Here is a 57,671-nt window from a genome sequence, read left to right on the forward strand (position 1 = left end):
AAACACAACCCGCTACGGGGGAGACTTACCCGAAATCTGATTTATTCAACAAAGCCGGTTGCTGCTGCACCATTGTGGACAAAGAACGTCTTTGACATAGCTGTAGAATACTCAAAGGATCCAGAATTAAGAACTACAGACACCCTCAACGTATATACGGTGCCTGATTTCAATATTCGAGCATCGATGGAAGTGGATGACAAAAAAACAGCCACATCTCTTGAAGTGCCCTTAAAGGTAACAGTGGGGCGTTATAACAACTCCACACGTAAAAGTGCATTTGACCGTAAAACAATGGGAGAATGGGACGTCACGATATACTCTCAAAAAAGTGTATACGGCAAAGATCCAGAAACAGGCCGTTATAAAACTACATACGAAAGAACTGCGCTGACTGAAGCATTGCCGGTCAATGATGCGGGCATTGTCGAAACCAAGATTAAAATTGAAAATATGGATCTGGGTAATATGCGTCTGGTTGGTGTGGCTAAGGTCAGATCGCCATTCTCTGATTTTGAAATGAAACGTGAGACCAGTGCTGTAGGCATTCGAATCTATAAAGGTGAGGAACTGGAGGGTAACCTGTCGAAAAGCCTTATTATCGGAAGGATCCCACTTAGTACTCTGGTAAGCTTCAAATCTGCCAGTACGGCTAACTCTGATGCACTCGCCCCCACCGAATGGCAGCAGTCCTCTGATAATGGTCAAACCTGGACCATGCTTTCCGACATGACCGGAAAGAGAAGTGTAAGTATCAAAAAGACAGAAGTAGGAAAGTGGCTTTATAGGGCAAAAATGACTAATAAATTCACATCCAAGATTTCCTACACAGATGCCTTAACGGTAGTTACCTACAAGCAGCCTAAGCTCAGTATAGATGTTACAGACATTCTTCAGGGCTCAGATATACCTGTAACCCTGCTTGATAACGATGAACCTATACCAGCAGGCACCGCTGAGGTTCTCTGGTCAGAGGATAAAGTCAACTGGGTGCAGGGAGATACAACTTACACTGTGGCTTCAGCTGATACCCTACCGTCTACGATTTATGCCCGGATGCGTTACCTTGATTCCGATGAACTGGCAGAGGAGTCTTCATGGAAGGAAACGTCTGCTCGGTTGGCAGCCGCAAAACCCAAGCGCCTTTCTGTCTCGGTAACGGGGGTTTCAAAGGTAGAGGTTGGTCAAAAAGTTACTTTGGAAGGTAAGTTCACGAACCCTAACAGTAAGTACCAGAATGGTAATAACGTAGTTGAAGAATGGAAAACACCGGATGGCCAGACATTTAAGGGCTCTTCACTGTCTGTTACCCTTACTGAGCAAATGTTGGATAAACAGGGATATGCTGCTTTTGAATACAGTGCATGGTTAGCGGACAATAAGGAGAATACGGTTTCTACCCGTAGAGTTTCTGTCAAATCGTGGGTTTATAAATTTCCCGAGATGAAAATAAGCTCCAAACTTAAATACGACATGGCACCGACCACCCTACGCGTTGCGTTGAGCGGTATTAAGGATGGAGACTATCCTGGTGTTACTTATTCCCGTGAATGGATCTACGACAAAGAGAATCTGGTAATCACTAAAGATGAAGGTGACACCAAAGAATTTACAATTGAAAATCCTGGCAAATATACATTGATGGTTGTTTTCAAAGATAACCGAAACAATGAACAGCGTATCGAAAATACCTTTGTTGTCGATGAACAAACGCCAATGAACGTTGAGATGACACCCAAGTTCTCTAACAAATATATGAGAGCTCCACTCGATGTAACCTTAAGGTCAAACATCAAGCTATCTCATTCGGCGGACTCGATAGATACGGTCACATACAAGGTGAACGGTGAAGTAATACCCAGCGGCAAAAATTATTGGGCTCAACTGATCTCGGGTTTAAAAGAAAAGAAATACGAGATTACAATTGATGTTGTTAGTAAACTTGGACAGAGAGGTTCAGCATCTGTTGAGTTTGATGTCGTTAAAAACGCAGTGCCTAATTGTACATTGAGCTACACGGAAACCAACCTAAGCTGGAGCTTTACCAATAAATGTGATGATACTGATGGAAAAATGGTTAGATATGAATGGTTCATCAACGGCGAATTAAGGAACGTTTTCGGTAGTACGGCTACACTTTCTAAAAACCTTAACCGTGGTAAGCAGGACATAAAAGTAATTGCTTATGATGATAGTGGAGACTTTGCAACACAGCACGTGACAGTTTTCGGACCGGCTGAAGAGGCAAGTAAGTCTGAAAACACTGTATCAATACCAAGCAGTGAGTAGTTAATTTTTAAATATAAAGCCGGGACATTATGTCCCGGCTTTTTTATACCCAATAATTGGACCTTTGAAAAATTAATGTCGGAAAGTAACTTTGCTCCAAAGGCATCTTTCATGGCCGCTAACAAAGCTGCGTATACATGCTGAGGAATTAACATTCTTATAGGTGAATATTAGGTTAGTTTGCAGACTTCCGAGCGTTGAAAAACATGGATAATAGTTACTTGGATAGAGGTGCATCTGCCTAGTAAAAATATTCTTCAGTGCCAGTGAGAAAAATATGAGCGACTACATACCTAAAAAGAGAGGGCTGCTTATACTGGATTGGTATGTCCCCCTTAATATTTTATTGCTGATTCTCGTTATGTGTGTCTTTTTCACCCGTTATACATTTGGATACGGTTTATTGAATGGGTGCCTGCCTGCTGATTTTTATATGATTGATCATTCGGATAAAAGTATTAAAACTGGTGAACTCATAGCATTTAACATGCCGAAATCGGTACGTTTTATCCCAGAAAATGAACGAGTCATAAAAATTGTTGCCGGTGTGGGCGGTGACAAACTTAAAGTAACAATGGATGGGGTTTATAACGGGGACAAATTTTTTGAAGCTAATGCACGTCGTATTTCGAAGAAATACAATATTCCGTCCATTTTGATTGAAAAAGAATTGATAATTCCTGAAGGCGAAGTTTTCCTAATTGGGCAAACCGATCACTCATGGGATTCCCGTTTTTGGGGAACAGTAAAGCTGAATTCAGTAATTGGGAAAACATATGCGATCTTTTAATGTAAATAAAAAATATTTACCAATACTTCCTGGACTTGCGTTATGTGCAGTTTTAAGTAATACAAATGCAAGCACTGAGTATCAACATGATGCTGACCTAATCGCTCAGCAAGCAAAAGGGCTTGGGGCACAGGCTAAAGGTGCACAGCAGCCAGATGGGGCTCTTAGCCTTGATGCTACGCTAAAATCACCAGATGTGCAGAAGTACATAGCGCAAGCTGAAGCACTCCAAAAAAACCAGGACCTGAGCAAGCAAATAAACCGTGGTTACGTCCCCGGTATGAATGCGGATAGTGTTCAAGCAGTTATAGACCATACCCAGGCTATCAGGGCCCAAAGTAATAACTCTGAAGCTGTCAACGATATAATTAGAAGACGTGATGAAATTCAAGAAAACGCCAGCCTTAATGAAGCGGCTCTGAAAGCTGTGGAAAATAAGCCGGAAGTCATGCGAGGACAATCTAAAAATATCGAAAAATTGTTTGGTTCCTCGGGCATCACAGCTGCTGACTTCGAAAGAAAAATGGATAGCACACGTGAAGAAGCACTATCAACTGAAAATGGAATAACGATCTTTGCTTCATTTAGCTTGCCGGATTATGTACTGGAAGACCTTCTACGTACGGCCTCAGAGCATAAAGCTCGTGTAGTTTTCAATGGTCTAAAGAAAGGAACTACTCGGCTACCAGAGACACAGGCAGCAATAAACCAAATGATTGTCAAAGGAAAATTTGAATCTCCTTTGATTACAATTGATCCTGATAGCTTCAGTCAGTATCAAGTAACTCAAGTACCGACAATTATTTCTAGGGAGCAAGCTCGTTTTGCAAAAATGGTAGGCTCCTTCAACGTTGAGTTTTTTCAGCGAGAACTTGCTAAAAAACCCGATCAGGATATTTTCCCGGTTGCTGGTACCACTTATCCCGTTGAAGAAAAGAGCATCATTAAAGAACTGGAAGAACGTGCACAAAAATATGACTGGGAAGGTGCAAAAAAAAGGGCCGTTTCTGACACATGGAAAAATCAATGGATGGTCGACCTCCCTCCTGCCCAGGAACACAAAGAATTTTTAATTGACCCTACAGTGAGGGTCACTCAGGACGTAAAAGATAAGCAGGGCCGTGTAATAGCTTCCGCCGGTGAGTTGATTAATCCACTTTCGAGATTTCCTCAAAACCTGACGATGATAATTTTCGATCCACTCAATCCGGGCCAGCTGGTATGGGCTGAGCAGCAGTATCGACAACGTCTGGGTAGTGGAAAAGTAATGCCAATGTTTACCCGTATCCAAAAAGATAATGGATGGGATCACCTAAATGATTTACGTGAAAAATTTAACGGTAAGGTGTTTAAAGTTAACGAACAGATCATCTCACGCTTTCAGATTAAAAACACACCTGCGCTTATAACTACTGACCAAGATAAATTCCGGATCACCCTGTTTAGCGAGGCAGAAGTCCGTGGTATCGGAGCCCCAAATCTTTCAGAGGAAAAATAAGATGAAACTCGGATTTATTATAGGCGCTCTCTTTGCAACATGGCTGACGCTAAATTATCCGGACCAGATGAGAAGTTATTTTACCAAAGCCGTCGACTATATCGAAAGTGTTGCAACATTTATTACATCCAAGTGAGCATGATGGTGAAAAAATTCAAAAAGTTACTTTTAGAGTTCATTGTAGCAGTTATGCTTTCGCTTTCTATACCGGGTATGGCTATGGCAGCAGATGCTGGAGTCCCTGGGGCTATGTGTCAGTCAGCTGGAGTGTGGCAGGGCTTGATTAAGAATATCTGTTGGAGCTGCATTTTTCCCATGAGGATAATGGGCATAGGGGCAGCTCCAGAAGGCGCTGCTCCTTCACGTCCGGGTTGCTACTGCACAGATCAGAACGGCGTACCGGAAATAGGTTGGCAATTGAGCTTCTTTCAGCCGGTGAAGATTGTTGAAGTTGTAAAGAGCCCCTGGTGCAGCCCCTTTCTTGAAGGCACGATGCTTCAAAAATCGCAGTTTGATATTGGTAAAAGCAACACAAATCAGCCAATGACAGCAACTGAAGCCGGATTTTACGATGTTCATCTTTGGGAGTTCCCAATCATGACAATGCTCAAATTACTGATTATTGGCGAGTGCACTGCTGAACCCTATATAGATGCCAGCCTGACCTATATAAGCGAAGTGGACCCTATGTGGGAAAGTGATCTGCTTACACTCGTCCTGAATCCAGAGGCAGTAGTTTTTGCAAACCCAATTGCCTCAATGGTGTGCGCTGCTGACTGTGTAGCAGTAACAGCAGGAAAGGATAATCTCGCTGCATACTTTTGTGCCGGATGCGATGGCAACCTTTATCCATTAACCGGCCACATTTACGCAAATGATGACGCTGTAAGGACGAGTTCACTGATAACCCAGCGTCTTCTGACTAAACTACATCGCCAGGGAATGCTGATGCGAACGATGGGAGCAGACGCAATGTGTGAGAAAACGTGGGAATACTTTACACCTCGTTCCCAGTATCGGCTTTCAATGCTTTTCCCAACTCCTGAGGCGAAAGGGCCGGATTGCTGTCATCGTCTTGGTGATTCGGTACATGACTGGTCAACCCTTAAAGGTGGGCGCAAAAAAATAGGCAATGATAATTATGTCTATATGTTGTGGCGTTACAATGACTGTTGCGTCAGATATATACCAGGCGCTTGATTTCTAAGGGTAAAAATAATGAAACTTAGAAAAACGATAGCTTCAACTATTATTGCATCAATGATTGCCAATACTATGAGTTGGGCTTTTTATATCTCTCTCATAAATATGGTAATGACTCCTCGTATTTATGCGGCAGACGCTATATTTGACCAGCTCGAAAGTAACTTTAATCTTGCTAATCCTAACGCAAATCGCAATGCGACAACCAGTGCTCAGGACATTGTTGAGAAGTACAAGAATGCGGATTCAGGCGAGAATGTCAGTGGGAAGATCACCGAGAAATACGTGGGTAAAGCCGAATCCGCTAATCTTAATCTCGGAAAGTATGGGGCAGGGAACTCAAATGAAAGTGTCATGAAAAATGCCGCATCCGATGGAAAGTCCATTGGTAGCGCCGTACAACTGCCGAGTATGTCTGGAGGGACAATCAATTCAAACTATACCAAGGAAGGGGCAAAGCTGCTCTCTCGGGATGCTAATGGCAACATTGGTATAAGCAGTAATCCCAATACTACTCCTGGAACCAAAACAAATACCGGAGAGATTTTCAGCTCAGAGCAAAAGCACAGCGATATTAAGTTCAATGCCGCAGATCGTTATGGGGATGAGGATGGCTTTGTAAACGATATAAAGAATCGGAAAAGCCAGTTATTTGATGCTCAAAGTTATGATGGCGTTGCCTACCGCACCCTCGTAAATGCTAACAAGGACAACCCGGCATCATCTATAAAGCCTAACGATCCCATGTTTACTGCGGGGAGAAATGAGATAACAAATGCTGTTGCTGGTACTGGAAACTGGCTTCAGAACTGTAATGTTGAGACCTCTAAAAAAACAGTAACCACACACTATCCTGATTACAAAGAGTTCTACTGTAACTCGCCTAAGCAAGATAACTTCAGCAGCTGCACGATAACCCGTGATTTTTCAGTCCCTGTTTACATTTCAGGCGGAAACGGAGACATGTCGATGTGCGGCGATAATTGTGTGCGTATATGGTTTGGTCGCCGTGATGACAACTACTGGAGTGACGGGGTATATGATAACGAACTGACATTAAAATTCCATCCGGATGCAAAATTGGCCTCAGCAAAGATTGTTAACGCGGAGTGGGATGACCACATGCGGGTAACACTTGATGGCACGCAGATTTTTGCTCACATAGATGGTGCATATCGAGAAAGTGACTATCCGGCTCCTAAGGGATCTTGGGAGTTAAAAAAATCGTGGAAACTCGACAAGGTTTACGATGTGACTGATAAGGTCAGAAAATCGGTGTATGAGGAGCCTGATCGAGAAGTGACAATGGCATCCAGAGTATGGGTTGGTGGGAAGGGTGAAGGGTATTTTGAGGTTGAGCTGACTTTTGAAAATATGAAGCTCGAAGATAAGCACGTCCAGGAACCAGCTGGTTGTTACGATGCTGTACAAGCTCCGAATACATTCTGCCGTTTCGATCGGTTTAAAGATATGGATGTTGGCACAAAACGGCTTCCGGAAAGCGTGCTTTCATTGGCAAAGCCTCTGTATGAAGGTGATAAAGGATTTCTTACCTGGAAGACAAACCTTGAAGGCTACTTTTGTGATCCATTGGCCAAAGACAAAATTTGCTCTTATGACGCTAGTGGAAAAATTATGAAAGACGCTAATGGAAAGGACCTCTGTTACAACTATGAAGAAATAAAGAGTATGCCTGATGCATGTAGTGCTTATAAAAATGATGCAGCATGTGTACTCGATAAACAAACATGTGCAGAGGGTTGGTTCGATGAGGGCACTAACAGTTGCTACATGTATGAACAGAAATACACCTGTGACAGAGGGAAGGATGTAGTTCGGGAGGTTGAATCTTCTACAAATGCCTGTGTTGGCATGATCCCATGTTCAGGTGGAACATGCGAAACTGGGCCAAAGGAAGAGAACAACGATTTTGGAAAAGTTGCGGCTTATTCAAACATGGTTCAGTACATGCAGGGCGAAGCCAAATGCGAAGACCCTAACGATGCCAATTCATGTTCCGTCTTTGAAGGAAAACCTGAATGGTGTGGTCGTTCAGTAGGCTTTGTAAATGGCCTGGCAAAGACGGACTGCTGCGAAGCACCACAGGGAACCGCAGGAGCACTTGAAGGTATCATGCTTGCCGGATCTATGATCAGAAACACAAACTGGACCAGAGTTAATGCTCAGCTAATAAAATGGACCGGCGGTGATACAGGTACATGGGCTTCTATGTCTAATGCGGTCGGAGAGTGGACTGCATCAGCTGGTAAAACAGTAGGGCAAATGTGGAACAACGTCACGAGCTCCTTAACGAGCGTATATGAAAACGTCGCTGGTAATCTAAGCAGGGCAGTTGGGTCTTCCGCAACTTCTGGAGGGGCAGGAGGTGCTGGCCAGTTGGCACAGGAAACAATGTCCAGCTTCGGTATAGGTCAGCTTAAGCAGATGGCAATGAAGAAAGCCTACGAATTGCTACCAGATACAGTTCGTGACTTTGTCTTTAAGAACGTTGCTACTACCGGAGGAGAGGTTGTCTTCTCGGCTGCGGTTCAAAACTTTATGCTTGCATTAAACGTGATCGGTTGGATTTATACAGCCTATCAGGTCACTAAAATGCTTTTAGAAATGTTGGTAGCATGCGACCAGAAAGAGATGGAAGCTTCTATTCATAAGAATCAAAAATCCTGTTTTACATTAGATACGGAACGATGCGTCAAATATCTGAATGTTGGTTTCACAAAGAAATGCGTTAAAAAAGCAACAGACATGTGCTGTTATAATTCCATGTTGTCACGCGTTATTATGCAACAAGCTTATCCGCAATTAGGAATAGACCCTGTCGCCTCTAATTGCGTGGGGCTATCAATAAAGCAAATACAGCAACTGGATTTCGATAAAATTGATCTGACGGAGTGGATTAATGATGCAGTTCAGGTAGGAGAAGTTCCTGATCAATATTCAAAATTCTCCGAAGAATCAATTGTGGAAAACTTACCATTCCAGAATGAGAACTATCAACTTCCATCAGAACGTACCAAGGAAGCAATGGGCGGTGAAGAAAATATGATAAAGGCCAGACAAGAAAATGCTCAGGCTATAAAAGAGGAAAATGTAGATTGTAGCTATTTACCTCGACCGGCCATATGTGAGGTAGGTTCAACTACGCTGGATCCGGTTACGGGCAAGCAGTTGCCGAAATATTGAAGAAGGGGCCGTTAGGCCCCTTTTTTAATTACTTGGCTTTCAATGTTTTTTCTGGGAAGCCTTTTTTACCGTATTCACCGGTAAAGAGGTAATAATCTTTTCCGTTGATGGAGGCTGCAACACCCCCTGGAGTTGTTGTATTTGGGCTATCAGAACGGAAAATGATACCCGAAAAATCAGCGCTTGTTTCGTTTCCTTTAAATGGGATGAACACATAACGAATTACAGCGTAATCACCAGCGGGAAGGTTTAGCTCAGGAATTTCGGTTCCTGTTGCGGGGCGAATCGCCTGAAAGCTGTACATTGAATCTGTAGGGAAAACATCAGCATCAGGCTTAGAGGGCAGATCACAGGTACTCCATTTATTGACGACTGCCATATCAATTTTACATGTGGCCAGAGCTGCTTTCTGTTTTTCAGGGTTGTATCCAAATGAGGCCTGAGTTGCTTTTGTATGCTCAAAAACATACTTAGCTCCCTCACGTACCAAACTTTCATCATTGTAAGGCAATTTTTTTGGATTGGGGACGAACACTAGGTATTGATTGACCTGGATGTATTCGGCGTCAGAAGAACTGTACAAAGAGCTGAGGCTCATGATCCCAAAACCTTTTAGACCGCCTGTTACGTAGCCCATCGAACTATTGATGAGATACTTAGAAAGAAAGTTGTCGGCATCCCCTCCAGGAGTAACCTCTTGCTCCTTAAAATTAACGTCGAAACCAGCAAACGAATAGGCATTCTTGGCGACAGAATCATTTGCATTAGCATGCCAGTACTGGCCGTGACTGTACGCATTCAGAGCGGTGCCTGGCGTAGTGCCGGTGTCACCGGCACAACCCGATAGGGAAAAACCAATGACGACAGAAGAGACCAGAGATACTAAACGTAAAAGTTTCATTTAAAGCCCTTTTTGTAATGTCTTTTGGAGATGGAACCATTATTCCATAGTCACGCGTTTCACAAACAACCTGATTGCATAAAAAAGGAAAAAAAGTGATTTCCAGTAGAACCAGCAGTACACAAGAAAAGCGCTTTTATAAAAATGTATAATTATTAAAACGAAGTAATGAGGTTGAAATGGGTAAGCCAACAGAAGAGCAAAGACCTGTTATCGAGAATGCTAGCGCAAACAATATGGTGATAGCAGCGCCTGGATCAGGCAAATCGTTCACCATGATAGAAGCGGTTATATCGATTCTCAAAAAGTATCCATATGCAAGAATCGGGATGGTGACCTTTACTCGCGCTGCAACAAACGCACTTGCAGCAAAGTTACAAAAGCGATTGAGCAAGAAGGATCTTGACCGGGTGCTGGTGGATACTTTTCACGGACTCGTTAAGAAGCAACTGGACATGATTCGCTGGCCGGGAAAGATGTTGATAGGGCCAGCACAGAGATCTGTCATTCACCGGGCTTTGAAAGAATCCGGTGTAACGATGAAGTTTGCTGAAGCTGAATTCGTTATTGATGCTATCGGCAGAGAAATGGATACGGATGTGATTTCAGTTCGGCATAACAGACAACAGATCCATTTGTTTAATACCTATCAGGCGTTATGCCAGAAAGACCATGTGGCGGACCTCAATGCTCTTTCAAAATTTGTTGTCGGTCAAATGCATTCGGGAAAAATGCGCACGTTAGATTTGACACATTTGATAGTAGACGAAGTTCAGGATACTGACTCTATACAATTCTCATGGATAGCATTGCATACAAGAGCTGGAGTCTATACGAGTATAGTTGGAGACGATGATCAGGCCATCTACTCCTTCAGATCCTCAGGAGGAGTCAAAATATTTCAACAGTTTGAAAAACACTTCAGACCTAACATATTTTACTTAAACACATGCTTTAGGTGTGAACCTGAAATTTTAGAGGTGGCCGGAGCACTGATAGGAAAGAATGTTTACCGTTATGCCAAAGAGTTACGCTCGGCAAAAAAGGGAGGGGGAAAGGTCACTTTTCGTTCATATGTAGATATGGAGGAACAGATACAGGGTATTTTAAGCCTTATAAATCAGGATCCACATGGATGGGCAATTCTAAGCCGCAATAATGCTCACTTGGATGAGCTAGAAAGTTTGATCGAACAGCCAGTAATTCGTTACGGAGGTAAATCATTCTGGGATGAAAAAGAAACAAGCGATGTGTTAAGCCTTATGGCCTTTTTCCGACAATCAAATGATCCTCGCTTAATGAAGAGAGTATTGGCATTGTTTGGAGAACAGGAATCAGTTTTGGATGAAGTGGCATTGAGTATGAGAGGAAGAAAAGTTACTTTTGGCGACCTTGCCATCCCGGAGGACAGTTCTCTCGAAACAAAAACATTACATTCAAACTTCGTGCGCTTTACCCAGGAAAGTTCTGATAAAGTTGAGATAGCAAAACGTTTCGCCAACCTTACGAAATGGATGGAATCGTCGTCAATCAAGATGAGGAGTAATAAAGGTACAGCAACCTTAACAAAAATTGCTTTAGACACTTGTAAACAGTGGGCAGAAAAGACTGGTTGGATGAATATGATAAATCGTGCTGCTGCAATGTCATTAGGCCCTAGGAAGAAGGACGAGGAATACAGCCCAGAGAAAGTAGTCCTATCAACCTTGCATGGTTCAAAGGGTCTTGAGTGGAATAAAGTAATAATAATGAGTTGTAATGCGGATCAGATACCAAGTAAAAGATCAGTTGGGGAGGAGGCAATAGAAGAAGAAAGACGTTTGCTTTATGTTGGATTTACGCGTGCAGAAAAGCAACTTTTTGTAATGTGGTATGGTGATCCTTCTTTCTTTTTAAGAGAATGCAGTGAAGAAAAGATAAAAGAAGCAGCTAATATTCGAATTTCTCCACTTTATACAGAATAATTCGATATGGGCATTTACTTATGCTTAAAGCTATAGTATAAAAACAATGAGCTTAAATATCAGCTCCCAAATTTGAGTAACTTTGCTTAAAGTTACTTTCGCGTTAAGCGTTGATTTAGCCGTGAAAAGCGGCCAGCTTAAACAAGCTGTAAGACACCACCGGCAAAATGTCACCTTTGTCGCTGGTGCACTTCCCATGCCTGCAAAAGGCAATCTGAATTTACCAAACCGTAACTAATTTAGCTCCTCCTGGGGCTATTTTTGTTGCGTACTTCTAATGCCAGATAGTATAAATCAGGCGGTTCATAGCTTACGGGAGATGAATGACAGGCTTTGCCTTCGTGTTGAAACAAAAATTTGTTTCTTCCTTCTTACTATATATAGGTGACCCCAAATGTCTAAAAATAAAGCTCGCAGTAAAGCCCTTCATCAAACCTTTAGTGAAATTATTCCAGAGATGGATAAGGCGCTAAACAAACAGCTCTTAGAAGTTCTGATGAAATATACAGAACGTGATAATGAACTGATTGTTATTTTGAATGAGGACGGCCCAAATATCATTGAACTTAAGTCTCTTAAGCCTGTGTCTTTGTTGGCCGAAAAGCTTTCTGCTTATTCAAGCTATTATCATGTGGATGTTGTGGAGCTCGTGGTCAAGAAAATTGATTTCGAAGGAGCTTATAAGCTTCTTAAAGCTTCCCCAGATGTACCACTTTTTAAAAGCTTAACTGAACTGGATAAATATCTTGTTGAGGAGTTTGAAAAATACGGATTAAATTCATTTCTTGACGTGGATAATCTGGATTACTCACTTGAAAAAGCCAGTGAACTCAAAAATGAGCAGTTAATAAATTGGGTTTCGGACATCATTTGCAAACGTGAAAAATTAACTTTACGTAAGCGTTTTGATGTCGCAGTAAAGGCCCACTACGAAAATGTAGAAAAAATGTATGATACCATTCGTCCGTTAATGAAAAAACTGGGTTTCCCAGAAGATCTCATGACGCACACCTTTAGTGAGTTAAGCGTTTTTGAAACTAAAGGATGGGACCATGCAATAAAATCGAAAATTGAGACTCTCGCTAAGCGTGAAACTCAATATTTAGATGATGCGGCTAAAGCAGAGAATCGACGTCTTGTAACAGAGAAGTTGGAGAACTCTTTAGCGATTGCACCAACTAAACCAACAAGAAATTGGTTACATATTGCCGGAATTGCCTGTTTGGTAGTCTGCACGTTCATGTATGTAACTAATAAATTTATTTAATCCTGTTAAGGGGGAACCCTAACGGGGCTTCTCTTTGAACAAATCGAGGAGCGGAAAATGTCATATCTTGAATATATCAATGAAGTAAAAGTGTCCGGGATAGTTATCAGTGCTGTGGAGAAAAAAATGACTGACCAGAGTATAGGTTTGTTAATAAAGCTCAAAAATAGGATGAAGACAGAAGTTGATGGTGAAATCACTGAGAGAGAATTTTCAGTTCAAATCAAGGTGTCGCCTGAAATGTATTCAACCTGTTTCACTGGTATAAATCAGGGTGATGAGTTGATGGTCTCCGGTTATATTGTTGTCGATACTATTATGATTGAAGGGAGAGAACATCCTCTTGACTACATGAGAGTGGTAGCAACAAGTAAGTTGGCTCACATACCTAAACCTCTAAAAGGTTTTGGACAAAGTAGCTTTAATCAGATCTGACATTAAACCCACCCTAAAGGGGAGAAATCCCTTCATGGGATTTCTCCTTTTGGAGTCCCCATGAAACAAAAATTTAGGGCTACTGCAATAAGTAGTAATCAACTTAGTTTTTTTTCTATATTCGATATAGATGAAGATGAAATAACGCAAATAGTTGATTCACCCAAAGAGCATTTAAATGATGCATACACGTCCGGATTAAACTTTAAATCAGATGAAAGTAACATTTCTGAGATAAATTATGATTCTGAAAGGCGTGAAAATCACCTTTATGAAAAATCCAAATTACTTAAAAATCAGATTTTGCATACAATTAATTTTGCAGCAGAAACAGATTATCTATATTCGGTTGAAGAATATAACCCAGATTTGGGTGGTCTGGTAATAGAATGGACCCCTGAGGATGTGTATGTTGTTTTTCTATCCGCTATGGAAGAGTCTTTGGAAATCATTAAAGAACTAGTGTTGAGGAGAAAGTTATTCTTCAAAGATGACAATGGTAATATCACAGTGAATCCACTTTTAGAAGCTGAAACACGGTGGTATATGTCAAAATCATTTGAATACACTTGTTTATCTCATGGACTTGATGCATGTGAATTTAGAGCGGAATTAAAATCATGGCTCTATTATCATTCGCATCGTTCGATTAGTGAAAACACGAAATTAGCTGAATGCAGGAATGATGATGAAATCATTTTGCATGATTGCAATGACGATATGGGCTGGGACATCTTCTTTGATCAGGATTATTTAATGTCAGAAAAAAAACTGGCTGTTAAATGGACTGACAGGGAAATTATGGATGTTTACATAAAAGCTTTTAAATCCACATTAGAGTTGTTTGACGAGCTTGTTTCATGTGATCTGTTAACTAAACGAAACGCTTTTGGCAAGTTAGAAATAAATCCAATATTCGAAAATCATTTTGAATGGATCATGTCTGAAGCTTTTGAAATAGTGGGAAATCATCTTGGTTATAATGTGCCTCAAATCAGGAAACTGATGGCAACTATTTGCCAAATGAATCTCAAATAAAATGCCACTGGCAAACATCTGCCAGAGGGCGGTGTTTGCATTTTACCGGAGTTAAAAATGTCTAATGCCGCTATGAAGTTAAATGAAACATCTTCTGATGCTTATGAAAAATTAGAAGCTCTTCTTTCCCCGGATGTTATAAAGTTAAAACATTATGTGGATAAAGGTGAGTATCTTTTAGTTCTAGCAAAGGACCTTTTTGGTATTCCAGAAATGGATCCAAAGATGGCTGTGCCTGTTTTCAAAACTAAAACCTCGTATCGAGCTCCGCTGAACAAAGACTACATACCAAATCCCCGAATACTTGAACAAGTGGTTAAACTGCTTATCAGTCCGGATATAGATTTAAGTGTGTGTCTTAAAGGTGAGTCCGGTTCTGGCAAGACTGAAATGGTAATGTACATTAGCCACATGATGAATTGGCCGCTGACAATTAAGCAGATCAACAGCAATATTCGAGTTGATGAGCTTGAAGGTGAGCGCAGTCTTAATGGTGGTAATACAGGTTTTGTACACAGCGATTTGGTAACGGGATTTCGTAATGGTCACCTCATTCTTCTGGATGAAGTGGACAAAATCGATCCTGATACGGCAGCAAAACTTCACATGCCCATTGAACGTAAGCCCTGGTCACTCAGTGCTAATGGTGGTGAGGTTATAACTGCTAATGGCTACACGCGATTTATTGGTACTGCAAACACAAACATGAGTGGAGGCGCTCGCCGGTTCGTTTCTTCTCAACGTCAAGATGCAGCTTTTATAAAGCGGTTCTTGATAGTTGAAATGGAGAAGCCCGACAAAGTTGCTTTAACCAATGTGCTTACTAAACGATATAGCTCTTTGCCTTTTCAGGTCATTGAGAAGTTCGTAAGAGTAGCGATTGCAGTAAATGACTCTGGTACAGAAGACAGTGTGATGGATATTCGTCAATTAGTAGCTTGGGTTGGCACGTCGATGACGTTAAAAACCTTTAGTCTTCTTGACACTTTCAAAATAGCTTTTGCTTCTGCTTTACCTTTACATGTGGTCGATCTTGTTCTTCAAGCTATAGATCTTTCTCTTGGCGAAGACAAGGATAAATCGCTGGAGTATTTCACAGCAAAAAAGTCGAGTTAGATGGGATTTGTTATGAAACCTCTGATATTTGTATCTCAGAGTTATCCCATCTTGAATTTAGTGCGTTTTTAAGTACGGATGGTGCTGCTACCATTGCTATAGCAAAAAACGGAACTAATTTTACTGGACTTATGCAACTGAATAACGACTATTCTTTATTGTTTTATCATGATGGTAAAATAAATATGGAAGGTCTAATTAAAGAAATGGAATTAAAAGGTTATATGTATCAGGGAGCAATGGGCAATGATGATGTTGCCGCTGAGTTTCCCGGTATTCTTTTAATTGCACCAGAGAAGCTTTAATATCAACCCTATCGGGAAATCTTTCCCGTTGGGGAGGGTTTCCCCTTTTTTTTGGAGAAACCCATGACTTTAAATACTTCAATGCTTAACAAAGTATCTGCAAAACAAATCTCTGAGAATTTTGCAAAATCATATCCAGATTTACTGGAAGGTGCAGTTATAACAAAAATTGAAATAAGTGGCTGTCAAGGATCGCGTCGAACCGATAAAATCGATTTGTCTTATGATGGAGATGATATTACGGATCAAAAAAGCGTATCTAAAAGCGAAGTACGTTGGATTGACATAAAAGCCCTTAGCTTCAAAAGTACGATTACCAGCAGAATATCAACCCTTTGCTCACGCTTGTGCATCCGCTATAGCAATATGTGGATTTTACCAGTTTCCAGTATGGAAGAGTTTCTGGAAGGGGCCCAAGAGATTGAACGAGAGTTTCAGGCAGGTATTCAAAACGTTGTAGACAATTATGAGATGCATATTGAGGCTGAAAAAAATAGAAGCCCAAGAATGTCTTCTTTGATTGATCAGTTGAAATTAACTAAAGATGATTTCATAAAATCCTTTAGATTTAATATTGCTCACTTTATTCCTTTTACGCCTATTAGCGTTGAAGGTGATGAAACCCAGGACTACTATCAGGAACAATTGATAACAGATCTGGCAGAAGAAGCAATGAGGGTTTATGAAAAAATTAGTAAAAATAATAATTTGCGCTCAAGTACTATTGACCGACTGAAGCAAATGCAAAATAAGATCATTAGCTTCATGTTTATACATAAAGAGGCGGCAGTACTTGCAGAAGCTATAAAACACATAATGAATAATTTACCTAAAGGTGCCATTTCTGAACCTCGCGACGTTGCGGTGTTACAGCAGTGGTTTTATTTCATGAGTGATGCTTCAATGTTAAAGCGTATTATTTCAGGAGAGCAAAAGGTTACTGACTGGTTGGAATCTATTACCAGATCATTTAATCAAAGCTCACAAACAGAACCGAACGCGCTACAGAACACAGGTATTGAAGCTATTTTAGATTCAACAAATGTGTTTCAGGTTGAACCTGTCGTAGAGAACGATATAAAAAACAGCACGTTTTCAAACACTGATTCTGTAGCTGAACCTGAGAAATCAGTTTCGCAACAGGAAGACAATGCTGAAAATGGTTTTGATATCGAGCTCAAAGGCTGGTAACTGTTTGCTTTATTAAAAACCCCAGATGGGTACTTCACCATCTGGGTGAGTACCCCTTTTTTATAAAGAGGTATTCTATGAAATTAGATCTTAAATCATCGCCGCGCCATATTAAGCGTTTACAGAATATAGCAAAAGTCATTAGCGGCTTAGGCGATGTAAGAGTTGTAATAGACGACAATACCAAAGGACCGTATTTTGATCCTGTCAATAAAGTTTGTGTTTTACCAAACGGCGATTATAGCGATGATGACTTTGTCAGTCTGATTGAAGGTTTTACCTGTCATGAAGCTGGTCATGGTCGCTATACCGTCAGTGAGGTTTACAGTGACGCCTTTAATAGTGTTCTCATGTCATCTGAAGGGTTTACACGCTTCGATGACGGAATGAATGCAGAGTTTGAGAGCCTCGCTGAGAAACGTAAAGCTTATAGCAGGGCAAAACGTCTTACCGGGCTTATAAATCTGTTCGATGATGTACAGATGGAAGAGAAGGTTGGTAACGATTATCCGGATGCAAAGCGGCGGCTTGCAGCCACTTACGCACTGATGGTTAAAGCCGGAAGGATGACTCCTGATATATCTTCTCGTCCGGAAAATCCTGTCCTATTTATTGAGTGGTATCTGCTTAACTCATTGCGAGTAAAAGTCCTTCAGCAGGTAGGTCACAAAGAAACCCTCGATCCGTTTTTTGACTATGCCCAAAAGATACTTTCTCCAGTAATTTCTGATGTTGAGGAAATTTTTCATGATGCTCTTGGTTGTGAAAATACTCAGGGCTGTGAATCCCTTGCTCGTAAGACCCTGGCTCTTTTAGAGAGACTGCGGGATGAGGCAAAGGAACAACAGCAGCAGACAGAGCAGGAGGAGCAGGAGGCATATGATGAATCCGAGACCGATACCGATACCGAATCAGAAGATAAATCGCTTACGTCGACTGATAGTCGTGAGGATGATTCTGAGGACGATAGTGAAGGTCAGGCAGATACTTCCGATAACGCTGATCTTGCTCAAGAGGGATGTTCTGAGCCTTCAGAACTTGCTGAAGATAACGAGGGAAATAATGAACCCACCGGTGGCAATCCCACGGGTGATAACATTATTGAAGACGATACTGATGCGATTAACCCTTCCGAGAGTGAATCAGATGAAGCCAGTTCGACTAACGTTGAAGATGAAAGTAACTTTTCATCGGCTCAATGGGAGATACTGGCAGATTTGTTGGATGCCTTTCTTAGCAGTGATGAGGATAGCGAAGATTATCACGATGCTTTGGCTAAAGAGATTGAAGGTATTGCATCAAAAGTATCCGATGACGTGAAAGCCGAATTCGGTGCTTCTGAATGGGATATCCCTGATCTCCTTATCGATTTGAATGTTTACAATGAGGCTTTGTCTCTGAGTCATTCAATCGGTAGCGACTTGTCTGTTTTACAGCAGGTTAAAATGCGTGGCCGAAACAAAACTCATGAGCGTGGAATTACCTTCGATGGAAATCGATTAATTCTGTCACAAATGGGAGTTCGTGATGTCTTCAGAGCTCAAAGCGAATCTAAAAATAGAGGGCATGTTGGCCTCGTATTAGTTCGTGATATTTCAGCGTCAATGGCTAATGATGAAAGATATATTCATGCCATTAAGTCAGATCTTGCTTTATCGATGGCCGCTGAAAGTTTGTCAAAAATGCATGTCTCCAATATAGTTTTTCCCTTCAAGGAAAGTGAATTTGAGATTATCAAAACGTTTGATCAAAGCGTTGAGGAATCTCTATCGAAATTCACTCTTGGATGTAAGGGTTATTATACCCCTACGGGATCTGCTTTAATGGCAGCTGTTGATCTGTTACTTGACAGCCAATTCGATAGGAAAATAATTTTTCTTATAACTGATGGTTATCCGAATAAATCGGAATTTACTATCGTCGAAGTTATGGAAAAGGCTAAATGTAATGGAATAGAAATCGTTGGTGTTGGTATTAAGACTGATGAAATAATTGGTTTTGAAACGGACACTTTCGTAACAGTTGATGATACTTCTTTATTGTCTATTGAAGTCAGTAAGCTAGTTCATCAAATACTTTCTTAATAAACTCTACCCAATCGGGGCAAAAAGGCCCCGGTGGGTCTTTTTGCTCCATGAAGGAATAAGGAGCAAAATATGACTCAGATAAAAACTTACCGTGTAGAACATGAAAAAGTCGGTGCGATGCATAAAGTCCGTATTTTCGGACGTGTTGGTGAAGTTATAAGCAATGATAGCCCTCAGGAAAGAATCTTCCGCGAAGTCACTATAGCGGAGGGTAATAGCCAGCAGGCTGCGTTACTTGTAGATAACTACATACAGCGTCTTGAGAATAATGGCTTCACGACTGAAGCATAAATGTTGAGGGCCCCCGGGCCCTCTTTCTTAAATTCTGCGTTGTGGGTTTCTCCCTGTCTTCTGCACCGCAGAAGGCATTGAGAAACTCACAATGCCAGATAAGAGAGATCATCATGACTTATGCATCCCCGGCTCTTCGTCGTAAACCACAGGAAGTATCTGAACACTTTATTAAACTCGTTCATGCTCGAATTGCTGAAGTGTCTGGCTGGAAGTATATATTCGAAAGAATACCTGCTTTCAAAGACGCTTGTGCAAAAGCCCCGAGCCAGGTTCCTTGCCCGTTTACTGGCGCAGGGAAATCGAAGTTTCGTTTCCGGCAAAAAGACCTTTATACCGGATGTGCGATCCATAATGACTTTCCGGTAAATGAGTTTTGCGACGGAATTGATGTTCTGGCGAAATATTATGAATTAAGTAAAACGCAGACTTGCAAAAAGATTCTCTCAGATTTTTTCGGGATGGATCTGCATGCTCCGTTAACTGACGCCGACATTGAAAATGAACGACGCTATAAATCAGCAGTTCGTGCCACAGAAACTCTTGACCGAGAGGAAGTGGCAAAGCGAATGCGAAAACTTGATGTGATGTATCACTATACCGGTGAAATAAAGCCTAATACTCCTGTTGCTTTGTACCTCCGTAATCGTGGGATCTCCCGCTTACTGAGTCACTTACCAAAGGATTTAGGCTTTAATAACCGGATCTACTATTGGGATAAAGATAAGCAGAAATCGATTATCTATCCGGGAATGATTGCAATCTATCGTGACACCCGAGGTCGGCCTCTGACTATCCATAGAACATACGTAGACAAAAACGGTGATAAGGCACCTGTAGAAAATCCAAAGCTGATGATGAAGCCTCCTGCCGATATGACAGGTGGCTCAATTCAGTTGTTTGACCCTCACTATGATTCAGGTAGTTCGACCTGGACACTGGGAGTGGCTGAAGGGATCGAGAATGCGCTTTCTGTTGTAGAAGCGACTTCAACACCATGCTGGGCAGCCAGCTCCGCATGGTGCCTTGAAAACGTTACTGTTCCTGATTTTTTACTGCCTCCGCCGGATGTAAAATATATAAACTTTTATATCTGGGCGGATAAGGATATTGCTAACTCACAAGGCACTCGTGCCGGTATCGAAGCTGCTCAGCGACTTCAAAGCCGCATGGTTGAGTTTTTGGCTAAACGATATCCCGCATCAAAGCTGACAATTGAAGTCTTCGAACCAGCACAAGATATTCCTGATGGGAAAAAGGGTATCGACTGGAACGATGTTCTCCAGTTAACAGGGCAGGATGGATTCCCGATTCACTGGGCTCCTGAATGTCTTAATCAGCTGTAACAACGATAACTCCCCCGCATTTTGCGGGGGGGGTTATCTTATCAATATTATTTTTTAAATTGTATTGATAAGATAACCGCTTTCCTTCGTGATAATTACCTGCCTTTAAGGTCTTTTCACGGCTGAGATGCTTGCTCAGTTAAATAAATGTGCGGTACTACTGGCTATGGTCGGTTGTATGACATGGTTATTCCATAAACTATTAAAACCCATAACGGGAGTATTACCGTTATGGTGATGCTCGTCGTTTTACATCGGAGAGCATTTTAATGAATTTTCAAACTAACGAAGTTTTTAATAAATTTGCTGCTGTTATAAAATCGCGCATCGTCAATGAACCATCGTCATGCTATTTGCTGCATGATAATGAGATAGATATAACGATTTTGAAACATGGCATATTAGAAAATGACAGAAACCTGTTGTACGTAGTTCGTCCTTCAGGAACGTGTTTGTTGCGTTGTGACAAATATTTCTATCCGAAATATTATCTTCGTTGCCGTGGAGATTATAAGTCATTCATATATGTCCATCTTGATCTACATAGTGGTGAAGCTAAAGAAATCACATGGGAGCAAGCAGACGATATGCTGTCTAGTCCAGGAAAACCCCCATTAAAAGGAAATCTTGGACGATTTGAGTATATAAAAGTTGTGGTTGAGGACCTTCGTATTCGAGGTTACGCTGATTATCTTCCTGCGTATAATCTTGATGACCTTCGCCGTTTTGCCTTACAGGACGACCGCCCATCCCTTGTCAGATACATTGACAATGTAATGGCAACGGTCTGATTGGTTGCTAATTGATTTACATATTTTCCCTGATGGCCAACCTGCATCAGGGAGGCCTCAATAACGACTGGAGGCTGTATGAAGTTAGCTACGGACCTGGTAAAAGCTATTTTGATTAGAAATGGTGTTGAACCAGTAAATATAAGCGAATCATCTAAATTATCTTTGAAACAACCACTGACAGAACTTAAATTCAGTTTATATTTGCGAACTGAGCATTTATCTCACTTCCTACCCGGTTATGTTTATTCTATAAAAGAATGTCCACTGTCATATGACATCGGGATCGAAATTCAGAAAATCTTCGAAAGTTTACATTTGTTAAACGAAGAATTTGAATCCCTCGGTTTTGTTTCTGTATGGATAGAAATGCATCAAAGCATTTTTGAACAAAGTCGGTTTAAGAAAAGTAACTTTACTTTTCGGGAGGAAGAGGTCGAGCTTGCTAAAGGGCTTGTTTGTTCTCACAATTCACAAATAAGTAATGCGGCTTATTTCTGGCTTCAGCACTTTGAGGAGTTTATGATTTATGTTCGTAATAAGCTTATCGACCTCTTTCGAGAGGCCTATGACCTGATCCTTGGAATGCAGCAAGTATTTTTCATTCGGGAAAAGGAAGAGCTGTTGAAAACTATAAGTTATGGGGATGACCTGTATGAGGTGAAATTAATGGCGGCTGAGCTTTACTCTATCGAACAGAACTTAAAGTGTTCTGAATCGATAAGTACAAAATCTCAAGCTTCGGCATATATTAACCGCATCCGTGAGTTTGTGCGTTCGGGGTGGAGGCAGGGCTATATAGTCTGCCATCATAAGCGAAGTAATCAAATCTCATCATTGTCATTACCGATGTACTTGAAAGATACGTCAGGCCGAAGTGCTCGAAAGCGAGTAAAACGTCTTATATCTTCTACAGTTTGTGGTAGAAATAAAGATTTAGGTCTTACAGATTTTTAATTAAATTATACCCATGTGGGGATCACACCCCATATGGGAGTGATCCCTTTTTTATTGAGAGAGGATCACATGAAAATTATCGAAAAAATCATTAATGCCTTTTTGGTTGTTCAACATAAAAAAATACAGGTTAAAAACATTACATTTTTAGACAATGGGCAGGGCATGTTCTCTGGTATGTCTTTTGATGCTGATGTTTCACTGGAGTTTATGTATGAATCAGCAAAAGCATATAGTTCTTGTTTCTGTGATATTCCCTTTCCAGGTTTTGAAGATGCAAATCTGGAGGAAATTACGAAATTTCAATTAGATGCTTTGAAGCAAAGAAAGAATCATTCTTTCATTGTTAACCATTTGAGGTTTCCTATAGTTTTAAGGGAAGGGTGCAAAATCGAAAGAGGAGAAGTCTATTCAATTTCGAATTGCACTTATAATAAAGAAAGATTGCAGTATCTTTTTTCTCAGGATATTTACGGTAAGTTGTATAATTCCTTAGAGAAAGAATTAAGCTCGTTTTTCTCATTTATCAATGTTGAGGTGCACGAGTTGTTAAAAGATGCTGTATGCTTTGCATTAAAAATCCTGAATAAGATATCTTTGGATACACCTGAAAGACTTATTAAAGCTTTTAATTATCGTGACTGGTATTGTAGTTACGATGTTGAGCTTTTTAGGAAAGGCTTACCTGGTCATATTCTGGAAGAGCTCATTGCTCCAGATATCTTACTTTCAGACCTTAACGGTTGTAGAAAAATACTTAGAAATGCAAAACGATTTCTAAATGGACATACAAAAACCAATTGTGTTTATATTAAATATGAATGGTGGTTGGGGCCTGTGGATACCTCACACTCAGCTAAGTTGATGTCTGACAAAGAAATTAACAACCGAAGTGACTTGAAGAATTTTTCAAAGGTCTTTTTCAAAGAGTGTTTAAGTTCTGGTAAGTCGGAATATGAAAACCATCTTAGTGAAAAAGAACATGCGCTTCGCTACAATTATTAATTAAAATTATTTTCTCCCATAGGGATTTCTCCCTTTGGGAGAAATCCCTCTATTAAGAGGGTATTTAAATGAATGCGATACAAAAGTTAGTTGAATCTATTCTTGTTAAAATGGGTTTTGTTGGCGCTGTAGTGGAAAATATATATTTGGATTCAAAACCATTTCGGCATATTCGATTTGTGGCTGATATTCCAGTAATATCTTTTCTACCTCATTTGGTGAAATATCTTAAGGGCGCAGACCATCTTTACTGTGGTAACGATGATTTGCATCCTCTTTTCATTTATTTTTCCGAAGCGGCTACATTAAAAGCAGGCCCTGTAAATCTCGCGAACTTTCGTTTTGAAGTTTCTATAGCTTCAACTCATTTACGACTGGTCTCAGAGCAGCCTGATTTGCTTATCAAAGGATTTAACCGGGATAATCTAGAATACGTTTATTACCGCTCAGATTTGGCCTCTAAGGATCTTATACTAGGCCTTGTTGAACACGGTTCTCCTTTCATAAAACATCTACATGGACTTATACAAAAGCGAATTTTAAACGAGTTCTCTCTGATTTTTTCTGTTCTTGAAAAGATTTTAGAAAGCGCGAAGCCACAAATTCTTGCTTGCTTCCATAGTGTTGATTATGAAATGAACGTAAAAATAATAGCCGAAGCTATACCTGAAACTGTATCTAATCAGATAGTCACATCTGATTATATAGTTAATTCTATATCAGATGCGGACAAGTTTATAAATCATGTTCGTCGCTATTTAGCAGGCAGGGTAATGAAGAGGCGGATATACGCTGAATTAGATGTTTGTGAAGAAACATCAAATATTTCACTAGTGAACTTAGGATGCTTTACGTCTCCTCTGCTCGTTACGGAATATCAAATGTTTAAGCCACACTCTTCAGGGTTATATCGAAAAGCTATAAACAACTCCTTAAAACAGTTCAAACCAGAAATGCATGTACCTTCTGAAGAACTCTTTTATAATTAATCTAACCCATCCGGGAACTTGCTTCCCGGTGGGAAGCACTTCCTTTTTAGTCATGAGGTAGTGTAAATGTTTAAAGAATCTGACCACGTGGAATTTGTTAGTGCCTTTCTTTATCAAAATTTAGGCCTTAATGTTCCCGCTGACGATATAACCGTTCAATTATCTGATACTTCGTTCGACAAAGTAACCTTTGATTACGATGTAGATATCGATAATTTAAATTGTATGTTGGATCTCTACATATCTGAACTAATAAAGCACAACGCATCTTACTCCGATTCTATTCTTTTGAAACAAAAAATAATTTATTTTCTTGGAGTATTTAAGAATTTCGGATTTTTTACGTTTGATATTCGCGGATATAGTAATACTTTAAGCCCAGTTAAAGTTATTGATATTGTTTCAATGATTATTAATGACTGTGAAGAGTTATCTAAAGCTAATTCTTCTACTGATGCTATAAGAAATCTTTATCTCGATAAAATGAAGGTGGATGGGAAAGTGTTAGTTGCGAAATTTGCACTTAAACAGTTTTTTCATTCCGACTTTGGTGACTTTATCTCATTTGTCGAGAAAAGAATTACAGATTGTCTTAATGAAACTTTAAGGATTATCAAAGCTGTTGAACATGGCTTTGTACGTGTTGGGCAGCATAAGATTAATCGCCGTATTAATGATGACTTATAGTTATGCATTGATTTCAATACTGATGATTATCCGGCAAATATGCCAGATATATATATTAAGTTTAACGATACATTTGATGGGAACGGGGCGTTATATTGTGACAATGATGCCCTCATATCCCTCTATACCGATGTTGCTTCAATTATCAATGTGCCGGTGATGATGGAAGTAAGATTGATCAATAAAAGAGGGCGTGTTGTCTGTGATTCTTCGCATTCAACTTACGTATCTCTCGAAAGTAATGACCGATACAGAGTAACTGATCGCACATTACTAATAACTGAAGCTTTTGACGATTTTCGTAACGCGTCTCAATGATCCTTTTGCTTCAGTCCAAAAAAGTAACTTTGGTTGGCTGAAGACACTTGTCTATGACAATGTAAAATCTGTCGCTGGCATCTTCTTTTAGCTTAACCAAACTTTTATCTAACCCAGTGGGGAAGTCGCTTCCCTTCTGGGGCACTTCCTCTCAAATTTGAGGTAGTGTATATGACACATTCATCTGATGATAAAAACTATGTCCGAGCAGTTCTGAGCTATCTTGGCATAGATTTTGATGAGGCGGATATAGTATTAAGTGTTTGCCATTGTCAAAGTGACGAGCTTTCTTTTACCTGTAATATCAAAGCTATTGAACTCAAGAATGCTGTTGATTTATATGTCGATAGTATCTCTGAGAATGAAATAGAAGCTTTAAACAGAGAATCTTTAAAATCTCGACTCTGTTACTTTTTTGAGGTGTTTGACGCAGTCTCTGGTCAGTACCTTGAGATTTCAGGAAAACACTTTGCAACTAGCCGTTTTGAATATGATGATGTTTGTAGTGAAGTTCTTAGCATGTCTAATGATGTTTCTCAGTCGAAAGGTTATGACCGGGATGAATATAACAGACTGATGCAGGTTGATGGTCAGGTTATGATTGCCCGTTTTGCTTTGCAACAGTTCTGGGATACTCATTTTATTGGACTAATAACATTTGTATCTGAGTCTATAACATCGAGCCTCTATAAAGCTTATGAAACTTTTAGTGATATAAGTTTGGCTTGCTATAAACTGAGTGAATATTCTTATTCACGCTCTATCAACAGTGAATTGACCCTTAATATTTCACTTAAAGAAAATGACTTCTGTGAGGACCTATCTGATTGCTATATGGAAGATGAGGCTTTACCTTCTGGTAGGGTAATTTCTCGACGCAACAATGACTCCATAATAAGTATTTATGAGAGCTATGCTGCGGCTTCTTATATTCCGATGATTGCATCTTTGGAAGTCGTTGATGAATACGGCGAAGTGGTTACTGACCTCTGCCATACCGTTTATGTTTCAGAGTTAACCGGTGGGCGGATTAAAATCCACGACCGTAATGACTTAGTATCTGAAGTTTTCGATAACCTAAGAAATTTAAATCTTGCAGTTGGAGATTCAGTTTCACAAGCTGCTTGATTCTTTCCCTGATTTTGATTTTTTCTCACATACTCTTATGGCACGGTTTCCGTGCCTTTTTTTTGCCTCGCTTACAAGCGTCTACTCCTCTTCTACCTATCCCACCTTACATCACCACTTAAAATCTATCTTTCTAATTCCATTATCCTTTTCGTAGCCTCTAATGCTCTGGTATGAACATACTCTTTAAACTCAAAAAAGTGCTATTAACGAAAAAAAATCCCTAAAGAGATTTGTATACTGTTCTCAACCAAGGAGAGCTCATGAATGAACTAAAATCCAAAAACGAGAACAGTACCAAAAGCAACTTTCCCCCGGTTGATAATCAGTTTTGCTTTTACCATGTTGATTTCAGCATAGAACGACTACTTTCAACGGCCGAGGATCTCCAGCTTGAGTACATCTTCCAGAAACCTGGAAGTGAAGTAAGAAAGGATTTGGTTGAGCGATTCGAACGTGGAGAGCGCTTTGTTACAGCTTCACACTGTGACAATTTCTGTGAAATCCTTGGTTGTCAAGGCCATCAGGAAAATGCATAAACCCATAAACCTACATTTCCACTTTTAAGGATGTTCACTAAAGAATGATTGGAGAAAGTATTTTTGACTGGGTAATTTACGGAATATCCATTTTGATATTTGCCTCAGCACTAATTGAAGGAAAGACAACTCGCTACCCAGCACTTTTTTTCTATGGGAGTTTAATTTTAATGTTAATCCTGATAGTTGCTGGAGGCCTTAACTGGTGGTTCTACAGGTCAAAATATGGCGCAGTAATCGTTATCTTCACAGTGGTCTCTTTACTGATGACTCGATTCCGCCTGGTCATATATAAATTAAGATTAAGAAAGTTAGTTTCAGAAATCAGATTTCGTATAAAAACGGGTTTTCGTATAATTCTTGTTTTGTCGGATAATGAGGATGAGCGTAATGTTCTGCTGTCTATGCTTAGCAACGTATTGCCAGAGCAAACGCTTATTCACACGCGTGATGCTCTCGGACCTCATTCAGAGCCTATCCTAAAAGCTCTTGAGCTACATCATCAACAGGGAACAGGTTACATACTCGTCTGTGAACAACAAATCTCAGCGCGTACGTGGTTGAGTATCGTAGAAAATGGGAAACCTGATACATCTATAGCTGTTAATTTTCATTCGATCCCAGAAATGGAGTGATTTTTCAATGAGTAGAACCGTTTCACAAAGTGTCACAGAAGATTGTCTTTTTGATACCCGCACACAAGTCAGATTACAACTAAGTCGAAGCGTTCATAAAACGCTGGCATCTGCTAAAGAAATTTTACAGGGAAGGGGGGTTGATTCGGTCTCTATTGAAGATCTTGTGCGAGCCTGTCTTGAAGAGAACCAGCCAATTGATCTAGCCTCACTTTACCTTGAAAATCTCTTAAAACAGAAAGGTACCAGCATTTGCGATTTTTAGTGTTTTCAAACCTATTAGATAAAATGCCGGTTGTGTTTATATAACATCAATAATTTCATGCAACAGGTAAAACATGAGTACTCAAAAGCAACTTTCCAGAACTACCGGCACTGAACGTATGTTTAAGGAAGAGCTGGCGTTATCCTTAATTTGTTGGGTTTTCACCAGTCCTTTTACCAACTGGACCGATAAAGTCTTCAGTGGTATTGAAGTTCCGTCTGAAGGACCGTCATCATTACGGGGTGAGACAGAAAAATTCTTTCGTTTTGTCGTTAATGAAGAAGGCTACGACGCAGGAAGGGCTGCTATTGGTCTTGACCTATGTTGTTTTTCACTTCCGTTGTGTTTGTTCCCGGACGCTGCCCTGTCTGAGGAAGAGGTTATGAGTAAGTTAACCGGAGAAGTTATCCATGGAATTCTTCTTTCCTTACCTGAGTTTATTGATATGCCAGAAGTGCTCGCTTACCAGGTCAGGGATGAAATTCTTGCTTTTAACACTCGCTGTGGAGACGGGATCTTTCATGGTTGGAACACGGCTTCAGAATTGTGGAAGTTTGAAATCTTTCCCCGCACCACCATCATGATGCAGCATACTTCGGCAATACATTAAAATTAGGCGGGGCAGAATGCATAAAAAACTTTTTCTTCTCGAATGGAAACCCTGTCAGAGCCGCGTATGGGCCGGTTGGATGGCCCTGTGGTTGACTATCAGTTTTCTGATGTTATCTGCCTTGCTTATGACAGATCATCTCCTGAACAAAGTCATCCTGCCGCCAACATGGTTGTTGATCTGGTTTTCGCCAATGCTGGGGTTTTTGATAAAAGTTCGCGTCGTCGAAACTCAACATTTCCTGGAGCATGACCTCTGTGTTGCAGGTTTCTCTTTTTACCGCTGGAAGAGGTTAGTTTCTCCCGGGCTTTGGTCAGTTGACTGTATAAATGGTCGTTTTCGCCTCAATCGGATCACCCAGGTGGGTAAGACTATCCACTATCCATGGCGTCTCCATTATCATCCTTTGTTCATGAGCCCTATCGAACATAAATCGCATGCTGTGAAAGCTGTTTCAAAATGACTTCTTTAGAGGTTTACATGACATTTATGTTCTGCAAGGTCAGCCTGGGCAGCAAAATTGATTGGAAATAACATGAGCCTGGAGAAACGTATGAGTTATGACGATTTGCCCTATTTTCGTGACCAGATTCTGGAACGCATCGACTCGCTCAAGTGTTTTCTTTCGAACACCCCCCCGATGATGGCAAACCTGATGACTGTCTCCACCGTATCTAGAACAGAAGAGCGCTTGAAGCAGGTTAAACCCATCAGGGTTAGTATTAAAGACGATGCTTCGGTTGAGGAAATTATTCAGGCACTTACTGACATCTGTGTGGATGACATAGAGTCATTAAGTCATGATTCCACCAAAGTAACCACTAAATACCCGGGTCTAATCATTGTCCCCGAAAGAGCAGATCTTCTCGAAAGCTTGATCACTTCTATAAACGAAGCAAAAAATGATTTTGCTGCGGCAATGAGGCGTATCGATAATAAAAAGAATGTCCGTTTTGATAAAGTGCACAAGAAGCTCCCGGGCCTTGTCGCTATGCACTCAACAAGAAATATCCTTTTCATCAAGTCCCAGCTTAAAAAAGTTACTTTTTCATGGCGGCTAAACCGAAACCAGGAAGTTAAAACAGCAGAGCAACTTGTGAGTTTGTTGGAGCGCAGGAGAGCCTCAGAAGTAAAAAATGTAGCAACTACCAATTTGAATGTCGTGTCTAATATCGATAAGGCTTTACACCGTCTTGAATTTCACCCACTGAAGCAGGGCGAATCTTATCGCCTTTGTCGAACTAACTCTTTCCCTGTTCCGATTGCTCACATTTTTGCATTTAGGCCTGAAGGGCAGGAACGAAACGGGAATAAATATGCTGAGACTGATTATTCAGTAGTAAAAGCATCCTTGCCCATTTTCGCAGCAGGCAACATACCTCAATTAAAAACGCTCTCTGACTGGGCTCCTGAAAACAGCCAGGGTCCGTCCAACCAACGGAAGCTGAGCCTGAAATATACAGAACTCGTGCCGGGGGCTGAGCTGGGCATTTTCATTGTCAGCCCCGAAAATTAAGGAACAACAATGCAATGGATTTCCACAGCCAGCCAGAAAATCGATGAGCGTCTCTATCGTGTCTGCGTCTGGGTAAAAAAATATCACGCTGATGCGATTAACCGCGTTGTGCTAACCGTTGATCTAAGTAAAGCCCGACATGACCCTGACGAGGACCAGGTAAGAGCAGAGCTGCTGTGCGGCCATTATTTTTTGCTTCGTAAGGAAAACGCTTCGAACTCTGCGCCTGACGATCAAAAGTTTGCTTTCCTGCCTGACGGGCGCAATCTGTGTTGGCAGACCGCAACCCCGGTGCTTCAGCATCTCCTACTCAATAAAAACGTTCCTGAGTCGCTGAGGTTGCTTACGGACTACATACATATGCGTCTGGCCAGGCTGACAATGGTACCTATGTCCGGAACCATCATGAACGAGGCTCTGCTGGACAGCATCAGCTGGGTTAAGGTGGATTTGACCTACTTCTGGCAGTACGAACAGCTCAGCTCTCATCTGGGACCCATCCAGATAACCCACAAGGCACTTGTACGCTTCGGGCACCTGGCAAAGAATGATGAAAACTCCAGTGCCATAAGAATTCTGCGTCAGCGTCTGTCTTCAGAATTCTTACAAGAATTTCAGATGGCTGAGGATGAGCTAAAGCGCAAACAGTCGTTGATGGGCACCATGGACGTGAAAATGCTGTTTCATGCTCATTACCCCAGCCAGAAGATGCTGGTGGCTCGATATAAAAATGGTTGGGTAATGGTGGATTGTTTTCTGTTTCACCATACCAAACCTAAGAAAAAAGCAAAAAACAAAACTACTGTGGCTAAGCCTCAACTTAAACAGACTAAAAGAGAAGGGAGTGAAAATGGAACTGGGCATTATGGTGTGCATCGTGTTGTTACTCTCAGTGGCGGCGGCGTGGATCAGTAATAAGACAGTTGATTTGCTCGAAAGATTCTATTTCAAGCGTCCGCTGAGCATGGAGTACGCGGCATGGCTACGTGTAATGTGTGCAGGCTTGTTATTAGTTTTTATTCAGGTTGCTCCCCAATTTACACTCCTGTATACCCTTAAACTTGTCACGCTTATTAATCTTGGAATCCAGACAATGAAATTAAATGGCGTGTACAAATATAAAAGGACGGGAATTTTGCCTCCGGGAGGGGCACTCTCTAATCTCACCAGACTTAACCCGTTCAAGAAAAAATAAAGTTATGCGCCCGTGAGGGCGCTATTCATCAAAGGCATTTCGCATAAGCTTGATCATGGCTTTTTTACCAGCTTCAATATTGCGAATGTAGCGCATAACCATTTCTTCATTCGACCAGTTCCCCATTTCCATAATCTGTGGTAGCGAGTAACCTTCAATATCCAGCTGTATCGCACCGCCTACACGAACGCTGTGCCCTGTCCAGTAACGGGTTTTAGTCTCATTTGGATAAAGCTCATTCCACATTTCTTTAAATGCCCGTAAAAGGGAATTTTTGCTGAGCATACCGGCATCGTCCACAGTGTCTTCCTCATCTTCATCGTTCAGAAGACTTTGTTTAGCACGGTAGGGCAGGTTATGCCGTTTAAGAAGCTCAGATAGCTCATTCCCTTTACTCCGAAGCTTCCAGCCGGGTGGCATATAGCCTGTATCATGGAAATTTACGGCCTGGAAAAGGTATTCATCCGGATGACTGTGCTGATCCATTTTCACAAGGTTCATCAATCTCAAGAGGCAGTTAGTTAACTGACGTGTCAGCCGGTAGGTAAGAAGTGTACTGATGTTCGTTTTTGTACGGTATACCGTCAGGTTAAATTCACCGGTCATACTATCCAGAGACAGATCTTTCAGACGTATACGGCGAATTTCGGATGAACGGAGCAGTGTTTCAAAGCCTGTCCAGATCAGGCACAGGTCACGAAGCTTACGAACTGAGTTTGTAGTACTGCGTAACTTTATCAGAGCCTTGAGATCGCCAATAAGAAAGGGAGTTGCCTGTTTAGTCGTCTTTCGCTTCCGGGCTTCCGATTGTTTTAAGGCTTCCAGCATGTACCATGCTTCAGACGTAATAATCCCGGGCAGGTTAAGCCCTTTTTTATGGATACTGTTTAAGGCCTGAAGACAGCTGTTTATGCTGCTTCGTGACAATTTGCCTTCAAGATGCCCCATAAACGCCAGCAGAGCTTCCTCAGACACGGGGAGCGAACTTACTGGCCAGTCTGTATGCAACCGGGCATTCGCCTGATACCATTCGTTCCATACTCGTAGCCAGTGCAGATAGGTTTTAGCTGTGTTGTATCTCAGATGGGAAAAGTAACGGATCAAGCGTGAAAGCTGTTTATCATGGTTGCCGAACGTTTCCAGCTGCTGATGCAATTCGCTTTCCGAAAACTGTCTGATCACTGATTGATTCTTCATCCTGCTCACCGGGATACACTGGTTTTATTTACAGTCATTTTAGCACTCATGTACCTGGTTATGAACAGGGTGGAAACAACGAAAAAGGTTGTGAAATCGTTAGGCTTAAGTGAAAAATGATATTAAGATTATCCCTGGCCAGTTGAGGCCTGTCTAAAGAAGGTTGATTATGTCTGACACAAAGCAGTCTTATTTAATGAAATTCCGTAAGTGTAGTTCGTTCGAAACGCTCGAAAAAGTATTTGAAAGGTTATGTGAAAAAAACTCGGGTGTCGCCTCTCTTGAAATTTCTGGTGCTTATGATCATCGTAAAGCTGAACTGACAATGAAAAAGTTATATGACAAAGTTCCTGCGAGTGTGTGGACCTTTGTTCGCGAGTAATTATTGATATTGGCACAACAAAAAGACTGTGTCTGGATTTGAAAATAGTTTATGCCCCTTTCGGGGCTAAAGGCACTGTAATAGCCTGTCTTTTTAACTTTCTTATTAAGTTCGGAGAAAGACTTTAATCATAAGCCAAGCCCACTGCTAAATACATCCGATATTCTCCTTAATTTTAGAAGTTGTGATAAAAGTTACTTTACCTAAACTTCTCTCTCCATATTTGTAAGGCTCTCATTTGATTCTTGTCAAACATTAATCTGGAAAACTAAAAAATCATTTCTTTTAATTCGTTTTACAGAAATCCTCCTCCGTTATTTCGGATATAGTTTGAATAATTATCAAAAACGGGGTGCAGCCATGCGTAAGAGTTACACATTTGGTATTCCATTTGGACTCCAGAGAGAATCAGGACTCTTTTTAGATATTACAGAGGTCAGCCGGGGTATCGACTGTAACTGCATCTGCCCCGCTTGCAAAACTGATCTGTTAGCAAAGCAGGGGGAGGTCAAGCTTTGGCATTTCTCACACAGTACTGCTGTAGCCGGTGACTGTGATGGTCTGATGGAAGCCATCCGGGGAAAAATTATTGAAGTCATCAACGAGCACCAGGTTCTTGGTTTCCCAAATCTTCTCGCTGGCGACGATGGTGGGCCGGTTTCACTGAATGAGGTTATTGGAAGCGGCAGTATGTTCGGAGGCACAGCTGATCTGTTCGTAAAGGTTAATGATTTATGTGTGGCCGTCTTTCTGGACAGGGATCGTAGCATTTCTGCGAAGTTAACCTTTGACCACCTTCATCCTTCCGAAAGAGTTGCCGCATTGCGTATCGATCTTCCAGATATTGAATATGAAATCAGTCAGGTGCAGCTCGGGCGACGTAAAACAACATACAGTGAGTGCATTGAAAGCCTGATCATTGATGAGACCAGTTCCCGGGAATGGCTATATCATCCATTAATGCATGAACTTGAATCTGAACCTCTTCAGGAGTATCGGGGACGGGAGCCTTCAGAGGAAGGGCCTCTTCTTCAGCGCCTTGCTGACTGTAAGATGAAATTGCCTGATATCCTTCCGGGCAGTCATAACGCGTTAGTCAGGTTACAGCAGGATACGATTGTATGTCTGTGTCGGTTAACGGTTCGGGCTTATGACATCGCTCAGACCGATGAATTTCCTTTGTTCCTTCGCTATTTCAGGTTGCACTGCCTGGAAAACAGCGAACATGTCAGTTACGAAAGACTGATCTGCTGGCAGGAAATGATTTCAAAAACCCAGGAAGGCCAGTCCTTGACACAAAACGAACTTGAATATCTTCATGAGATTGTCCGCATCGCCTTATACAATCACCGGCTTAACAATGTCAGTATTTCAGATGTTAAAAACCATGACACAGGAAAGGAGAGCGGCAGGGTAGAGCCACAAAACTATTCACTCTTATAAATAAATTGGGCTTTGCGCATTAAACCCTTGCCGCAGGAGGTGTACCGCATATCCGGCACAGACAGTCAGTTTTTCTGGCAGCTTAAATTTGACACAGCTTAATATAGTGATTCATTAAACAGGTTCAGTATGCTGCCAGAACGTTTTAGTCGTTATGGGCGTCCGTTAGTTTTCTACTAACTGAACGACGACCAGCCTGCCGCCTTCCTCCTTTGACAGAACAAACTGAGCGTTATTCGTCAGTTCAATTTTTTCCCCAATGGCAATCTGTCGTTTATCCGGTAATGACATAAGCCCATTTATGCCTTCATTTACTAACCACCACTGATCGTTATGGAAAACAAAATACCCAACTCGTTTCCTTTGCAAATCGGTTGTACGCTCATTTGGCGCAATGAGGCGATTCACATGCCACGCATAGATTGACTGCCCGCTCCACACCATCAACCGGTGGTCGTCAGGACGATAACTGCCTTCCTTTCGGGAAGAATATAAATTTAGAACCGGTAATTTACCCTTGTATGGCGTACCGCAGTAGGGACAAACCGGCTTTGTCTTACCCGAGAAAACGTACCATTTCTGTTCACACGCCTTGTTCTGGCAGGGCTGTATCAGATCGACTGTTTTAACCAGGGCGCTTTCCCACTCATCGGCGGTCGGGCGTTTAGTGGCATCGTGTAAGCCATCTATAAAGGCGCGCTCAAACAAAGGTGTCAGATAAGGGCCCATGATGGTGTAAGGAATTTTCTCCGGGTCAGCCCAGGGCAGTGAAAAGGACGATAGCTGACTGACTTTGACTGCATTGCTTTTGTCTGTCGGATGTTCAATGAAGAGTGCCTTCTCACCCATAGATAAGGTCTCATCACGTACTTCATCCGACATGTCATGTATTTTTCCGCCACGTAGCGGATGACGGAAGAACAGATACATGTAGATAAGCACCGACAGCGCATGACGGTCAGTAGTAATGCTTGGCAATACGCGGTTCGGATCCTCTTTGGAAAGATGACTGGTTTTCACCACTTCCGGAGCGATAAAATCCGGGGTGCCCACCACGTCGGGAGGATACTTTCCAGGGACAACCAGGCCGTCTACGTCAATGATGCAGGCATGTCCCATTTCTGGATCGATAAGCACGTTTTTATAGCTTAGATCGCTGTGACAGAGACCTGCCGCATGCATCCTTCTGACGGCTCTTGTCAGCAGCAGACAGACCTTGAGATAGGTAAGCGTATTGCCTCGTTCACGTGGGTCGAGAAATTTGTTCTGGTTGCTGGCGCTGGCAAACCATTTGCCTTCCTTTTCACGACCTTTTATGCCAAGAAAATCATCGTTTTTAGAGCCGTATTTAAAGAAAAAGTAGCTTTTGTAGGTTGGAACCACGATGCCGATTTTATGCCCATGCTCAACAACATGGGTCGGCCAGCAAAACAGGTCCTTCCAGTATTCACCTCCGGACTGGCCAAAAATGTTTTGCCTGTAGCGTCCGGTGATCATATCAATCCGATCCCGGGCCTGCTCGTTCTGCGGTTTATGATAAAAAGCGACGACGTATGATTTATCAGGCGAAAAGTAAACATCCTTCATCGAGCCCGAACCAATTACCTCGTCAACATACTGGACTGTTTCGCCGTCCTTTGTTTTGCACGTAACGATATTTGCCATATTGATCACCGAAAAAGCGTATCCCTTACCACAACACCGCAATAGTGCGGTCATCATGGTTCCCTGTGGAGAAAAAGTTAAGCCAGTCGCCTAACCTCTCAGGCGCAATACTGGCGTCTGTAAGGACAGGGTTGAGCTCATCAACGAGACGGGTCCATTTTTCGTCACTGCGAAGCCCATTATCCGTCTCAAACAGAGGGTCTGAGACGCCGTCTGTCATGAGGATCAAGTGAGATACATCATTCCATTTACCCACGCTGATGCGGCCGCTAAACGAGGGGTCTGCGATAATGCTCTGGTCAAGGAAACGGGTTTGTCCTGCGTATTCTCCGCTATCGGGATTTCCCAGTATCCTGACTTTACCGGAAGGGCTGTATGCACCTATCGCACCATCACCAAGCCAGAATGCAGTCGCAAACAGCTCGTTATCAGTTCGTAGCGCTACAGTTGCCAGAAGGGTTGTTGAATAGGATTTCACAGGTTGTTCTGCACAAATGGCTTCGTTCTGGATACTGTTGACCGCGAGCGTAGCTGCCTGTTTAAAATGATGAAGCATGGCGTTTATTGTTGCCTGCTGATCGCTCCCTTCCCACGCCGTGATGTGCTGCTTTAAATGGACGCCTTTCACACCACTGAGCTGATTTAAAAGGTAATCGCCAGCCGTTTTGACTGCAATCCGGGAGCCTTCCCGGGAATTTACCGCACTACCGGCTCCGTCTGCGACCAGCATGACAGACCATCCTGTTTCCTGGCAGTGGTTGATGTAGAAGTCGTCATCTCTGAAGCTTCCGGCATGCTCATGAGAGCGTCCCCGGCGACTGGCGGCAGCAATACGTATATCACCCCTGACCAGGCCAGCAGCGTCCAGATGGGACTTAGGGTAGGGAGCGTCTGCTGGTGGCTCTACCACCTTCCACAGGCTTCTCGGATCGGGATTGATTATAAATAGCTGTTTTGTTTCACATTCGTCGTGCGACGTGCATGACCAGATTACTGAAAGCTCTATATCGCCGCTTTCGGTGGGAGTACCTGTCAGCAACTCCTGTTCTTTGTCAAAAGACAGGCCAATGTTCCGGGGAAAGACAACGTCCCTGACAGTAGCCTGCTGGCCCTCACCCAGAACGATAGCAACCGGCGAAGAGAAACGTTCGCCTGCGCGGGCGTTGGGGATCGTTATTTTAGCTCTCGGGGGAACGGCAGGTGGCACAGCTAAGCTGGCCCGCTGCTGGCCTGTCGGTATCTGCCCGGGTTTTAATACCAGGGAAGACAGGTTTTCGTCTTCCCTCTGTGCTGGTTTATCAAATTCGTAATAAGGCATCAGCTTCCAGAACGGAGGATGAGGCTCATTTTCTGGCAGGGGTTGCAGTGCTGATGTATCGGTAGCGTCAATGCCCGGGTTATCAGCAACACTTACGACCGTTTGTTGCTGATCGGAAAGACTGGATGCTGACGAGGCGGCAATCTCTGCGTCGTTATCACCTTCGCTAACCCGCGCAGATAAACCCTGTGCAAGGCTCTCAATCCGCTCTTTAAGCCGCATAATTTCTTCGGTAAGGGATGGGTCCTGCGATAGAAGTAAAAGCCGCTCACCTTCAACAGGGTGGCCCAGCTCAGACAGAACTAAGCGGATAATCTTCTCTTCAAGTAAAGCATTTTGCGACATCAACCTCTCCCTCTGTTTACGTCGAAGTTAGTGTTTCCGCCATCATTGCTGAATGACAGGCCTGTTTCACACCACGGGCAGATCACGTCATCCGGGCCGTCAATACACAGCAACTTTCCGCATGAGCACAGGGCAAACGCACTGGCATTACCGCAGTGGGGGCAACCCGGTACGCCATGCAGTTCGCTGGTATTTACCTGCAAACCGGTAGCGGTGGCATCTGACCACGCAAAATAGTCCTCATCGATGGGATAGCATCCGGCAATATTAAAGCTGTTCAGGTTCAGACTGAAATCGAGCCCGGAAACCCTTGCTGGTGGCCGTTCATACTTCATCAGGTACGGACGACGGGTCTTGCTGCAACGGCCGGTAAGCGTAACGCAGTTTTCGTCGTACGCTTTTACTGGCTCGTCCTTGGCCAGCCGGACTATGTATTCAGTCTGGCTGAGCTCAGGTTGTTTGTCGTCCCCGACGCTGCGGCTGTGCGCCGTAACCGAGGCCGTGATCCATTTGATGAAGCGGGTAAAGTCCCCTTCCTGAGATTCGGTGAACAGCATGACATTCTCTGTCAGTTGCCGCAGGATATTCAGGTCCGCTGACGGCCCCAGGCCAACGGCAATGAGATTCACTTTACTCGCGTAGTGATCCTTCCAGCGCTTCACTTCTGCGGTTGTGTCGTCAGTCGGACGTCCGTCGGTAAGGAGATACACGACGGGTTTCCAGTCGCCTTTAGCCTCATGAGTGGTTTTTCTGACCTGGGTATCAATTTGCACGGTCAGCTCACGCAATGCAGCTCCAAGGCTCGTACCGCCGCCAACGGGAAGGCGGGGAGGGTAGAACGAGGCAATTTCGTGAAGAGGTACAATCGTACGGGCTACACCGGCAAATGCGATTACCGAGACCCAGGCTGTTTCAAGTGCGTGTGGATCCTTTCTTAAATCTCCGACGATCATTTGCAGACCATCAGTCATTTTTTTCAGGTTTTCACCAATCATGGACTCTGAACAGTCCAGGACAAAAAACACGGGAAGGCGTCTCATAATTTTCCTCGTACGGCTGGTACGGCCAGCAGAAAACGTTGCTGTACAGAAAGGTGCTGCCCGGAAACAGCACCTTTCTGTCTGTCAGAGCACCAGCTGGATTTCTGGTGGAGGAGGGGGAAGGGTATCAGTTCCGTTATTAATCCCCGCGCTTGTGCTGCCGGAAGACACGCTGGCCGATACCCATTTAAAGAAACCTGCAAACGCGGTTGAATCTAGCGTCTCCAGAGACACAACCTTATCGGTGAGCTGTTTTAAGTGCTCATGGCCTGCTTTAGGACCAACGGCGCAGGCAATGATGGATCCGAATCCCCGGCCGCGAATCGCTTTTACCGCTTCACCGTACGCCAGGGCATCAGAAGGGGTTCCATCAGTCATCAGGAATACCAGAGGACGCCAGTCTCCTTTGGTATCACCATCTGAGCGACGTACATCCCGTTCAACACACTGCATCAGACATTCAAGGGCAGCACCGGTGAACGTCCCGCCTGCGCTTGGCACAACGATGTCAGAAAACTGGAAGTCTTCCAGCGGCGTGAGAGGAATGAACTCACGCGCCTCATTGTCATAGGTGATAATGGAGATATGAACGCTTTCGAGGGCGTAGGGATCCTGGCGAAGAGCGCTAAGCATCGCCTGAATTCCAACGTTAACGGAATGGATTGACTCACCGCGCATCGAGCCGGATGTGTCGATAACAAGGTAAACAGGCAGGCGGCGCATCACATGTAATTCCTCAGGTGCGAGACAAACGAATCTGATTCTGAAGGCTCACCAATTGCCCTGAGTTTCCAGCCTGTAGCCTCGCGTATCAGCTCGGCAAAGACCATGGAGCGCTGGCTGGCGAAGGCGGGTCCGCCAGAAAGATCGAATCGTGCCATTTCAATATTACGGGCATCTACTGCCCGGATGAAGGCATTCTGAACTTTACCAAAGTGCTGCTGGAGCTTTTCACCATTGTAGATCTGAACGATGAACACAATTTTCTCGTACTGAGCGTCAAGGGAATTCAGGCGCACAATAATTTGCTCATCGTCACCGTCACCGGCTCCGGTTCGGTTATCGCCCGTCAGCCAGATATTGCCTGACTTATGGCGAAGGCTGTTGAAAAAGATGATATCGCCATTCACAAGCGTTGGTTTACCATTTTCCACATTGCCGAGATCGGTCACCTTTCCGGCTGAATTACACAGGAAAGCGATCACATCAAGGTCGTATTCTTCTTCTTTTTTACCAAAGATCCCGCCGAGAAAACCTTTCTTTTCCTCATTAATATCCCAACCGAGGCCGATAGTAACGGACGAGAGATCGTATTCATTTTTTTTCAGGCTTACGCCCTGGCCTTTGCTCAGACTGACAGACATGATATCCCCTTAATCAATAAAATTATAAGACCACATTTACTTCTGGCGGCGGCGGTGGCAGGTCTTCAAGACCGATCACTTCTTTTTTGCTGGACTCCACTTTCTGACTGCCTACCGAAATGCTCGCACTGACCCATTTAAAGAAAGCTTTAATCGTCGAACTGTCAGCTGTATCGAGCTGAACCACGATTTCAGTGATTTCTTTGAGGACGCTGGTATCGGCATCATGCCCGGCTGCACATGCCACAACAACGCCGGTTCTGGCCGCTTTAAAGTCATTCAGGCCTTTACGCCAGTCATCATTCGGACTTCCATCCGTCATCAGGAATACAAGGGGACGCCAGTCACCTTTAGTGTCAGCCGTCGTTTTCTGTACTTCTTTGGCAATGGAGCTGGCCGTGAGGGAAAGCGCTTCGCCAAGAGACGTGGTGCCGCTGGCTGTTAGTGCTGGCATCTGGAAACTCAGGAGGTCTGTCAGGGGGACTGCCTGTCGGGCTGAAGAATCAAAGGTGATCACTGACACGTGAGCCGTTTCGAGTGCATACGGATCCTGTTTCAGCGTGGTAAGCAGCGTCTGAACGCCATTTTTAACCGCTTCGATAGGCTCTCCGTGCATAGAGCCGGACGTGTCGAGTAGCAGATATACGGGTAAGCGTCTCAAATGTAATTCCTTCTTAAGAGATCGGAAGAGGAGAGTAGTTTCAGGAAGAGGCCAGGGTTTGTTGATTTGATAAAACGGCACGACATCTGTCGGGTGGAGATTAAATACTCAGAAGCGGCATTAAAGAAATAAGTTAACCACCATAGAATTACCGACATGTGAATGGCCTCTTATCAACAGAAAAATAATTCAGACCGGACTGGAATATAAGATTTCTGAAAAAACTCGGACAAATAAACTGTCTTATGTATGAAATTCATCATACATCACAGATCTGCATGAATGGAGTGTAAAACGCCCAAAGATTGATGTGTAGCACAAGAGGATGTCAAGACACCAGGTTTTGTAGTCAGTAAGGCGCTGCTGGCATTGCGGGAGGAGAATAGATCAAAACTACGTCACGCCAATACAGAGGTAAAATATGACAAAACCGGGGTTTTCACCCCGGTCTGAGATTTAGCGTCAGGACTTTTTAGCGCTGTATTCTTTTATCAGTTCGTCAACGGAGTGCAGAGCCAGCTTCTCTACCGCTTCACTTCGGGTCGAGCCACTCAGCGCAGCCAGACGGTCAATTTTTCTTAAGATCCGCATGCGTAGCGATAAGGACACGGCTGTTTTTTTATCCTTATCGAGTACGACCTTCCCTGTAGACTCACCGGTTTTCAGTTCAGCATTCTGTGCGAGCGCTTCATTCATCCGGCGAAGGGTCTTTTTATCCAGCTGGCCCGGATTAACGAGATGGTAGGAATGACCTGCCTTGCTGTATTTGATCTCCGCAGAATATGACTCGCGTAGCTCTTTGAGGGCCCGGGTTAATGTCGGCTCTGAGCATTCCAGACTGGTTATAATGTCGGCAGCGGAAACGGGCTTGCCGGTGCCCAGTAAGTTGGCAAGCTTAAAAATCCGGGCCTGTCTGGTATTTAATTGCATCGTAAGATTTAGCCTGCTTAAAGGGTTAGTGGTTCAATAGGCTGAAAAATGAAGGTACTGCTCATCTTTCGAATAACCGGGTGATCGCCTAACGCTTCAACCGGATCAATGTGTTCTATGCCTGCAAAATTTACTGACGACATCTGGCTGCGAGTGCATTTGCAGGACAGGATATACTCATCCTCCAGATAGCCGGTCCGCTTACTGACCCGTTGCGTAAAGCCTGACACAATCACGTTGTCGAAAGGTAGCGTATGTAAAACGATACCGACCAGGCGGAACAAGCAGCCATGGACGTGGCGGGCATAGTTTTCGCGTACGGCTTTTTGCGTCATGGCTTTTTCCGTCAGCTCCGTGCCCCGGGCATTAACGCCGTAAATCTTATCAGGGAAATCTTCAATCTCAGCTAAATCAACGTCCAGCAGGACTGCTGATAGCTCCGGCTTTACTTCAAATGCAACAATCGTTTCACGCGGCCATTCAGTTTCTGCCAGCACACCCGCCAGGTATGATTCGAAAAACGCGGCGTCTGTCCGGAACTGCTGCCGGGCATCTGCCTGAGCCGTGGCGAGCCGTTTTTCATGTTCTTCTGCTTCAAACTTCCAGTTTGCATACTGTTCGGCCCAGGCCGTCCGTTGTTGCTGGTACCGGTGCTGTCGAAGGGTATTCTCACGCTCCACATCAATCAGCTCCTGCTGCCACCGGCGAAGATTTTCGGCGTGGCGCTCAGCTTTAGCTGATTCCGATTCAAACCATTTACCCAGAAAACTAATGCCTTCGCTCTCGGCAGGCTTTTCCGGCAATGCAAGGTAGTCTGGCTTTTCTGGACGCACCGGTGCCGGAACCTGAAAAGGCGACGTTCTGTTATGCAGGTATACTGCTTCCAGCTCTGCCCAGCTGATGCCTGTTTTTGGATCCGGCGTCAGCTCGTGAATATTACGGATTGCGGTTACCGCTGACATGAGTTCAGCGGCTTCCTGCTCAAGCGCCTGTCTGAGCCCCGGGTCGGTTGCCGTCCGGTTTCCACCTCCGGAACGCGCGGCCCGGTCAAGCCGGGTACGGTAACTCAGCCCGGTACCGGGCAAGCCCAGATTGGCATAGGTCCCCCGGCTACCAAAAGAAACGGAAGCACCTCTCGGCCCGACACTCAGGCTCGGTGCACCGTTACTCAGGTTGAGGCGAACGCCAGGAATAATGTTGATCGACTTTCTGAACCTGAACCCCATTATGATTTCCTTAATGATGCTGGGTCACGGTAAGTAATCTGATTCCATCAGCGCTTTGCTCGTTCTGTAACCCATAAAAACGAGCTCTGTCCAGAATGCCAGCCGCCCAGCGGCGATGTGTGGCGGGTTCACACATTGCTCCCTGCGACTTAAACACGGCCTGGGTAGAGTTCAGGATCCGCAGAGCGTCAGAATACTCACCCTGAGTGACCATCAGCGCGTTTTGAATGACCTCTATCTGACCCGGGTGAATGGCCGTTTTCCCAACAAGCCCATGTGCCATATCAAGAGCCAGCTCTCTGGCCATAACGGCATGATCGTCAATATGCTCACATACGGGCGCGGTCAGGGCAAAATCACGCGGGCCGAAGACTGAAACGAGCATTTTGATGACGTAGCCCATCGGGCTGTCATACAGCGTCAGGTCCCGGGGGCGGCGAAGCGACACAACGTTCATAAGATCGTTGCCGCCGATTCGAAGCGCAATAATGCGGTCGTGGCAGGGATGTTCCACCAGGCGAGTGGCCAGCTCGCGCATCTGAACCACGTCAAAGACGTCTTCTGTTTCCAGCGTTGGCATCATGCACAGGTGAGTCCCGCCCATGATATCCCACCATTCAGCTAACGAACTGAGGGTAAATTTCGGCAACACAAACCCATCGACAGCGGAAAGATCATAATGCGCTTTTAACCATCTGCCCATGTCGGCATGCCGGGGGCGAATGAACACCAGAGGCCAGTCATTTTTACCCAGGCTACGCATGCTGTTACTGAGCTCGTGCAGCAGGTGCTCCAGATTTTTGAGGGCGATGGGGATGTCTGCTTCACTGACAGCATCCTCCAGGCAAATCACCAGAGAGCGCAAACCCGGGATTTTCCCGTGCAGGACGGCATCAGCAATATCTTCCCGTGTTGCAGGCATGTATAGCGTGGCTCCCAGATTCCAGGGAGAAAGACGATTTTTCATCAGAGTACCTTCTTGATAATGGTTACAGCCCGATACTGGCCGAGGGTTCCCCCCATTTCTGTAACAACTATTCCCTTTTCACGAGCAAGCCCTACAAGCAAGGCAACGTCCGGGTCGTCAATAGAACGCACAAATACATGGTCCGGTACCCGACGTAATACAGCCCGGGTTGCTTCAGCAATACCGGGTTTAATACGATTGACGCTGTCCACTTTAAATTCATCGGCCAGGAACGCGATAACGTCGCGACTTGTCTGCCATAAGACCCGGGCTGACTCCATATTCCAGCTCAGGGTAGCGAGGGATGACGGGGTTAACTTCTTACGGAAATGGGCGACGGTATCGACAAGCATCCGGCTGCATTCGAATTCACTGAGATGCTCGCAAACCATGCACCCATGTAATCCTTCAGAGGACCATACTGACCGGGAGATCAGGCCTGATACCGGCGCACCCATGATGCCAAAAGGAATGAGCCAGTCATCATCACTGGCTGCAAGCCAGGAGCAGCCACAGGGATCGGCCAGGACAACCAGTCGCGGCTGCTCAGGATAGCCCGGGCGATCTTTCAGTGCGCGTACAAGCTCTCCGGTAATTGCGCCTTTACCTGTCCATCCGTCAACAAAGACAATACCGCTGGTACCATGGCGCTCTTCAATGACGTCGAGGGCTGCACCGTCAATTCCACGATCCCGGATAATGCTGATACCGTAATGCCATGAGGTTTTCCCCATGTCACGCAGGGCCTGGTGCAGCATAACGCCGAGCGGCACGCCAGCTCTGACGAGACTGGCCAGTACAATGGGCTCATCACCGAAGCGTTCGGCCAGAGCAATAGCGAGCTGTGTGACTTCTTTTGCAAGTCTCTCTGCGCCCCGATCCAGCGCCCGGTGAAACAAATCAAGATGCCATTGTGTTGGCGCTGGCTCCTGACTGAGCATGTCCGAATAATGTTTCTTCCCTGACTGAATCAGCTCTTCTTTTTGCTCAACCGGCGTCATCTCAATGACTACCGGCTTTAGCAGAAATTCCACGTCACCGGGCTGGTATGAGCCGGTAAATGTGTCATGTGGCTGCATTTTAATTTTCTCCAAAAATTCGCTGTGAAATGGCATCTGCAAACTGACTCTGACGCGGGATGCCAAACCAGCTGCACAGTTTCATAAAACGATGATCGCTCAGGCTGTCGCCCAGACCAATTACGGGGAAGACTCCGCGTTCAGCCCGAAGTTTTTCAAGAAGCCATCTGACTGCCAGCCCTTTCTCAACCGCGGTGGGAAGCCAGGCCACGTTATTACTGTTGCGGTGGATGTAGAAGCCCTCGGTCGGAAACACCGTTTCTATCTCATCTGCAATGGCATTGAGCTCGTCAAGGCGGGTGCTGTCGCGGTGCTTCATCACCATATAAACCGCCGTTTCACCGTATTCGAAGTTCAGCCTTGCCCAGGCATTGATCCCTTTTGCGTCCATCATTTCAGTGATCAGACGCTGCATCGATGTCAGCTTTTCCTGATAGGGAGCCAGCTGGCCGAGCATATGGGCCTTCCACTCCTCGTCGGGTTTGCCTTCTGGCGTGAGAATGACGGCCCCGTGAGTGGTGATTGCCCAGGAGTGGAAAGGGATCCGTACGCGGCTGATTTCTTCAGTTCCCCGTGCGGTAACGGGTATGAGTTCAGCCTGCTCCAGGAGCCAGTCCACCAACATGGACTGTTCTTCCGTCATAAAGCTTCGTGGATTCAGGGTGCGATCAACGGCACCGGTACGGAATGGCTCCAGGGCCAGCTCGTCCACCATTTTACGACGGGTCTGAAAGAGCGTGTCGTCAAGGTCGCTCAGAACAACGGGTTTATTCATAGGTAACAATCTCCACGACGGCCGCAACCTCAGCCAGCGCTTTAAGAAGCTGCGTGTCAATACTTTCTGCGGGTGTCTCAGTACACACAAGAATGCGGTCAAACTGCTGGTGGGCGACGTTATAGACAAAATTGGGGATGCCCAGCCCGTAGTTATCCGTAAAGGAAATGGCGGACTCAATGGCATAACCAACGGCGATAGGGGAGCGGGTGGTCGATCCATAAAATGCCTGTGCTCCGGCAGCTTCGAGCCGTTCAGCAAGCAGGAACGGCTCCCAGACGAATTCCCCGGTCCCGAGAACCAGAATACGTTCCCCCTTGTGGACGGAGACCTCATGGCCGAGATCGGCCGCAGGTGCGAGCATCCCCAGTCGGCCCCAGGACTGTTTTCCCTGGATGTCCCATTCTCCTCGTGAAGTTACGTTGACTTTCGGCATGTCCGGGACAGGTGCATCAGGTAATGGGGTCCATCCCCACTTACCGCTTACAAGAGAAACCGAAGTGACTGGTAAGGTGCTGCGCTCGGACAAGGCTTTGCCACTCCAGTCGGTAAGCGTAACGGCTATAACCTGTTCAATATGTTGAAGCTTGCCGGTATTACGCAGGGCTGAAAGCAGGTTAATAAAGGTATTACCGGTGGTTGCCTCGTCATCAATCAAAACCAGCGTTCGTGCGTTGGTAACACGACGTCTTTTCTCTTCATCATCTGGCAGATAGATCAGATGATCGGTGGCGTGGCTGTGTTCTTCCTTGAACTCGCAAAGCAACGTGCCATCAACCGGGTGACGGGTAGAGGTCAGATAGACAGATTCAGGATGCTGGTGGCGCACTTCATCAAATACACCGGCCCCAAGCCCAACGGCGGTTTCAGCCATACCGATAAACAGTACGGGTCCTGTCAGTGTCGAGGGGAACTGGCTGGCAAGCTGTCTGTAGGCCTGCCGCATGACTGAGGGTGGCACGGGAATGTGCCTGCCGAGTACTTTGCTGACAAACAGAAAGGCGCGTTTCGGGTTACGTCTTTCAGCGATGTCAAACAGGTCATCGAGCGAAACTTCACCCTGGTCGCGGGTTACCTGAATCGTACCGCATGAGAGGGTACGGCGATAAATCATATCTTCGAGGATATCAGACATAAATACGCCTTAATTCAGAAGGTTAGAGAGTGATTCCGGGTATGCAATTACATCCGTAATGGATCTCACCGCAACCGGAGAAAAGGTGTTTTTAGCGCTCTGGCGCACCATATCTTCAGACATCAGACCGAGCTTAAAGGCAGCAAATAACCCAGGAAGGTTCACCCCGCTGTGAAGGGTATAACCCACCCCCCCTGACGGACGCATGTTGGTTTCAAGCAGCACCGGGTTGCCATTCACATCGTTTCGCGTCTGAACATTCACCAGCCCGTCGGCCTTCATAACCCTGGCGCAGTCACACGCCAGTTCCCAGGCGCTTCCTTCGTTTACCAGATACTGGATAACCCCTTCCTTACGGCGTCCCACGGCTGCGAGTATTTCGCCCTTATCCGCGAGGATATCGACGGAAAATTCCGGGCCTGGCAGGTACGGCATCAAAACAAGGGGTTTAAACGACTCAGCAGCTGATGCTGCTGCAATATACTGTTGCGGACTGACCAGACGATGTTCGGGATGATTAAAGACGGCCATAGGCGAAGCACTGTCATCAAAGCGCCAGAATCCCATGCCATAGATACCCGTCACCGGCTTCACGCATACCGGGCTGTCAGTGAACGGCGGGGCCGCGAGGTGTGTTTTTAATTCTGCCAGCGTATTCACCCGCCAGGATGGTACGACCGGGAGACCCTTTTGCTCCATAAACTGAGCAAAAGTAACTTTTTCGTCAGCCAGAGTTAACCAGTCGACGCCCGTTGCACCGGTAGTAAGGGTGGCACCGGTCGATTCAATGGCTGAACGGTGTTCTTCAAACCACTGGCTGTTACGGCCAGTATGAATATGGTGGATGCCGTAGGACTGAATGGTTTCCTGGATAAACTGAAGACGTTTTTGAGGATCTTCAGGTTCAGTCAAAGAATAGTCGGCAACGGAAAGGATTTCATTTCTTTCGTTACGGTGGGAGGCAAAAACGGTAATGGCAAAATTATTTTTTTTTGCAAATGATTTTACCCCCTGAATAATATCTCGCTGGGAGGATAAACCTTCCATAAACCAAATTTTCTTGTTCATTTTTTTTAATTATCCGGAACGCCATGCAAATTTATGATTGAGAAGTGAGTCTATGAGTGTCTAAGCTACATGTCAATCATAATATGATTTATAACTCCTGTGGTTATGGAGTGCGTCAGGTTTTTTGGATTCCTGATAACACATTGATATTTAAATTAAACTTAGAAAATTAACACCCTGAAAAGGATTTCTTTTTGTGTTTTTACAGAAAACTACCAAAATTTCCCTTGTCAGAGAACTTCATCATGATATGATTTTCTTCGTCAGTTACTAAATATACCTTTGATTGTCTCGGTCATTACCATTTTAAGGAATAAAGCATGGTTTCATTAGTTAAGAACCAGACGGTATCACTCAGCAAAGAATCATCTGCATTAAGCCAGCTTCATTTCGGTCTCGGTTGGGATCCGGTTAAGAAAAAAGGTCTTCTTGGAGGATTGTTTGGAGGCAACGACTCAATCGATCTCGATGCTGGCTGCGTATTAATGGACAGCACCGGTAAAACAATTGACACCATCTGGTTCCGCAAACTGGAATCCACCTGCGGCGCTGTTGTGCACAGTGGCGATAACCTGACCGGTGAAGGTGACGGTGACGATGAGGTGATTAATGTCAACCTCTCCCGACTGCCTGCAAACGTTGAATACCTGGCGTTTACGGTAAACAGCTTCCGTGGTCAGTCGTTCAATGACGTCGAAAACGCGTTCTGCCGCGTTGTCGATCAAACCGGCAAAGAGCTGGCTCGCTACAAGCTGACTGAGCAGGGCTCACATACCGGGATCGTTATTTCTTCGCTGCGCCGTAATAACGGCAACTGGGACTTTACCGCCCTTGGCCATGCCTGTCGCGGCCGCACAATTGACGATATGCACTCCGATATCGTTTCAGCGGTTATTCGCTAATGAACCTGACGCCGGGGGGCAATGCCCCCGTTCCAGCCCAGGAGTTGCGGGTCCGGATCACCTCGGGCGGCCAGGTGGATGCTTCGGCGTTTCGCCTGTATGCCGACGGGAAGGTGCAGGGTGATGCGGACATGGTGTTTTATGGTCAGCCACGTAACGATGATGGTACCGTCAGCCTGGTCAGTGAAGGCCAGTACTCAACCTTTACTGTCGCGCTCAACCGGCTGAAACCTGATGTCCAGAAAATTGCGTTCACCGTGACCTGTGACGGTGGGCAGACGGTGTCCGGTCTTCGTAATCTTTCCATCGACGTGGAGCAAGGGGCTACCGGCCTGGTTAGCGGCAGTGTCGAACTGAGCGGCCGTCAGGAAGCAGCCTTAATTCTGGGTGAATTTTACCGTCGTAATAATGACTGGAAATTCCGCTTCGTTGCGCAGGGGTTCAACGGTGGACTTAAACCGCTGGCAGAGCATTTCGGCGTAAATATTGCCGACGAACCGGCTCCCGCAGCCCCGACTCCTCCGGTTGTAACCCCTCCGCCAGTTGAGACAAAAATCAGCCTGAGCAAGGTATCGCTGACAAAAGAGAAGCCTGCAATCAGCCTGACCAAACGGGATAACTTCGGTGAAATCCGGATCAACCTGAACTGGCACCGGGGCAGCGGCAAATCAGGCTTTGCAGGCATGTTCGGCTCCAAAGGAATCGACCTGGATCTGGGGGCCTTTGTTGAGCTTCAGGACGGGTATAAATCGGTCATTCAGGCGCTCGGTAATGCATTCGGTGATTATCGCGATGAACCGTATGTTCAGCTCAAGGGCGATGACCGGACGGGTGATGTATCAGACGGCGAGTGGCTGCATATCAATGGACGTGAATGGAAGCATATCCGCGAAGTGCTGATTTACGCCTTTATTTATGAAGGTGTTCCCAGCTGGGACAAGACTGATGGTGTGGTCACCATTCATGTGCCGGATCAACCGCCCATTGAGACCCGCCTGACCGAAGGTGAAAACCGTCGCACATTGTGCGCCATTGCCAGACTCGTAAACGAAAACGGCGCAATTAAAGTCGAGCGAATTAACCAGTACTTCAAAGGCCAGGACGAAATGGACCGGGCATTTGGCTGGGGATTTCGCTGGAGCGCCGGTTCTAAATAACACAGCAACAAAGGAAACAGGTATGAGCTTTTTCGACAAAGTTAAAGGTGCCATTAACTCAGGCCGTGACGAACTGACCCGCCAGGTTGGCCGTTTCAAAAACAAAAAATTCATGCAGGGCACCGTTGCTGTATGTGCCCGTATTGCCGTATCGAGTGACGGCGTAAGTTCGGAAGAAAAGCAGAAAATGATGGGCTTTCTGCGCTCTTCAGAAGAGCTGAAGGTCTTCGATACCAATGAGGTGATTGAGTTCTTCAATAAACTGGTTTCAAGCTTCGATTTCGATGTTGAAATCGGCAAGGGCGAAACCATGAAATACATCCTGGCGCTGAAAGATCAGCCTGAGGCCGCTCAGCTGGCCTTACGTGTTGGTATTGCCGTTGCGAAAAGTGACGGTAACTTCGATCAGGACGAGAAACTGGCCTCCCGCGAGATCGCTATCGCGTTGGGCTTCGACCCGGCTGAATTTGGCCTCTGATCCACATCCCTAAGGGTAAAATATGGTTTCCACACACATCGGCTTCCCGACTGAAACGGTCATTGTTTTTATTGCGCTTTCAGTCGGTGCCATCTTTATTGACCTGTTTATGCACCGTGATGACAAGCCTATTTCGCTGAAGAGTGCGGCGCTCTGGTCCGTATTCTGGGTTGTGGTTGCGATGGCATTTGCCGGTTTCCTCTATATCCACCACGGTGCTGAGGTTGCCAGTCTGTTTGTCACGGGTTATGCGCTGGAGAAAGTGCTGTCGGTCGATAACCTGTTCGTCATGATGGCCATCTTCTCCTGGTTCGCCGTTCCGGATCGTTATCGCCACCGTGTTCTCTACTGGGGGATCATTGGTGCCATTGTCTTCAGGGGCATCTTTGTCGCCATCGGTACGAGCCTGCTGAGTCTGGGGCCGTATGTTGAAGTTGTCTTCGCTATTATCGTTGCCTGGACAGCGGTCATGATGCTTAAAAGCGGTGATGACGATGATGAAATTGAGGATTACTCCCAGCATCTGGCTTACCGCATGGTTAAACGCTTCTTCCCTATCTGGCCGAAGCTCAGAGGGCATGCCTTCCTGCTTAACCAGAAGGAAGTGGATGCTGAACTGGCGAAACCAGAAAACAGCGATGTCACCATTGGCCGTGGTAAAAAAGCGGCGCTGTATGCGACCCCGCTGTTCCTGTGTGTGGCTGTGGTTGAACTCTCGGACGTAATGTTCGCGTTTGACTCGGTACCGGCAATCATTGCCGTCAGTCGTGAACCGCTTATCGTCTATAGTGCCATGATGTTTGCTATCCTGGGCCTGCGTACTCTGTACTTTGTCCTTGAGGCACTGAAACAGTACCTGGTTCATCTGGAGAAGGCCGTTATCGTGCTGCTGTTCTTCATCGCGGCAAAACTCGGCCTGAATGCGACCGATCACATCTGGCATCATGGTTACAGCATCGCGGCAACAACCAGCCTGTATGTTGTACTGGGTGTACTGGCGCTGGGCATTCTCGCAAGCGTCATGTTCCCGGGCAAACCTGAATCTGAGGAAAAGGGGAGTTAATCCCCTTAAGTGTTAACCTGAACAATTACTAATCGAAGAGGTTATTTTATGAGTGTTTCTCTTTCCAAAGGCGGGAACGTCTCCCTAAGTAAAGCAGCTCCGTCAATGAAAAACGTCCTGGTGGGCCTTGGCTGGGATGCGCGTTCAACAGACGGTCAGGACTTTGACCTGGATGCTTCAGCATTCCTGCTGGCCTCAAACGGCAAAGTGCGCGGCGATTCAGATTTCATCTTCTATAACAACCTGACGTCATCCGACGGTTCCGTAACGCACACCGGCGATAACCGCACCGGTGAGGGCGATGGTGATGATGAATCGCTGAAAATTAAACTGGACGCCGTCCCGTCTGAAGTTGACAAGATCATCTTCGTTGTGACCATCCACGATGCTCAGGCTCGTCGCCAGAGCTTTGGTCAGGTATCCGGTGCGTTTATTCGTCTGGTTAATGACGATAACCAGACTGAAGTTGCTCGCTACGATCTGACCGAAGATGCGTCCACTGAGACTGCCATGCTGTTCGGCGAGCTGTATCGCCACAATGGTGAGTGGAAATTCCGCGCAGTAGGTCAGGGTTATGCTGGTGGTCTGGCATCTGTATGTGCTCAGTACGGCATTAACGCGTCCTGATCAAAAAGTAACTTTTCTACCCGGGGCTGTTAATGCAGCCCTCATTCAACTGTTTGCAGGAGCTAAAAATGGCAGTTTCTCTCGTAAAAGGCGGCAATGTATCTCTGACCAAAGAAGCACCAACCATGAATGTTGCTATGGTTGGCCTAGGCTGGGATGCCCGTGTAACCGATGGTCAGGGTTTTGACCTGGACGCTTCCGTGTTCGCAGTAGGCGAAGACGGTAAAGTGTTGTCAGATGCGCATTTCATTTTCTTCAATAACAAAACCAGCCCTGATGGCGCGGTAGAGCACCAGGGCGACAACCGTACCGGTGAAGGCGACGGCGACGATGAGCAGGTCAAAATCGATCTGACCAAAGTCTCAGCAGATATCAAAAAACTGGTGTTTGCCGTTACCATCTATGATGCAGAAGCGCGTAAACAAAACTTCGGCATGGTGAGCAACAGCTTCATGCGCGTTTACAACAACGACAACGGCACGGAAATTGCCCGTTTCGATCTGTCTGAAGATGCCTCAACCGAAACCGCTATGGTCTTCGGTGAACTGTATCGTCATGGCGCTGAGTGGAAGTTTAAAGCTGTCGGTCAGGGCTTTGCCGGTGGCCTGGCGGCTCTTGCCTCCCAGCACGGCGTTAACATCTAAAATAACGCTGAATCATACCCCGGCAATGCCGGGGTTTTTTTTGGTTGCGATCCGCTATCAGGAGGGGGGGGGCAGAAAGGGTTCGGGAATCTCAGAAAGCAGAGAGATGTTAATTCTGACGTGAGCCTTTTAAAGGCAGGAAACGGATTTTTCTCTGGTTGCTGGTTAAAGCCTGTATTCCGTGCCTTATATCAACAGCATGCCCCTCTGATATATGTTACGTTTGCGACTTATGAAGGCACGGGTTCTGGAAGATAAAATACCCGACCAATGGAAATTCCAATTCAACAGGTATAGAAACTTCAACGTGATGAAATATGGTGTCACACCATATATACGCCTCACCAGAAATCCAGCGTCCTGAACTAAGCCAGGGGAACCTATATAAACGCTGCGCTTTAAAATAATCAAAAATCAGGAGAGTTAATGTGAATCTACAATCCGGACAAAACATACCACTTCAGCAATCTGCGATCAGGCTGAATCTTCAGTACCCTACCAAATCCGGCTTTAAAGGCGAACCCGATACCTGCCTGTTCCTGCTTAATGCTCAGGGAAAGGTCAGCGGCGATTCTGACTTTATCTTTTACAATAATCTGTCTTCTCCTGAAGGGGCAGTAAAGCTCGTTACCGGTTCTCAGCAGTCCAGCATTGAGATAGCACTGGATCGTGTTCCTGCGAACATCAGTAAAATTGCAATCACAGTTGTCATTGATGGTGAAGATACCATCAGTGGGCTCAGTTCGTTGAGCATGCAGGCTCAAGGAATCGCTGAGTTCCAGGCTGAGACTCAGGGCCGCAGTGAGAAAGCAATTATCCTGGGTGAAGTATATCGGCACAATGGCGCCTGGAAGCTTCGTGCGCTCGGGCAGGGTTTCAACGGTGGTCTTGAGCCTCTGGCCATTAGCTATGGCGTTGATGTCGCACAGCCAGCTCCGCAGCCAGCAAAGCCTGCTCGTATCAGTCTGGAAAAGAAACTGGAAACCAGATCTCCGCGCCTTGTAAGCCTCGCTAAAAAAGCCTCGGTCAGTCTTACTAAAAATAAACTGGACACCCTTGAGGCAGCGGTTGCATTTGTACTTGACGCATCCGGCTCAATGAGTGGCCAGTTCAGTAAGGGTAACGTTCAGTCTGTGCTGGACCGCATCGCCGTTCTTGCCGCCCAGTTCGACGACGACGGTGAAATGGATGTCTGGGGATTTGGAGAGAAGCATAAGAAGTATCCAAACGTCACACTGGACAACCTGGACACATATATTCAGTCCATTCGCGGGGCTGGAAAGCGTTCAGCCTGGGAGAACCTGCCGGGCCTCGGAGGGACAAACAACGAGCCTCCTGTGATGGAAGAAATAGTCGACTACTTTAAGGACTCGAAAATCCCGGTGTATGTTGTATTTATTACCGATGGCGGGATCAGCAAGACCCGGGCGATTAAAGATGCAATCCGGCGTTCTGCCAACTACCCCATCTTCTGGAAGTTTGTCGGCCTGGGTGGTTCAAGCTACGGTATCCTCAAAAATCTGGATGACTTTACTGACCGCCGGGTTGATAACACCCACTTCTTTGCCATGGATGATTTCGGTTCGATTAGCGATGAAAAGTTATATGATAATCTACTGGAAGAATTCAGACCGTGGATCGATGAAACAAAAAGGTTAGGCATCCTTTAATACGCACAGTTTGAGCTTGGTTGAATGAGCTCTACAGCAGCTTAATACTGTAGAGCCTTTGTTCATTGGAAATCGTACAGGGAGGCGCATATGGACCGCATCAAGTACCTGAAATGGATAGCTGAAGAATCACCAAGTACGGCTCAGCAGCTGGTGGCCTGGTTAAACAGAGCAAGGCACTATACGCCCGACATGAAAGAGCATCAGGCAGGTGTACAGATTCAAGAAAAGGGGATTGTTGTAGGGCTTAGACAAAGTACTAATCGTTATCATGGAGATTGTCTGACCATACATGTGGTACGGCTTCCGGAAGAAATACAAAACAAGGGATGGTTTAAGTCTTTTCTGAAGCTTTGCTGTGAATCGAATCCCTGGTGCGATGTTGTAATAGAAGACGTGAAAAACCCATATTTATTAAGCTTTTGTAAGAAACTAAACTTTACTGTATTAGATGAATTTTACCCGAATACTTACATAGTAAACACAGATGCCATTATGAGTTTACCTATCCCACCCTTAGGGAGATACGAAACCTATCTTTATTAAACCTGCGAACCTTTACCGGTTGCGTGGGGAGCGGATGGACTTCGGCTAAAGAAAAATCACATCGTCTATTTTGACCAGAAAAAGCTAATCTGCTTGATGTAATGCAGAAACGCATTACATTAATATCTTCTCCCAACAATCACCTGAACAATTCCCTGATTGCTTTTCACCTCATACCAGTGCTGGCTCATAGTTAGTCCTTAAGCAAATTTGTTATCGGAATAAAGAACGAAGCCAGCCTCATCGAGGCGCATAACCTTCTTCCCTTAACGCCTGTTGTAATTTTTCAATTGCGCTTTTCATTACCCAGGCTTCTTCGTCACTCACAGCACAGCCACGAAGATCGCTCCAGCTCAGACGTTTAACTAATTGAGCAAGGGCCATAGTTTCATTCTCATCAAGCTGCAAACTCAGTGTCTCAATACCTTCCACTATCTAACCTCCCTTATACTGAAAAATGGCGCTTTATTTCTGACCAGATGCCGAAGCCTTGAATGCGGCCGGAACTGCCGTTGTTTCTACTTTACAGAAATGGAATTAAAAAGTGGTGGTGCTGGGCACGTTTCTTTTCCAGTCGGGGTTTAAGCCAGAGCCGAAACTCATTCAACTTCTCAGCAGCCAAAACCGCTTCAACGGGGAAAACTTTATATTTACCCTGCTGCTGAGGTTCACCCAACCATCGCCTGATGGCTCCGTCAGTCCATAAACGAGTCTCTTTGAGCCTGGTTACAGTGACCCATTTCCTGGACCATTCATCAAATTGTCGCTGGCGATCCCGATAACGTTGTTCTTCCTGCTGACGAAGCCAGTCGCGATCAACAGCGAATTTTCGGTATCCAACAAAGAGCCCTTGTACTTTGGCCATGACAACATTCCGGTTTGCTTAGAACTGTTCAGACAGACATGTCAGGGATAAAGCTGAAGAAAAAGGTACAACGAAGAATAACCAAGACATAGGCCTGCCGGGTAAGTGGTGCGGTGCACAGGACTGTCGGAAAGTACGCTCAGAGAGGGTCGTTTAAGCATGATGCACCACCGCCAGCCAGCCTTAATAATGGTAATGTACCACTGGGTTACCAGACAGACCAGTAACGCATCAAACATAAAACTGTTTTTTAAAAAACGTCAGGAACGTAGCCTGACCTTTTAACCAGTGGTGTAAAAAACATACAGATTGCTCTGAGGTATGAGGTTCAGCAACTAGCCTTGTCGACGCAGAAACATTAAGTAATCAATAGCAGCTATCGCAAACAATGGTGAAAACCACCACGTGCTTTTCAACAAGCCAAGCGGCAGAAAGAGTACAGTTGCCATCGAATAAACAAAAACACGAACCATACCATCTGTAATAAACATAGGCTATTTGCAATCTGAGGTTGGATTGTAGATTTTAGTTAGAAATGGATCAAAGTCCGTTTTGTGCAAAACTTGGTTGACAACCCTCTTTTGGAAGATGTGCCGTTTCGTGCAAAAGTTGGTTGGAGGCCAAGATGGCAGAGTTCGTAGGTTCGGCTGCTTCGCAAGCTGATTTCATTTGGAAGAACGCGGAAGACCTGTGGGGGGGGATTTCAAGCATACCGACTTCGGCAAGATCATTTTGCCGTTTACTCTGCTGCGTCGATTGGAGTGCGCACTGGAGTCTACACGGGAAGCATCGCTCGATAGCCAACCAGCCACGATTGAGTTCTTAGAAGCAGAGTTCAGTGTTGATTTCGATGCGCTGCTATCTTGACCGCCAATCAGACCCGCATGGTTCAGGTTTGTGTATGAGAGTCCCCAAATGGCTGTAGTTCTAACCAAAGCCTTGATTGAAGCCGGCCGCGCCGGAAATAGTGGGTACAGAAAAGGCAGTTGCTTGCGCTGGGCGTAAGTTACCCGCCGAAAAGCGGCTGGATCGAACGACTGATCGGCACTGAGGTATCTGACGAGCAGTACGAACGCTTTCTGGGGCACAGCACGAGCAAGCAGGCTGAACAGATCCTACGCGGAGAGCAGCCAGCCAAGGGGCTTCAGTATGCAAAGCGAGCGAAGAAGCTCGCTTCTGAAAGAAAAGCCACAATTGATCTGGATAACGAGCACCTGTCTGAAATCGAAAAGTATCGGTAGCCCTAGACTTTTAGCCGCTGAAGATCTCTTAGATACCATTGGTGAAACTTGCTGAAGTCAGCCTTCTGTTTCTCTACCGTGCTGTTATAGATCGCATCACTGGTAACCGCACAAGCAGTCCAGCCAGCCTCATAGACGAAGCGAGTAGCTATCGGTGACTTCTTCGGGGTGCTATCCCAGCGGTTTTTGAGCCACCGCGCAAGCCCTTCATCAAGAGGGACCACCAGATTTAGCTGCTGTTTTGTGCGAGTGATACCGACATAAAACAGCCGACGTTCCTCCTCGATTTCCTCTTCGGCCGGAGGGGTGTTCATCGATGTGCG

General features: G+C 44.9%; 56 protein-coding genes and 2 pseudogenes (1 of these 58 running past the window's edge). 40 read left to right on the forward strand and 18 right to left on the reverse strand.

The genetic code is table 11. The features are described from left to right. The 5 genes and pseudogenes from ACOTX7_RS18390 to trhN all read left to right on the forward strand — a co-directional run. Window positions 1-2,289: pseudogene (locus tag ACOTX7_RS18390) on the forward strand (hypothetical protein); the annotation flags it as partial. A 277-nt stretch (window positions 2,290-2,566) separates the two neighbouring features. Continuing rightward, entirely contained in the window at window positions 2,567-3,079 is a 513-nt protein-coding gene (gene trhF, locus ACOTX7_RS18395; RefSeq protein WP_001286760.1) for an IncHI-type conjugal transfer protein TrhF, read from the forward strand. Further along, entirely contained in the window at window positions 3,066-4,577 is a 1,512-nt protein-coding gene (locus ACOTX7_RS18400) for a TrbC family F-type conjugative pilus assembly protein (RefSeq protein ID WP_001256132.1), read from the forward strand. Before trhF ends, ACOTX7_RS18400 begins: the two co-directional genes overlap by 14 nt. 144 nt (window positions 4,578-4,721) lie before the next feature. Next, window positions 4,722-5,777, forward strand: a complete 1,056-nt coding sequence (trhU, locus tag ACOTX7_RS18405; protein WP_181231580.1) for an IncHI-type conjugal transfer protein TrhU — start codon at window positions 4,722-4,724, stop codon at window positions 5,775-5,777. A gap of 18 nt (window positions 5,778-5,795) precedes the next feature. Next, complete coding sequence (trhN, locus tag ACOTX7_RS18410; RefSeq protein WP_000776701.1) at window positions 5,796-8,984, forward strand: IncHI-type conjugal transfer protein TrhN; 3,189 nt, start codon at window positions 5,796-5,798, stop codon at window positions 8,982-8,984. 28 nt (window positions 8,985-9,012) lie between these two features. Here trhN and ACOTX7_RS18415 read toward each other — a convergent pair whose 3' ends face one another. Further along, window positions 9,013-9,885, reverse strand: coding sequence for a hypothetical protein (locus tag ACOTX7_RS18415; RefSeq protein ID WP_000771834.1), 873 nt, complete (start codon window positions 9,883-9,885; stop codon window positions 9,013-9,015). Window positions 9,886-10,064: 179 nt separating this feature from the next. Between ACOTX7_RS18415 and trhI the strand changes: the two genes are divergently transcribed. The 23 genes from trhI to ACOTX7_RS18530 all read left to right on the forward strand — a co-directional run bounded on the left by trhI (window position 10,065) and on the right by ACOTX7_RS18530 (window position 31,280). Further along, window positions 10,065-11,849 carry an IncHI-type conjugal transfer helicase TrhI gene (trhI, locus tag ACOTX7_RS18420; RefSeq protein WP_000517885.1) on the forward strand — a complete coding sequence of 595 codons (1,785 nt, stop codon included), beginning with the start codon at window positions 10,065-10,067 and terminating at the stop codon, window positions 11,847-11,849. Window positions 11,850-12,243: 394 nt separating this feature from the next. Beyond that, entirely contained in the window at window positions 12,244-13,116 is an 873-nt protein-coding gene (locus tag ACOTX7_RS18425; protein ID WP_000041927.1) for a hypothetical protein, read from the forward strand. A 57-nt stretch (window positions 13,117-13,173) separates the two neighbouring features. Next, complete coding sequence (locus tag ACOTX7_RS18430) at window positions 13,174-13,551, forward strand: hypothetical protein (protein WP_000120822.1); 378 nt, start codon at window positions 13,174-13,176, stop codon at window positions 13,549-13,551. Between the two features lie 60 nt (window positions 13,552-13,611). Beyond that, window positions 13,612-14,589 carry a hypothetical protein gene (locus ACOTX7_RS18435; protein WP_000810361.1) on the forward strand — a complete coding sequence of 326 codons (978 nt, stop codon included), beginning with the start codon at window positions 13,612-13,614 and terminating at the stop codon, window positions 14,587-14,589. 57 nt (window positions 14,590-14,646) lie between these two features. Further along, on the forward strand, window positions 14,647-15,705 hold the full coding sequence (locus ACOTX7_RS18440; protein WP_000063335.1) for an ATP-binding protein: 1,059 nt from the start codon (window positions 14,647-14,649) through the stop codon (window positions 15,703-15,705). Window positions 15,706-15,836: 131 nt separating this feature from the next. Beyond that, complete coding sequence (locus ACOTX7_RS18445; protein ID WP_001176645.1) at window positions 15,837-16,010, forward strand: hypothetical protein; 174 nt, start codon at window positions 15,837-15,839, stop codon at window positions 16,008-16,010. 63 nt (window positions 16,011-16,073) lie between these two features. Beyond that, entirely contained in the window at window positions 16,074-17,201 is a 1,128-nt protein-coding gene (locus tag ACOTX7_RS18450; protein ID WP_000174396.1) for a DUF3150 domain-containing protein, read from the forward strand. A 77-nt stretch (window positions 17,202-17,278) separates the two neighbouring features. Further along, a complete protein-coding gene (locus ACOTX7_RS18455; RefSeq protein ID WP_000762700.1) occupies window positions 17,279-19,285 on the forward strand; it encodes a VWA domain-containing protein in 2,007 nt (668 codons plus the stop codon). A gap of 72 nt (window positions 19,286-19,357) precedes the next feature. Then, window positions 19,358-19,579 (forward strand): hypothetical protein, encoded by a 222-nt coding sequence (locus ACOTX7_RS18460; RefSeq protein ID WP_000192120.1) that lies wholly within the window; start codon window positions 19,358-19,360, stop codon window positions 19,577-19,579. 113 nt (window positions 19,580-19,692) lie between these two features. Beyond that, the gene (locus ACOTX7_RS18465) at window positions 19,693-20,925 is read left to right on the forward strand and encodes a DUF7146 domain-containing protein (RefSeq protein WP_000220379.1); all 1,233 of its coding nucleotides are present in this window, start codon (window positions 19,693-19,695) and stop codon (window positions 20,923-20,925) included. A gap of 269 nt (window positions 20,926-21,194) precedes the next feature. Beyond that, window positions 21,195-21,716: a hypothetical protein gene (locus ACOTX7_RS18470; protein ID WP_001011130.1), complete on the forward strand. Its 522-nt coding sequence runs from the start codon at window positions 21,195-21,197 to the stop codon at window positions 21,714-21,716. 78 nt (window positions 21,717-21,794) lie between these two features. Continuing rightward, a complete protein-coding gene (locus ACOTX7_RS18475; RefSeq protein WP_000762003.1) occupies window positions 21,795-22,673 on the forward strand; it encodes a hypothetical protein in 879 nt (292 codons plus the stop codon). 69 nt (window positions 22,674-22,742) lie between these two features. Further along, window positions 22,743-23,678 (forward strand): hypothetical protein, encoded by a 936-nt coding sequence (locus ACOTX7_RS18480; protein WP_000691119.1) that lies wholly within the window; start codon window positions 22,743-22,745, stop codon window positions 23,676-23,678. 68 nt (window positions 23,679-23,746) lie between these two features. Continuing rightward, the gene (locus tag ACOTX7_RS18485) at window positions 23,747-24,667 is read left to right on the forward strand and encodes a hypothetical protein (RefSeq protein WP_000991697.1); all 921 of its coding nucleotides are present in this window, start codon (window positions 23,747-23,749) and stop codon (window positions 24,665-24,667) included. 66 nt (window positions 24,668-24,733) lie between these two features. Then, a complete protein-coding gene (locus ACOTX7_RS18490) occupies window positions 24,734-25,354 on the forward strand; it encodes a hypothetical protein (protein WP_031942301.1) in 621 nt (206 codons plus the stop codon). Window positions 25,355-25,843: 489 nt separating this feature from the next. Beyond that, a complete protein-coding gene (locus ACOTX7_RS18495; protein WP_085013659.1) occupies window positions 25,844-26,800 on the forward strand; it encodes a hypothetical protein in 957 nt (318 codons plus the stop codon). A 263-nt stretch (window positions 26,801-27,063) separates the two neighbouring features. Next, window positions 27,064-27,339, forward strand: coding sequence for a hypothetical protein (locus tag ACOTX7_RS18500; RefSeq protein WP_001004201.1), 276 nt, complete (start codon window positions 27,064-27,066; stop codon window positions 27,337-27,339). 44 nt (window positions 27,340-27,383) lie between these two features. Continuing rightward, the gene (locus tag ACOTX7_RS18505; protein WP_000578891.1) at window positions 27,384-27,974 is read left to right on the forward strand and encodes a hypothetical protein; all 591 of its coding nucleotides are present in this window, start codon (window positions 27,384-27,386) and stop codon (window positions 27,972-27,974) included. A gap of 7 nt (window positions 27,975-27,981) precedes the next feature. Beyond that, on the forward strand, window positions 27,982-28,239 hold the full coding sequence (locus ACOTX7_RS18510) for a hypothetical protein (protein WP_001371933.1): 258 nt from the start codon (window positions 27,982-27,984) through the stop codon (window positions 28,237-28,239). 73 nt (window positions 28,240-28,312) lie between these two features. After that, window positions 28,313-28,849 carry a hypothetical protein gene (locus ACOTX7_RS18515; protein WP_000107167.1) on the forward strand — a complete coding sequence of 179 codons (537 nt, stop codon included), beginning with the start codon at window positions 28,313-28,315 and terminating at the stop codon, window positions 28,847-28,849. A 16-nt stretch (window positions 28,850-28,865) separates the two neighbouring features. Beyond that, window positions 28,866-29,312 (forward strand): hypothetical protein, encoded by a 447-nt coding sequence (locus ACOTX7_RS18520; RefSeq protein ID WP_000549069.1) that lies wholly within the window; start codon window positions 28,866-28,868, stop codon window positions 29,310-29,312. A gap of 90 nt (window positions 29,313-29,402) precedes the next feature. Then, a complete protein-coding gene (locus ACOTX7_RS18525) occupies window positions 29,403-30,365 on the forward strand; it encodes a DNA replication terminus site-binding protein (RefSeq protein WP_000119428.1) in 963 nt (320 codons plus the stop codon). 9 nt (window positions 30,366-30,374) lie between these two features. Next, window positions 30,375-31,280, forward strand: a complete 906-nt coding sequence (locus ACOTX7_RS18530; RefSeq protein ID WP_001198595.1) for a hypothetical protein — start codon at window positions 30,375-30,377, stop codon at window positions 31,278-31,280. Between the two features lie 301 nt (window positions 31,281-31,581). On the opposite strand, the gene ACOTX7_RS18535 is transcribed toward ACOTX7_RS18530, so the two are convergent. Further along, on the reverse strand, window positions 31,582-32,757 hold the full coding sequence (locus tag ACOTX7_RS18535) for a tyrosine-type recombinase/integrase (RefSeq protein ID WP_000795949.1): 1,176 nt from the start codon (window positions 32,755-32,757) through the stop codon (window positions 31,582-31,584). Between the two features lie 169 nt (window positions 32,758-32,926). Between ACOTX7_RS18535 and ACOTX7_RS18540 the strand changes: the two genes are divergently transcribed. Further along, window positions 32,927-33,139 (forward strand): Hha/YmoA family nucleoid-associated regulatory protein, encoded by a 213-nt coding sequence (locus ACOTX7_RS18540; protein ID WP_001285422.1) that lies wholly within the window; start codon window positions 32,927-32,929, stop codon window positions 33,137-33,139. Window positions 33,140-33,499: 360 nt separating this feature from the next. Beyond that, the gene (locus ACOTX7_RS18545) at window positions 33,500-34,582 is read left to right on the forward strand and encodes a hypothetical protein (RefSeq protein ID WP_001232447.1); all 1,083 of its coding nucleotides are present in this window, start codon (window positions 33,500-33,502) and stop codon (window positions 34,580-34,582) included. Window positions 34,583-34,747: 165 nt separating this feature from the next. On the opposite strand, the gene ACOTX7_RS18550 is transcribed toward ACOTX7_RS18545, so the two are convergent. The 13 genes from ACOTX7_RS18550 to ACOTX7_RS18610 all read right to left on the reverse strand — a co-directional run bounded on the left by ACOTX7_RS18550 (window position 34,748) and on the right by ACOTX7_RS18610 (window position 48,155). Then, window positions 34,748-36,247: a helix-hairpin-helix domain-containing protein gene (locus tag ACOTX7_RS18550; protein ID WP_001284318.1), complete on the reverse strand. Its 1,500-nt coding sequence runs from the start codon at window positions 36,245-36,247 to the stop codon at window positions 34,748-34,750. Between the two features lie 25 nt (window positions 36,248-36,272). Further along, window positions 36,273-37,910 carry a PP2C family serine/threonine-protein phosphatase gene (locus ACOTX7_RS18555; protein ID WP_000081060.1) on the reverse strand — a complete coding sequence of 546 codons (1,638 nt, stop codon included), beginning with the start codon at window positions 37,908-37,910 and terminating at the stop codon, window positions 36,273-36,275. Further along, window positions 37,910-38,950, reverse strand: coding sequence for a TerY-C metal binding domain-containing protein (locus ACOTX7_RS18560; RefSeq protein ID WP_001253656.1), 1,041 nt, complete (start codon window positions 38,948-38,950; stop codon window positions 37,910-37,912). Before ACOTX7_RS18560 ends, ACOTX7_RS18555 begins: the two co-directional genes overlap by 1 nt. 84 nt (window positions 38,951-39,034) lie before the next feature. Further along, window positions 39,035-39,673, reverse strand: coding sequence for a vWA domain-containing protein (locus ACOTX7_RS18565; RefSeq protein WP_001253658.1), 639 nt, complete (start codon window positions 39,671-39,673; stop codon window positions 39,035-39,037). After that, window positions 39,673-40,314, reverse strand: coding sequence for a TerD family protein (locus tag ACOTX7_RS18570; protein WP_000116681.1), 642 nt, complete (start codon window positions 40,312-40,314; stop codon window positions 39,673-39,675). Before ACOTX7_RS18570 ends, ACOTX7_RS18565 begins: the two co-directional genes overlap by 1 nt. A gap of 22 nt (window positions 40,315-40,336) precedes the next feature. Next, window positions 40,337-40,975: a vWA domain-containing protein gene (locus ACOTX7_RS18575; protein ID WP_001253657.1), complete on the reverse strand. Its 639-nt coding sequence runs from the start codon at window positions 40,973-40,975 to the stop codon at window positions 40,337-40,339. 462 nt (window positions 40,976-41,437) lie between these two features. Further along, window positions 41,438-41,905 (reverse strand): tellurium resistance protein TerW, encoded by a 468-nt coding sequence (terW, locus tag ACOTX7_RS18580; protein WP_001176767.1) that lies wholly within the window; start codon window positions 41,903-41,905, stop codon window positions 41,438-41,440. A 17-nt stretch (window positions 41,906-41,922) separates the two neighbouring features. Beyond that, complete coding sequence (locus ACOTX7_RS18585) at window positions 41,923-43,131, reverse strand: DUF4236 domain-containing protein (protein ID WP_011152964.1); 1,209 nt, start codon at window positions 43,129-43,131, stop codon at window positions 41,923-41,925. A 10-nt stretch (window positions 43,132-43,141) separates the two neighbouring features. Then, window positions 43,142-44,098, reverse strand: a complete 957-nt coding sequence (locus tag ACOTX7_RS18590; protein ID WP_031942304.1) for an HpcH/HpaI aldolase/citrate lyase family protein — start codon at window positions 44,096-44,098, stop codon at window positions 43,142-43,144. Further along, window positions 44,098-45,177, reverse strand: a complete 1,080-nt coding sequence (locus ACOTX7_RS18595; protein ID WP_001585166.1) for a cysteine protease StiP family protein — start codon at window positions 45,175-45,177, stop codon at window positions 44,098-44,100. The genes ACOTX7_RS18590 and ACOTX7_RS18595 overlap by 1 nt, the downstream gene beginning before the upstream one ends. Before the next feature lies 1 nt (window position 45,178). Beyond that, the gene (locus tag ACOTX7_RS18600) at window positions 45,179-45,952 is read right to left on the reverse strand and encodes a hypothetical protein (protein WP_001040058.1); all 774 of its coding nucleotides are present in this window, start codon (window positions 45,950-45,952) and stop codon (window positions 45,179-45,181) included. Further along, window positions 45,945-47,087 (reverse strand): phosphoribosyltransferase domain-containing protein, encoded by a 1,143-nt coding sequence (locus ACOTX7_RS18605; protein WP_001280115.1) that lies wholly within the window; start codon window positions 47,085-47,087, stop codon window positions 45,945-45,947. The genes ACOTX7_RS18600 and ACOTX7_RS18605 overlap by 8 nt, the downstream gene beginning before the upstream one ends. A gap of 9 nt (window positions 47,088-47,096) precedes the next feature. Then, entirely contained in the window at window positions 47,097-48,155 is a 1,059-nt protein-coding gene (locus tag ACOTX7_RS18610; RefSeq protein ID WP_012695441.1) for an ATP-grasp domain-containing protein, read from the reverse strand. 320 nt (window positions 48,156-48,475) lie between these two features. Between ACOTX7_RS18610 and ACOTX7_RS18615 the strand changes: the two genes are divergently transcribed. From ACOTX7_RS18615 to ACOTX7_RS18650, 8 genes are all read left to right on the forward strand, one after another. After that, a complete protein-coding gene (locus tag ACOTX7_RS18615) occupies window positions 48,476-49,057 on the forward strand; it encodes a tellurium resistance-associated protein TerZ (RefSeq protein WP_000254137.1) in 582 nt (193 codons plus the stop codon). Beyond that, window positions 49,057-50,214 carry a TerD family protein gene (locus tag ACOTX7_RS18620; RefSeq protein ID WP_001054786.1) on the forward strand — a complete coding sequence of 386 codons (1,158 nt, stop codon included), beginning with the start codon at window positions 49,057-49,059 and terminating at the stop codon, window positions 50,212-50,214. Before ACOTX7_RS18615 ends, ACOTX7_RS18620 begins: the two co-directional genes overlap by 1 nt. 22 nt (window positions 50,215-50,236) lie before the next feature. Then, the gene (locus ACOTX7_RS18625; RefSeq protein ID WP_000007449.1) at window positions 50,237-50,692 is read left to right on the forward strand and encodes a tellurite resistance TerB family protein; all 456 of its coding nucleotides are present in this window, start codon (window positions 50,237-50,239) and stop codon (window positions 50,690-50,692) included. A gap of 22 nt (window positions 50,693-50,714) precedes the next feature. Further along, the gene (terC, locus tag ACOTX7_RS18630) at window positions 50,715-51,755 is read left to right on the forward strand and encodes a tellurium resistance membrane protein TerC (protein WP_000255079.1); all 1,041 of its coding nucleotides are present in this window, start codon (window positions 50,715-50,717) and stop codon (window positions 51,753-51,755) included. A gap of 48 nt (window positions 51,756-51,803) precedes the next feature. Next, window positions 51,804-52,382, forward strand: a complete 579-nt coding sequence (gene terD, locus ACOTX7_RS18635) for a tellurium resistance membrane protein TerD (protein ID WP_000116680.1) — start codon at window positions 51,804-51,806, stop codon at window positions 52,380-52,382. A gap of 68 nt (window positions 52,383-52,450) precedes the next feature. Further along, window positions 52,451-53,026, forward strand: coding sequence for a TerD family protein (locus tag ACOTX7_RS18640; protein WP_000301247.1), 576 nt, complete (start codon window positions 52,451-52,453; stop codon window positions 53,024-53,026). 428 nt (window positions 53,027-53,454) lie between these two features. Next, the gene (locus ACOTX7_RS18645) at window positions 53,455-54,696 is read left to right on the forward strand and encodes a vWA domain-containing protein (RefSeq protein WP_001053340.1); all 1,242 of its coding nucleotides are present in this window, start codon (window positions 53,455-53,457) and stop codon (window positions 54,694-54,696) included. Between the two features lie 90 nt (window positions 54,697-54,786). Further along, complete coding sequence (locus tag ACOTX7_RS18650) at window positions 54,787-55,242, forward strand: hypothetical protein (protein WP_000374058.1); 456 nt, start codon at window positions 54,787-54,789, stop codon at window positions 55,240-55,242. 240 nt (window positions 55,243-55,482) lie between these two features. On the opposite strand, the gene ACOTX7_RS18655 is transcribed toward ACOTX7_RS18650, so the two are convergent. Both ACOTX7_RS18655 and ACOTX7_RS18660 read right to left on the reverse strand, forming a co-directional pair. Continuing rightward, window positions 55,483-55,674, reverse strand: coding sequence for a DUF7706 family protein (locus ACOTX7_RS18655; RefSeq protein WP_000398479.1), 192 nt, complete (start codon window positions 55,672-55,674; stop codon window positions 55,483-55,485). A 91-nt stretch (window positions 55,675-55,765) separates the two neighbouring features. Then, on the reverse strand, window positions 55,766-56,107 hold the full coding sequence (locus tag ACOTX7_RS18660) for a hypothetical protein (RefSeq protein ID WP_001151572.1): 342 nt from the start codon (window positions 56,105-56,107) through the stop codon (window positions 55,766-55,768). Between the two features lie 625 nt (window positions 56,108-56,732). Here ACOTX7_RS18660 and ACOTX7_RS18665 point away from each other — a divergent pair. Both ACOTX7_RS18665 and ACOTX7_RS18670 read left to right on the forward strand, forming a co-directional pair. Further along, window positions 56,733-56,953 (forward strand): annotated as a pseudogene (locus ACOTX7_RS18665) (type I restriction-modification system subunit M N-terminal domain-containing protein); the annotation flags it as partial. A 140-nt stretch (window positions 56,954-57,093) separates the two neighbouring features. Next, window positions 57,094-57,348: a hypothetical protein gene (locus ACOTX7_RS18670; protein WP_000880375.1), complete on the forward strand. Its 255-nt coding sequence runs from the start codon at window positions 57,094-57,096 to the stop codon at window positions 57,346-57,348. Window positions 57,349-57,350: 2 nt separating this feature from the next. Here ACOTX7_RS18670 and ACOTX7_RS18675 read toward each other — a convergent pair. After that, the coding region annotated (locus ACOTX7_RS18675) for a 3'-5' exonuclease (protein WP_276206159.1) crosses the window boundary (this coding region is incomplete at its 5' end): on the reverse strand, window positions 57,351-57,671 show 321 of its 439 nt. 118 nt of the annotated region lie beyond the right edge of the window.

The organism is Enterobacter cloacae complex sp. IR5418 (assembly GCF_049238105.1).
Lineage (GTDB): Bacteria > Pseudomonadota > Gammaproteobacteria > Enterobacterales > Enterobacteriaceae > Enterobacter > Enterobacter hormaechei.

What these genes read in the sequence shown, in the direction of transcription:
- trhF (WP_001286760.1), top strand. Translation starts at nt 2,567, where the DNA reads ATGAGCGACTACATACCTAAAAAGAGAGGGCTGCTTATACTGGATTGG.
- ACOTX7_RS18400 (WP_001256132.1), top strand. Translation starts at nt 3,066, where the DNA reads ATGCGATCTTTTAATGTAAATAAAAAATATTTACCAATACTTCCTGGA.
- trhN (WP_000776701.1), top strand. Translation starts at nt 5,796, where the DNA reads ATGAAACTTAGAAAAACGATAGCTTCAACTATTATTGCATCAATGATT.
- ACOTX7_RS18415 (WP_000771834.1), bottom strand. Translation starts at nt 9,885, where the DNA reads ATGAAACTTTTACGTTTAGTATCTCTGGTCTCTTCTGTCGTCATTGGT.
- trhI (WP_000517885.1), top strand. Translation starts at nt 10,065, where the DNA reads ATGGGTAAGCCAACAGAAGAGCAAAGACCTGTTATCGAGAATGCTAGC.
- ACOTX7_RS18425 (WP_000041927.1), top strand. Translation starts at nt 12,244, where the DNA reads ATGTCTAAAAATAAAGCTCGCAGTAAAGCCCTTCATCAAACCTTTAGT.
- ACOTX7_RS18430 (WP_000120822.1), top strand. Translation starts at nt 13,174, where the DNA reads ATGTCATATCTTGAATATATCAATGAAGTAAAAGTGTCCGGGATAGTT.
- ACOTX7_RS18435 (WP_000810361.1), top strand. Translation starts at nt 13,612, where the DNA reads ATGAAACAAAAATTTAGGGCTACTGCAATAAGTAGTAATCAACTTAGT.
- ACOTX7_RS18440 (WP_000063335.1), top strand. Translation starts at nt 14,647, where the DNA reads ATGTCTAATGCCGCTATGAAGTTAAATGAAACATCTTCTGATGCTTAT.
- ACOTX7_RS18445 (WP_001176645.1), top strand. Translation starts at nt 15,837, where the DNA reads ATGCAACTGAATAACGACTATTCTTTATTGTTTTATCATGATGGTAAA.
- ACOTX7_RS18450 (WP_000174396.1), top strand. Translation starts at nt 16,074, where the DNA reads ATGACTTTAAATACTTCAATGCTTAACAAAGTATCTGCAAAACAAATC.
- ACOTX7_RS18455 (WP_000762700.1), top strand. Translation starts at nt 17,279, where the DNA reads ATGAAATTAGATCTTAAATCATCGCCGCGCCATATTAAGCGTTTACAG.
- ACOTX7_RS18460 (WP_000192120.1), top strand. Translation starts at nt 19,358, where the DNA reads ATGACTCAGATAAAAACTTACCGTGTAGAACATGAAAAAGTCGGTGCG.
- ACOTX7_RS18465 (WP_000220379.1), top strand. Translation starts at nt 19,693, where the DNA reads ATGACTTATGCATCCCCGGCTCTTCGTCGTAAACCACAGGAAGTATCT.
- ACOTX7_RS18470 (WP_001011130.1), top strand. Translation starts at nt 21,195, where the DNA reads ATGAATTTTCAAACTAACGAAGTTTTTAATAAATTTGCTGCTGTTATA.
- ACOTX7_RS18475 (WP_000762003.1), top strand. Translation starts at nt 21,795, where the DNA reads ATGAAGTTAGCTACGGACCTGGTAAAAGCTATTTTGATTAGAAATGGT.
- ACOTX7_RS18480 (WP_000691119.1), top strand. Translation starts at nt 22,743, where the DNA reads ATGAAAATTATCGAAAAAATCATTAATGCCTTTTTGGTTGTTCAACAT.
- ACOTX7_RS18485 (WP_000991697.1), top strand. Translation starts at nt 23,747, where the DNA reads ATGAATGCGATACAAAAGTTAGTTGAATCTATTCTTGTTAAAATGGGT.
- ACOTX7_RS18490 (WP_031942301.1), top strand. Translation starts at nt 24,734, where the DNA reads ATGTTTAAAGAATCTGACCACGTGGAATTTGTTAGTGCCTTTCTTTAT.
- ACOTX7_RS18495 (WP_085013659.1), top strand. Translation starts at nt 25,844, where the DNA reads ATGACACATTCATCTGATGATAAAAACTATGTCCGAGCAGTTCTGAGC.
- ACOTX7_RS18500 (WP_001004201.1), top strand. Translation starts at nt 27,064, where the DNA reads ATGAATGAACTAAAATCCAAAAACGAGAACAGTACCAAAAGCAACTTT.
- ACOTX7_RS18505 (WP_000578891.1), top strand. Translation starts at nt 27,384, where the DNA reads ATGATTGGAGAAAGTATTTTTGACTGGGTAATTTACGGAATATCCATT.
- ACOTX7_RS18510 (WP_001371933.1), top strand. Translation starts at nt 27,982, where the DNA reads ATGAGTAGAACCGTTTCACAAAGTGTCACAGAAGATTGTCTTTTTGAT.
- ACOTX7_RS18515 (WP_000107167.1), top strand. Translation starts at nt 28,313, where the DNA reads ATGAGTACTCAAAAGCAACTTTCCAGAACTACCGGCACTGAACGTATG.
- ACOTX7_RS18520 (WP_000549069.1), top strand. Translation starts at nt 28,866, where the DNA reads ATGCATAAAAAACTTTTTCTTCTCGAATGGAAACCCTGTCAGAGCCGC.
- ACOTX7_RS18525 (WP_000119428.1), top strand. Translation starts at nt 29,403, where the DNA reads ATGAGTTATGACGATTTGCCCTATTTTCGTGACCAGATTCTGGAACGC.
- ACOTX7_RS18530 (WP_001198595.1), top strand. Translation starts at nt 30,375, where the DNA reads ATGCAATGGATTTCCACAGCCAGCCAGAAAATCGATGAGCGTCTCTAT.
- ACOTX7_RS18535 (WP_000795949.1), bottom strand. Translation starts at nt 32,757, where the DNA reads ATGAAGAATCAATCAGTGATCAGACAGTTTTCGGAAAGCGAATTGCAT.
- ACOTX7_RS18540 (WP_001285422.1), top strand. Translation starts at nt 32,927, where the DNA reads ATGTCTGACACAAAGCAGTCTTATTTAATGAAATTCCGTAAGTGTAGT.
- ACOTX7_RS18545 (WP_001232447.1), top strand. Translation starts at nt 33,500, where the DNA reads ATGCGTAAGAGTTACACATTTGGTATTCCATTTGGACTCCAGAGAGAA.
- ACOTX7_RS18550 (WP_001284318.1), bottom strand. Translation starts at nt 36,247, where the DNA reads ATGGCAAATATCGTTACGTGCAAAACAAAGGACGGCGAAACAGTCCAG.
- ACOTX7_RS18555 (WP_000081060.1), bottom strand. Translation starts at nt 37,910, where the DNA reads ATGTCGCAAAATGCTTTACTTGAAGAGAAGATTATCCGCTTAGTTCTG.
- ACOTX7_RS18560 (WP_001253656.1), bottom strand. Translation starts at nt 38,950, where the DNA reads ATGAGACGCCTTCCCGTGTTTTTTGTCCTGGACTGTTCAGAGTCCATG.
- ACOTX7_RS18565 (WP_001253658.1), bottom strand. Translation starts at nt 39,673, where the DNA reads ATGCGCCGCCTGCCTGTTTACCTTGTTATCGACACATCCGGCTCGATG.
- ACOTX7_RS18570 (WP_000116681.1), bottom strand. Translation starts at nt 40,314, where the DNA reads ATGTCTGTCAGTCTGAGCAAAGGCCAGGGCGTAAGCCTGAAAAAAAAT.
- terW (WP_001176767.1), bottom strand. Translation starts at nt 41,905, where the DNA reads ATGCAATTAAATACCAGACAGGCCCGGATTTTTAAGCTTGCCAACTTA.
- ACOTX7_RS18585 (WP_011152964.1), bottom strand. Translation starts at nt 43,131, where the DNA reads ATGGGGTTCAGGTTCAGAAAGTCGATCAACATTATTCCTGGCGTTCGC.
- ACOTX7_RS18590 (WP_031942304.1), bottom strand. Translation starts at nt 44,098, where the DNA reads ATGAAAAATCGTCTTTCTCCCTGGAATCTGGGAGCCACGCTATACATG.
- ACOTX7_RS18595 (WP_001585166.1), bottom strand. Translation starts at nt 45,177, where the DNA reads ATGCAGCCACATGACACATTTACCGGCTCATACCAGCCCGGTGACGTG.
- ACOTX7_RS18600 (WP_001040058.1), bottom strand. Translation starts at nt 45,952, where the DNA reads ATGAATAAACCCGTTGTTCTGAGCGACCTTGACGACACGCTCTTTCAG.
- ACOTX7_RS18605 (WP_001280115.1), bottom strand. Translation starts at nt 47,087, where the DNA reads ATGTCTGATATCCTCGAAGATATGATTTATCGCCGTACCCTCTCATGC.
- ACOTX7_RS18610 (WP_012695441.1), bottom strand. Translation starts at nt 48,155, where the DNA reads ATGAACAAGAAAATTTGGTTTATGGAAGGTTTATCCTCCCAGCGAGAT.
- ACOTX7_RS18615 (WP_000254137.1), top strand. Translation starts at nt 48,476, where the DNA reads ATGGTTTCATTAGTTAAGAACCAGACGGTATCACTCAGCAAAGAATCA.
- ACOTX7_RS18620 (WP_001054786.1), top strand. Translation starts at nt 49,057, where the DNA reads ATGAACCTGACGCCGGGGGGCAATGCCCCCGTTCCAGCCCAGGAGTTG.
- ACOTX7_RS18625 (WP_000007449.1), top strand. Translation starts at nt 50,237, where the DNA reads ATGAGCTTTTTCGACAAAGTTAAAGGTGCCATTAACTCAGGCCGTGAC.
- terC (WP_000255079.1), top strand. Translation starts at nt 50,715, where the DNA reads ATGGTTTCCACACACATCGGCTTCCCGACTGAAACGGTCATTGTTTTT.
- terD (WP_000116680.1), top strand. Translation starts at nt 51,804, where the DNA reads ATGAGTGTTTCTCTTTCCAAAGGCGGGAACGTCTCCCTAAGTAAAGCA.
- ACOTX7_RS18640 (WP_000301247.1), top strand. Translation starts at nt 52,451, where the DNA reads ATGGCAGTTTCTCTCGTAAAAGGCGGCAATGTATCTCTGACCAAAGAA.
- ACOTX7_RS18650 (WP_000374058.1), top strand. Translation starts at nt 54,787, where the DNA reads ATGGACCGCATCAAGTACCTGAAATGGATAGCTGAAGAATCACCAAGT.
- ACOTX7_RS18660 (WP_001151572.1), bottom strand. Translation starts at nt 56,107, where the DNA reads ATGGCCAAAGTACAAGGGCTCTTTGTTGGATACCGAAAATTCGCTGTT.